General features: G+C 46.4%; 67 protein-coding genes, 1 tRNA gene, 2 pseudogenes and 1 riboswitch. Of the genes and pseudogenes, 9 read left to right on the forward strand and 61 right to left on the reverse strand.

Annotated elements, in window-relative coordinates; translation table 11 throughout:
• Positions 1-82: 82 nt before the first annotated feature.
• From DWX91_RS10265 to DWX91_RS10435, 38 genes are all read right to left on the reverse strand, one after another.
• On the reverse strand, positions 83-1,849 hold the full coding sequence (locus DWX91_RS10265; protein WP_118538775.1) for a phage tail spike protein: 1,767 nt from the start codon (positions 1,847-1,849) through the stop codon (positions 83-85).
• Positions 1,846-2,517, reverse strand: coding sequence for a distal tail protein Dit (locus DWX91_RS10270; RefSeq protein WP_118538777.1), 672 nt, complete (start codon positions 2,515-2,517; stop codon positions 1,846-1,848). The genes DWX91_RS10265 and DWX91_RS10270 overlap by 4 nt, the downstream gene beginning before the upstream one ends.
• A gap of 37 nt (positions 2,518-2,554) precedes the next feature.
• Complete coding sequence (locus DWX91_RS10275) at positions 2,555-5,902, reverse strand: phage tail tape measure protein (RefSeq protein ID WP_207664031.1); 3,348 nt, start codon at positions 5,900-5,902, stop codon at positions 2,555-2,557.
• 63 nt (positions 5,903-5,965) lie between these two features.
• The gene (locus tag DWX91_RS10280) at positions 5,966-6,421 is read right to left on the reverse strand and encodes a hypothetical protein (RefSeq protein ID WP_118538779.1); all 456 of its coding nucleotides are present in this window, start codon (positions 6,419-6,421) and stop codon (positions 5,966-5,968) included.
• 83 nt (positions 6,422-6,504) lie between these two features.
• Positions 6,505-7,125 (reverse strand): phage tail assembly chaperone G, encoded by a 621-nt coding sequence (locus DWX91_RS10285; RefSeq protein ID WP_118538781.1) that lies wholly within the window; start codon positions 7,123-7,125, stop codon positions 6,505-6,507.
• A 50-nt stretch (positions 7,126-7,175) separates the two neighbouring features.
• Positions 7,176-7,841, reverse strand: a complete 666-nt coding sequence (locus tag DWX91_RS10290) for a major tail protein (protein WP_118538783.1) — start codon at positions 7,839-7,841, stop codon at positions 7,176-7,178.
• Positions 7,842-7,844: 3 nt separating this feature from the next.
• Positions 7,845-8,261: a hypothetical protein gene (locus DWX91_RS10295; protein ID WP_118538785.1), complete on the reverse strand. Its 417-nt coding sequence runs from the start codon at positions 8,259-8,261 to the stop codon at positions 7,845-7,847.
• Between the two features lie 2 nt (positions 8,262-8,263).
• Positions 8,264-8,719: an HK97-gp10 family putative phage morphogenesis protein gene (locus DWX91_RS10300; RefSeq protein ID WP_118109505.1), complete on the reverse strand. Its 456-nt coding sequence runs from the start codon at positions 8,717-8,719 to the stop codon at positions 8,264-8,266.
• The gene (locus DWX91_RS10305) at positions 8,716-9,021 is read right to left on the reverse strand and encodes a phage head closure protein (protein WP_118538787.1); all 306 of its coding nucleotides are present in this window, start codon (positions 9,019-9,021) and stop codon (positions 8,716-8,718) included. The genes DWX91_RS10300 and DWX91_RS10305 overlap by 4 nt, the downstream gene beginning before the upstream one ends.
• Positions 9,022-9,023: 2 nt before the next feature.
• Positions 9,024-9,341, reverse strand: a complete 318-nt coding sequence (locus tag DWX91_RS10310) for a head-tail connector protein (protein WP_118538789.1) — start codon at positions 9,339-9,341, stop codon at positions 9,024-9,026.
• A gap of 22 nt (positions 9,342-9,363) precedes the next feature.
• Positions 9,364-10,473 carry a phage major capsid protein gene (locus DWX91_RS10315; protein WP_118510321.1) on the reverse strand — a complete coding sequence of 370 codons (1,110 nt, stop codon included), beginning with the start codon at positions 10,471-10,473 and terminating at the stop codon, positions 9,364-9,366.
• A gap of 3 nt (positions 10,474-10,476) precedes the next feature.
• A complete protein-coding gene (locus DWX91_RS10320; protein WP_243099023.1) occupies positions 10,477-11,097 on the reverse strand; it encodes an HK97 family phage prohead protease in 621 nt (206 codons plus the stop codon).
• Between the two features lie 45 nt (positions 11,098-11,142).
• Positions 11,143-12,381 (reverse strand): phage portal protein, encoded by a 1,239-nt coding sequence (locus DWX91_RS10325; protein ID WP_118510317.1) that lies wholly within the window; start codon positions 12,379-12,381, stop codon positions 11,143-11,145.
• The gene (locus DWX91_RS16635) at positions 12,381-12,563 is read right to left on the reverse strand and encodes a hypothetical protein (protein WP_118538793.1); all 183 of its coding nucleotides are present in this window, start codon (positions 12,561-12,563) and stop codon (positions 12,381-12,383) included. The genes DWX91_RS10325 and DWX91_RS16635 overlap by 1 nt, the downstream gene beginning before the upstream one ends.
• Before the next feature lie 12 nt (positions 12,564-12,575).
• A complete protein-coding gene (locus DWX91_RS10335) occupies positions 12,576-13,586 on the reverse strand; it encodes a terminase TerL endonuclease subunit (protein ID WP_412693882.1) in 1,011 nt (336 codons plus the stop codon).
• Positions 13,571-14,083, reverse strand: coding sequence for a terminase large subunit (locus DWX91_RS18140; RefSeq protein ID WP_412693886.1), 513 nt, complete (start codon positions 14,081-14,083; stop codon positions 13,571-13,573). The genes DWX91_RS10335 and DWX91_RS18140 overlap by 16 nt, the downstream gene beginning before the upstream one ends.
• A 102-nt stretch (positions 14,084-14,185) precedes the next feature.
• On the reverse strand, positions 14,186-14,599 hold the full coding sequence (locus DWX91_RS10340) for a phage terminase small subunit P27 family (protein WP_118109490.1): 414 nt from the start codon (positions 14,597-14,599) through the stop codon (positions 14,186-14,188).
• Between the two features lie 93 nt (positions 14,600-14,692).
• A complete protein-coding gene (locus DWX91_RS10345; RefSeq protein WP_118538795.1) occupies positions 14,693-15,142 on the reverse strand; it encodes a hypothetical protein in 450 nt (149 codons plus the stop codon).
• A 187-nt stretch (positions 15,143-15,329) separates the two neighbouring features.
• Positions 15,330-15,743, reverse strand: coding sequence for a type II toxin-antitoxin system HicB family antitoxin (locus tag DWX91_RS10350; RefSeq protein WP_118538797.1), 414 nt, complete (start codon positions 15,741-15,743; stop codon positions 15,330-15,332).
• A 52-nt stretch (positions 15,744-15,795) separates the two neighbouring features.
• A complete protein-coding gene (locus DWX91_RS10355; protein WP_005611816.1) occupies positions 15,796-16,023 on the reverse strand; it encodes a type II toxin-antitoxin system HicA family toxin in 228 nt (75 codons plus the stop codon).
• Positions 16,024-16,072: 49 nt separating this feature from the next.
• Positions 16,073-16,408, reverse strand: coding sequence for a hypothetical protein (locus tag DWX91_RS10360; RefSeq protein ID WP_118538799.1), 336 nt, complete (start codon positions 16,406-16,408; stop codon positions 16,073-16,075).
• Complete coding sequence (locus DWX91_RS10365) at positions 16,408-16,686, reverse strand: hypothetical protein (protein WP_118538801.1); 279 nt, start codon at positions 16,684-16,686, stop codon at positions 16,408-16,410. The genes DWX91_RS10360 and DWX91_RS10365 overlap by 1 nt, the downstream gene beginning before the upstream one ends.
• Before the next feature lie 12 nt (positions 16,687-16,698).
• Entirely contained in the window at positions 16,699-16,962 is a 264-nt protein-coding gene (locus tag DWX91_RS10370; protein WP_118538803.1) for a hypothetical protein, read from the reverse strand.
• Positions 16,943-17,260, reverse strand: a complete 318-nt coding sequence (locus tag DWX91_RS10375) for a hypothetical protein (RefSeq protein WP_147354394.1) — start codon at positions 17,258-17,260, stop codon at positions 16,943-16,945. Before DWX91_RS10375 ends, DWX91_RS10370 begins: the two co-directional genes overlap by 20 nt.
• Positions 17,261-17,280: 20 nt before the next feature.
• Positions 17,281-18,663, reverse strand: coding sequence for a ParB/RepB/Spo0J family partition protein (locus DWX91_RS10380; protein WP_118538807.1), 1,383 nt, complete (start codon positions 18,661-18,663; stop codon positions 17,281-17,283).
• Between the two features lie 3 nt (positions 18,664-18,666).
• On the reverse strand, positions 18,667-19,440 hold the full coding sequence (locus DWX91_RS10385) for a ParA family protein (RefSeq protein WP_118510301.1): 774 nt from the start codon (positions 19,438-19,440) through the stop codon (positions 18,667-18,669).
• A 21-nt stretch (positions 19,441-19,461) separates the two neighbouring features.
• Positions 19,462-19,791, reverse strand: a complete 330-nt coding sequence (locus DWX91_RS10390; RefSeq protein WP_118538809.1) for a DUF3850 domain-containing protein — start codon at positions 19,789-19,791, stop codon at positions 19,462-19,464.
• A gap of 126 nt (positions 19,792-19,917) precedes the next feature.
• Positions 19,918-20,427 (reverse strand): VRR-NUC domain-containing protein, encoded by a 510-nt coding sequence (locus DWX91_RS10395; protein WP_118538811.1) that lies wholly within the window; start codon positions 20,425-20,427, stop codon positions 19,918-19,920.
• On the reverse strand, positions 20,417-20,605 hold the full coding sequence (locus DWX91_RS16410) for a hypothetical protein (RefSeq protein ID WP_147354395.1): 189 nt from the start codon (positions 20,603-20,605) through the stop codon (positions 20,417-20,419). Before DWX91_RS16410 ends, DWX91_RS10395 begins: the two co-directional genes overlap by 11 nt.
• The gene (locus DWX91_RS10400) at positions 20,592-20,861 is read right to left on the reverse strand and encodes a hypothetical protein (protein ID WP_118538813.1); all 270 of its coding nucleotides are present in this window, start codon (positions 20,859-20,861) and stop codon (positions 20,592-20,594) included. The genes DWX91_RS16410 and DWX91_RS10400 overlap by 14 nt, the downstream gene beginning before the upstream one ends.
• Positions 20,854-21,186, reverse strand: a complete 333-nt coding sequence (locus DWX91_RS10405) for a hypothetical protein (RefSeq protein ID WP_118538815.1) — start codon at positions 21,184-21,186, stop codon at positions 20,854-20,856. The genes DWX91_RS10400 and DWX91_RS10405 overlap by 8 nt, the downstream gene beginning before the upstream one ends.
• Before the next feature lie 142 nt (positions 21,187-21,328).
• Positions 21,329-21,961, reverse strand: a complete 633-nt coding sequence (locus DWX91_RS10410; RefSeq protein ID WP_118538817.1) for a hypothetical protein — start codon at positions 21,959-21,961, stop codon at positions 21,329-21,331.
• A gap of 220 nt (positions 21,962-22,181) precedes the next feature.
• Complete coding sequence (locus tag DWX91_RS10415; protein WP_118538819.1) at positions 22,182-22,823, reverse strand: single-stranded DNA-binding protein; 642 nt, start codon at positions 22,821-22,823, stop codon at positions 22,182-22,184.
• A 6-nt stretch (positions 22,824-22,829) separates the two neighbouring features.
• A complete protein-coding gene (locus tag DWX91_RS10420) occupies positions 22,830-23,120 on the reverse strand; it encodes a hypothetical protein (protein WP_118538821.1) in 291 nt (96 codons plus the stop codon).
• A gap of 2 nt (positions 23,121-23,122) precedes the next feature.
• Positions 23,123-23,416, reverse strand: a complete 294-nt coding sequence (locus DWX91_RS10425; RefSeq protein ID WP_118510287.1) for a hypothetical protein — start codon at positions 23,414-23,416, stop codon at positions 23,123-23,125.
• Positions 23,413-23,577: a hypothetical protein gene (locus tag DWX91_RS16640; RefSeq protein ID WP_181974193.1), complete on the reverse strand. Its 165-nt coding sequence runs from the start codon at positions 23,575-23,577 to the stop codon at positions 23,413-23,415. The genes DWX91_RS10425 and DWX91_RS16640 overlap by 4 nt, the downstream gene beginning before the upstream one ends.
• Position 23,578: 1 nt before the next feature.
• Positions 23,579-23,809, reverse strand: coding sequence for a hypothetical protein (locus DWX91_RS10430; protein ID WP_118538823.1), 231 nt, complete (start codon positions 23,807-23,809; stop codon positions 23,579-23,581).
• A 438-nt stretch (positions 23,810-24,247) separates the two neighbouring features.
• Entirely contained in the window at positions 24,248-24,469 is a 222-nt protein-coding gene (locus DWX91_RS10435; RefSeq protein WP_118538825.1) for a hypothetical protein, read from the reverse strand.
• 137 nt (positions 24,470-24,606) lie between these two features.
• Here DWX91_RS10435 and DWX91_RS10440 point away from each other — a divergent pair, with 137 nt between their 5' ends.
• Positions 24,607-24,933: a hypothetical protein gene (locus tag DWX91_RS10440; RefSeq protein WP_118538827.1), complete on the forward strand. Its 327-nt coding sequence runs from the start codon at positions 24,607-24,609 to the stop codon at positions 24,931-24,933.
• A 272-nt stretch (positions 24,934-25,205) separates the two neighbouring features.
• Here DWX91_RS10440 and DWX91_RS10445 read toward each other — a convergent pair.
• Positions 25,206-25,278, reverse strand: a tRNA-Ile gene (locus tag DWX91_RS10445).
• Positions 25,279-25,307: 29 nt separating this feature from the next.
• Positions 25,308-25,565 (reverse strand): hypothetical protein, encoded by a 258-nt coding sequence (locus DWX91_RS10450; RefSeq protein WP_118538829.1) that lies wholly within the window; start codon positions 25,563-25,565, stop codon positions 25,308-25,310.
• Positions 25,566-25,651: 86 nt separating this feature from the next.
• Between DWX91_RS10450 and DWX91_RS16645 the strand changes: the two genes are divergently transcribed.
• The 3 genes from DWX91_RS16645 (at position 25,652) to DWX91_RS17450 (ending at position 26,356) form a co-directional block, all read left to right on the forward strand.
• Positions 25,652-25,801 carry a hypothetical protein gene (locus DWX91_RS16645; protein WP_182435069.1) on the forward strand — a complete coding sequence of 50 codons (150 nt, stop codon included), beginning with the start codon at positions 25,652-25,654 and terminating at the stop codon, positions 25,799-25,801.
• A gap of 190 nt (positions 25,802-25,991) precedes the next feature.
• On the forward strand, positions 25,992-26,225 hold the full coding sequence (locus DWX91_RS17445; protein WP_243099024.1) for a helix-turn-helix domain-containing protein: 234 nt from the start codon (positions 25,992-25,994) through the stop codon (positions 26,223-26,225).
• Positions 26,204-26,356: a hypothetical protein gene (locus DWX91_RS17450; RefSeq protein ID WP_243099025.1), complete on the forward strand. Its 153-nt coding sequence runs from the start codon at positions 26,204-26,206 to the stop codon at positions 26,354-26,356. The genes DWX91_RS17445 and DWX91_RS17450 overlap by 22 nt, the downstream gene beginning before the upstream one ends.
• A gap of 239 nt (positions 26,357-26,595) precedes the next feature.
• On the opposite strand, the gene DWX91_RS10460 is transcribed toward DWX91_RS17450, so the two are convergent.
• Positions 26,596-26,796, reverse strand: coding sequence for a helix-turn-helix domain-containing protein (locus tag DWX91_RS10460; protein WP_118510271.1), 201 nt, complete (start codon positions 26,794-26,796; stop codon positions 26,596-26,598).
• Between the two features lie 441 nt (positions 26,797-27,237).
• Here DWX91_RS10460 and DWX91_RS10465 point away from each other — a divergent pair, with 441 nt between their 5' ends.
• Together DWX91_RS10465 and DWX91_RS17455 are read left to right on the forward strand one after the other, a co-directional pair.
• Complete coding sequence (locus tag DWX91_RS10465; RefSeq protein WP_243099026.1) at positions 27,238-28,233, forward strand: site-specific integrase; 996 nt, start codon at positions 27,238-27,240, stop codon at positions 28,231-28,233.
• Positions 28,230-28,424, forward strand: a complete 195-nt coding sequence (locus tag DWX91_RS17455) for a hypothetical protein (RefSeq protein ID WP_243099027.1) — start codon at positions 28,230-28,232, stop codon at positions 28,422-28,424. The genes DWX91_RS10465 and DWX91_RS17455 overlap by 4 nt, the downstream gene beginning before the upstream one ends.
• Positions 28,425-28,574: 150 nt before the next feature.
• On the opposite strand, the gene DWX91_RS10470 is transcribed toward DWX91_RS17455, so the two are convergent.
• The 8 genes from DWX91_RS10470 to pruA form a co-directional block, all read right to left on the reverse strand.
• Positions 28,575-29,585, reverse strand: coding sequence for a GGGtGRT protein (locus tag DWX91_RS10470; protein ID WP_118538831.1), 1,011 nt, complete (start codon positions 29,583-29,585; stop codon positions 28,575-28,577).
• A gap of 174 nt (positions 29,586-29,759) precedes the next feature.
• The gene (locus DWX91_RS10475; protein WP_022359683.1) at positions 29,760-30,452 is read right to left on the reverse strand and encodes an iron-sulfur cluster assembly scaffold protein; all 693 of its coding nucleotides are present in this window, start codon (positions 30,450-30,452) and stop codon (positions 29,760-29,762) included.
• Between the two features lie 114 nt (positions 30,453-30,566).
• Complete coding sequence (locus DWX91_RS10480; protein WP_333523621.1) at positions 30,567-31,913, reverse strand: MATE family efflux transporter; 1,347 nt, start codon at positions 31,911-31,913, stop codon at positions 30,567-30,569.
• A 20-nt stretch (positions 31,914-31,933) separates the two neighbouring features.
• Entirely contained in the window at positions 31,934-33,331 is a 1,398-nt protein-coding gene (gltA, locus tag DWX91_RS10485) for an NADPH-dependent glutamate synthase (RefSeq protein ID WP_118467845.1), read from the reverse strand.
• The gene (locus DWX91_RS10490; RefSeq protein ID WP_022359686.1) at positions 33,331-34,221 is read right to left on the reverse strand and encodes a sulfide/dihydroorotate dehydrogenase-like FAD/NAD-binding protein; all 891 of its coding nucleotides are present in this window, start codon (positions 34,219-34,221) and stop codon (positions 33,331-33,333) included. Before DWX91_RS10490 ends, gltA begins: the two co-directional genes overlap by 1 nt.
• Before the next feature lie 91 nt (positions 34,222-34,312).
• Positions 34,313-35,005 (reverse strand): dihydrofolate reductase, encoded by a 693-nt coding sequence (locus tag DWX91_RS16650; protein ID WP_412693883.1) that lies wholly within the window; start codon positions 35,003-35,005, stop codon positions 34,313-34,315.
• A complete protein-coding gene (locus tag DWX91_RS10495; protein ID WP_182435072.1) occupies positions 35,002-35,700 on the reverse strand; it encodes an MBL fold metallo-hydrolase in 699 nt (232 codons plus the stop codon). The genes DWX91_RS16650 and DWX91_RS10495 overlap by 4 nt, the downstream gene beginning before the upstream one ends.
• 666 nt (positions 35,701-36,366) lie before the next feature.
• Positions 36,367-37,992 (reverse strand): L-glutamate gamma-semialdehyde dehydrogenase, encoded by a 1,626-nt coding sequence (pruA, locus tag DWX91_RS10500; RefSeq protein WP_118472105.1) that lies wholly within the window; start codon positions 37,990-37,992, stop codon positions 36,367-36,369.
• A 539-nt stretch (positions 37,993-38,531) separates the two neighbouring features.
• On the opposite strand from pruA, the gene DWX91_RS10505 reads away from it, so the two are divergent.
• A complete protein-coding gene (locus DWX91_RS10505; protein WP_107000350.1) occupies positions 38,532-39,155 on the forward strand; it encodes a hypothetical protein in 624 nt (207 codons plus the stop codon).
• 425 nt (positions 39,156-39,580) lie between these two features.
• On the opposite strand, the gene DWX91_RS17460 is transcribed toward DWX91_RS10505, so the two are convergent.
• The 10 genes and pseudogenes from DWX91_RS17460 to pfkB all read right to left on the reverse strand — a co-directional run bounded on the left by DWX91_RS17460 (position 39,581) and on the right by pfkB (position 50,683).
• The gene (locus tag DWX91_RS17460; RefSeq protein WP_243099028.1) at positions 39,581-40,471 is read right to left on the reverse strand and encodes a L,D-transpeptidase; all 891 of its coding nucleotides are present in this window, start codon (positions 40,469-40,471) and stop codon (positions 39,581-39,583) included.
• 11 nt (positions 40,472-40,482) lie between these two features.
• Positions 40,483-40,941, reverse strand: a complete 459-nt coding sequence (locus DWX91_RS17465) for a hypothetical protein (RefSeq protein ID WP_243033947.1) — start codon at positions 40,939-40,941, stop codon at positions 40,483-40,485.
• Positions 40,942-41,361: 420 nt separating this feature from the next.
• On the reverse strand, positions 41,362-42,252 hold the full coding sequence (locus DWX91_RS10515; protein ID WP_022359193.1) for a cation diffusion facilitator family transporter: 891 nt from the start codon (positions 42,250-42,252) through the stop codon (positions 41,362-41,364).
• Between the two features lie 101 nt (positions 42,253-42,353).
• Positions 42,354-42,438, reverse strand: a riboswitch (NiCo riboswitch).
• Between the two features lie 89 nt (positions 42,439-42,527).
• Entirely contained in the window at positions 42,528-43,721 is a 1,194-nt protein-coding gene (locus DWX91_RS10520; RefSeq protein ID WP_107000351.1) for a vWA domain-containing protein, read from the reverse strand.
• Entirely contained in the window at positions 43,711-44,526 is an 816-nt protein-coding gene (locus DWX91_RS10525; RefSeq protein ID WP_118472107.1) for an AAA family ATPase, read from the reverse strand. Before DWX91_RS10525 ends, DWX91_RS10520 begins: the two co-directional genes overlap by 11 nt.
• Positions 44,527-44,775: 249 nt before the next feature.
• The gene (locus DWX91_RS10530) at positions 44,776-45,522 is read right to left on the reverse strand and encodes a DeoR/GlpR family DNA-binding transcription regulator (RefSeq protein WP_117796346.1); all 747 of its coding nucleotides are present in this window, start codon (positions 45,520-45,522) and stop codon (positions 44,776-44,778) included.
• Positions 45,523-45,602: 80 nt separating this feature from the next.
• Complete coding sequence (gene ptsP / locus DWX91_RS10535) at positions 45,603-47,228, reverse strand: phosphoenolpyruvate--protein phosphotransferase (protein WP_117796472.1); 1,626 nt, start codon at positions 47,226-47,228, stop codon at positions 45,603-45,605.
• Positions 47,229-47,308: 80 nt separating this feature from the next.
• The gene (locus DWX91_RS10540) at positions 47,309-47,566 is read right to left on the reverse strand and encodes an HPr family phosphocarrier protein (protein WP_022359198.1); all 258 of its coding nucleotides are present in this window, start codon (positions 47,564-47,566) and stop codon (positions 47,309-47,311) included.
• Between the two features lie 94 nt (positions 47,567-47,660).
• Positions 47,661-49,670 carry a fructose-specific PTS transporter subunit EIIC gene (locus DWX91_RS10545; RefSeq protein WP_118538833.1) on the reverse strand — a complete coding sequence of 670 codons (2,010 nt, stop codon included), beginning with the start codon at positions 49,668-49,670 and terminating at the stop codon, positions 47,661-47,663.
• 93 nt (positions 49,671-49,763) lie between these two features.
• A pseudogene (gene pfkB / locus DWX91_RS10550) lies at positions 49,764-50,683 on the reverse strand (1-phosphofructokinase).
• Between the two features lie 402 nt (positions 50,684-51,085).
• Between pfkB and DWX91_RS10555 the strand changes: the two are divergent.
• A complete protein-coding gene (locus tag DWX91_RS10555) occupies positions 51,086-52,336 on the forward strand; it encodes a cell wall hydrolase (protein WP_182431268.1) in 1,251 nt (416 codons plus the stop codon).
• Positions 52,337-52,553: 217 nt separating this feature from the next.
• A complete protein-coding gene (locus DWX91_RS10560) occupies positions 52,554-53,123 on the forward strand; it encodes a hypothetical protein (RefSeq protein WP_118538835.1) in 570 nt (189 codons plus the stop codon).
• Between the two features lie 150 nt (positions 53,124-53,273).
• Here DWX91_RS10560 and DWX91_RS10565 read toward each other — a convergent pair.
• A pseudogene (locus tag DWX91_RS10565) lies at positions 53,274-53,737 on the reverse strand (Hsp20/alpha crystallin family protein).
• Positions 53,738-54,181: 444 nt separating this feature from the next.
• Entirely contained in the window at positions 54,182-54,862 is a 681-nt protein-coding gene (locus DWX91_RS10570; protein ID WP_243017781.1) for a tyrosine-type recombinase/integrase, read from the reverse strand.
• Between the last annotated feature and the right edge of the window lie 42 nt (positions 54,863-54,904).

Consider the following 54,904-nt stretch of genomic DNA (forward strand, 5'->3'; position numbering starts at 1 on the left):
CGCCGTCCCGGCTGCCGTCTCTGCTTTTCCTTGTGCTGTGGCGGCTGCTGCCTTAGCGTTCTCTGCCGCTCCCCTGGCTGTCTCAGCTTTTCCCTTGGCTGTTTCTGCCGCCGTTCGGGCTGTGGTGGCTGCCTGGCTGCCTGGCTGCCGTCCCCGCTGCCGCTTCCGCTTTTCCCTGGGCTGTTTCCGCTGCCCTCCTGGCTGTGGTAGCTTTACCTTCGGCTGCTTCTGCTTTCCCCTTGGCGCTTTCTGCTGCCGCCTGGGCTGCTTCTGCTTTCCCTTGGGCGCTTTCTGCCGCTGTCTGGGCTACTTCCGCTTTTCCTTGGGCTGTGGCGGCTGCCGCCTTAGCGTTGGCTGCTGCCTGGGCTTCTTTCCTTGCCGCGTCTGCATGTTCTCCCGCTGCTGTTGCCTGTGTTGTTGCTACTCCGGCTGCTCCTTGGGCTTCCTTCGCCTTACTTTCTGCCTGGGCTGCATATTCTCCGGCTGCTGTCTTTTCCTTTTCGCTTTCGGTCTTTGCCGCTTCTGCTGCCGCCGCGTATTCCTTAGCCGCTGTCGCCTGGGCTGCCGCTAAAGATACCTGGTTACTTGCCGCTTCCGCCGCTGCCTTGGCTTCCTGTGCCTTCGTACTGGCTGTCCCGGCTGCCGTTTCCGCTTTTCCCTTGGCTGTTTCCGCCGCCGTCTGAGCGCTGGTTGCTTCTTTCGCCGCCTTTTCCGCTACTTCCTTCGCTGCTAAAGCCTGGCTGTTTGCCCCTTCTATAGAAGCCGTCGCCCGCTGTATGCTGTTGCTTGTCTTATCAAAATAGTTTTCTAAGAAGTTCCCTAACTCTACTTCCTCGTTTTCTTTTGTTATACAATTCCATTTTATACGGATACAGCGCGCTTTTATCTCTATCTTTATTCCTTTGTGTCTACAGGTTATCGTATCGCCTACTTCTACGCTTTCCAGTTGCTTATACTCCGCATACTCTACCGTATTTGCCAATTCCACCATATTAACTGTGTAATTAACCGTAGGGTCGTCGATTCCTTTTTTATATTCCTCGTTACAGGCTTTTACAAGCGCTGCCCTTAATGCTGTTAAATTAGCGTAGCCCGTTTCCCCTTCGCTACAATCTTCCTGTAGCTTAATATCGTCAAAGTTTATTACAGCACCTTTTACCTCTGCATAGCTTCCTATTTTGGGGCTGTCTACCCACGGTTTCGCCCCTTCCAGGACATACCCGTTATAAGCCACTGGAATAATTCTTGTTACTACGTCTTCGTCGCTTACGCTTTCTTCTATCGCTTCCAGATTATGCCCGAACTCTGCTCTTACGCCTTTGTCGCTTCCAATCTGTCGCATAATATATACGTCGTAATTATCGTACAGCCGTTCCCCGCCCCAGCGGTTTATAAAGCTGTTTTCGTCGTCGCCCGCTATTGCTTCTACTATGTTCTTCCGTACATAATAAGCCGTATTCGCTGTCGTTATATCACTGTGGGGCGTAAACTTCGTCCCGCTAAATATAATATCAAGCGCCTGTTGTCCGTTTTTGTTTGTTGGGCGTACATCAACCAGGTAGTTTCCTAAGTTGTCGTAGTATATATGCCTTGCGTATACTGTTACTTCGTCGTCGCTCTTTTCTCTTTTGTAGATTCTGAATAGCTGTTTATCTGAATACGGCGTAGGTGCTGCTATAACATTATCATTAACCAGGTATTCCCAGCGCCCCAGGTCGTCGTATTCGTGGGTTAGTTCTATCTGGCAGATTCCGTCTAACCCCCATTCAAAGATACATTCTAAGGGCGTAAGCGTTATATCTCCGTTCTTCTGGTAATTTGTATTAGTACTTCTATATACTTCTATCATAATTCCCGCCAGTTAGGGACTAACACCACCTTAAAGCCCTCTGTATATTTAAAATTATTATCCCCTTCCTGTAAGTAAAGCCCTTCGTACTTCCCGGTAAGTGCCGCATTGCTAATCTCATTCGCTGCGTTGTAGCATATTTCTAACTTCGTGTCTATGTTTAGCTGCTCTGTCACTTCTGCCGTTACCTGGTTTCCGTTTACTTCTAAGGTTATTTCTCCATTGCCGTATATCTTATATACTGGCTGTGATTTCATGTAGGGGTTATACAGGTATTCCCCTATTTCTTTTTCGTCCTGTCCGTCTACCCGATACATATAACTTTCACAAGTGAAAACAATTTCAAATTTCCCCTTGCGCTTCGCCGTTCTTTCCGTATCACTCATTACCGCCTTTTTGACTTTATAGTAATACTCCGGGTCGTCGCTAAGTATCAGTCTGTTATCTTTCCCGCTGTACAGCCACTTTTTTACTTTTCGTAAGTCCTGCGCCCATACGTCCGGTGTCTTCGATACAAAGTTAAAGCTTATCGGTATTTCTATATCTTTGTACGTCTTCTTATCCCTGTGTAACTCCCCGTCGCGTCCTTCCACCTTAATAGTGTCGTACTCCCGTTCCGGTACAGGATAGTAGGGCGGCTTATTACGCTTAACCCTACGTCCTTGCATGATTCGCCATTATAGAAAATGTGGAATGTTGCCCGCATTATGCCGCCCCTTTCGTCTTATCCTTATCGTTCTGGTCTTTTGTGATTCCCTTAACTACTTCTTTCTTCACTTCCTTAGCAATTACTTTTTTGTCTAAGGTCGTTGTATTTGTGGTATATACAATAACTGTAATATCCCTATCCTTTGCAATTTGCTTTGTGCTTACTTCTCCGCCGATAGTAGAAATTTTAGCCGTATTCTTTACCGCCGTTACCGGGTTAACCTCTGCCGCTACCTTAGTTGTCATGCCCTGTAATTCTTCTTTCAAGTCACTCTGTAGCGTTGGCATTTCTGCCGTAATACCTACCCCGATACCTTGCGGTATCATCTTACCTACTAAATCCCTAAATAGTCTTGACGGCGAATGAATACCTAAAGCGTCCTTTGCTCCGTCTAATAAGCTTTTTGCCAGGCTCTTAACCTTTCCGGTCAGCCAGTCCCAACCGCTGCTTATTCCGTTCCATATTCCCGAAACAATATTACTTCCTATCTCCGCCATTTTGCTAGGCAAGCTTCTTACACCGTTTACCACAGCGTTATACAGCCCCTTAGCTGCTTCCGTTCCTTTTGCCGCTAACTGTGTTCCCCAGTTTACGACTTGCTGTACAGCGCCTACAATAGCGTTCCAGACCTTACCCGGCATTTGCGACAATGTAGTAATTGTCTGATTCAGTAAGTTTGTTGCTGCTGTTACCGCCCGGCTTCTCATTTGTTCGCCCCAGGTCGTTACTTGCTGTACCGCACTTATGATAGCGTTCCAGATTTTACCCGGTAACTGCTGCATGAAGCTAATCACGTTCGTTATAAGCTGTGTCGTTTTTGTCACTGCCTGGGTCTTCATGTTCTCGCCCCAGGTCGCTACCTTCTGTACTGCGTCTATAATCGCGTTCCAGATTTTGCCCGGTAACTGCTGCATGAATGTTACGACACTGTTTACAAATTCCGGTATTTTTGTCGTAGCCCAGGTGTATAAATCAATCCCGAATTTTATAATATAGCCCAAGCAAAAACCGATAACATAAGCGATTTTGTTAGGCAGTTCTGAAAAGAACGTAACGACATTCGTTACAAGCTGGGTTATTCCTTCTTCTGCTGCCGTTCTAAGTCCTAACGCCCACTCGCGTATAGCGTCTACAGTACTTATAATAGCGTTCCAGATTTTGCTAGGAAGCTGCTGTAGGAATGTAACCACGCCATTAAAGGCGGCTTCGATTTTTGCTACAATATTCGCCAGAAATTCGATTACCTTTGCGAAAGAATCCGGCAGCGTCTGGGTGAAAAATTTCACGATTGCCGTTACCACAACTTCGATAGCATTTTTTATTTTTCCCCACACATTCGCGATAGCTGCCCGCGCGTCCTCGTTTGTGGCGATAAATCCGACAATAGCCGCCACCAACGTAGCGACCAATGTTACAACCAGCATAATAGGGTTAGCCGCCATAGCAGCGTTTACTAACCACTGTACCGCCGCCCCGGCTGTCGCTGCCGCCTTAAAGCTTGTCAACGCTGCTACGACCGCATTTATAACCGAAGCTACCTTAAAAGCTACGAAGCCCGCACCGATTCCAGCCAATACGCTTACTATCGTTTCCCCGTTGTCTGCAATCCAGCCCAGCCCTTCCAGAAGTGTAGGCAGAACAGCCGCTACTATTTCGCTTGCCTTTTCTACCATGTTTCCGAAGCCTGTAGCTATCTTTTCCAGCGCTCCGCTTAAGCTTCCGTCTGTTAAATCTGTCTGTAATTGCCCGATAACTTCCGTCACGTTTTCTACGGCGTTTGTTAGTGGTGTCTTGAATTTTTCATAGGCTGCAATTCCTAAGCCTTCCAGCCCACTTTTTAGTATTGTAACTTTTCCCTGTAGGTTGTCGTTCATTGTTGCCGCCATATCCGCCGCTGCACCGTCACAGTCTGAAATATAGCCGCTTAACTCGTCGAAGCGCTCCCCGCTGTTTGCCAGCAAAGCGTTTACGCTCTTAAGGTCTACTTTATTGAAAATACTATTAAGTACTTCTGTCTGTTCTCCCTGGGTCATTGTTCCCAGGATTCCGTTAAGGTCGTTAAAGGTTTCATTTAACGGGCGCATGTTCCCGTTTGCGTCGAATACCTGTAAGCCCAGCGCTTCCATTTGCTTTTTAGCTTTATCTGTAGGCGCTGTAAGGCTTAGAATTACATTTCGTAACGCTGTTCCGCCTTCTGCTCCCTTTACGCCGTTATCTGCGAAAATACCTAAGACGGTATTCATTTCGACCACGCCGCCCGCCAGGTTCTTAGCAGTTCCGCCTACCGTTAGAATTGCTTCGCCTAACTGCTGTACGCTTGTATTACTTTTCTGCGAAGTCTTCGCCATTTTGTCAACGAAGCCTTCCGTCGTCCCGGCTGCGTCCCCTAGCGCGCTCATGCTATCCGTAACCATATCGGAAGCTGTCGCTAAATCCATTCCCCCGGCTGCTGCAAGGTTAAGGACTGTCGGTAACGTCTCTATAGACTTGTCCGCGTCATATCCGGCAAGTGCCATATAGTTAAGTGCTTCTGCTGCCTGTGTTGCTGAAAACTGCGTAGTTGCTCCCGCTTCCTTCGCCGCTTTCTGCAATTTATCAAATTCTTCGCTTCCGGCTGCTATTTCCTCTGTCGTGATTCCCATAGTAGCCGCTACCTGGCTCATTCCGCTTTCAAAATCCGAACCTACGCCAACTGCTGCCGTCGCAAGTGTCTTTAAGCCATTAGCCAGGGCTTTAACGCCATTTATGATAGCGCTGGATATTAAATTAGCTTTTATAATATCGCCCAGGCTTACCGTTTTCTTCCCGGTTTCGTCCATGTTGTTTCCGGCTGCTGTTATCTCCTGTCCGAAAACCGTCCATTTCTTACCTGTGCTGTTTAATTCTTCTTCGGTTCGTTTTAGTTCTGTTTGTTGGTCTGTTAAGGCTGCCCGCGATTCATTAACCTTAATAGTATTTTTTGCTATCGCGTCTTCCTGTTTCTTAACCGCTTTTTCCGCCTTAGCGTGTTCCTCTCCTGTTTCCTCTAGCTGTGCCTTTAATTTTTTACTTTCTTCGCTGTCTTTACCTGTCGTCTTAACGCTTTCTTCGTAAGCCTTGGTAAGTTCCGCTACCTTCTCTTTTAACTTCTGCTCTTTTTCCTGTAACTCTGTAAGCTTCTGCTTCTGGTCTGCTAAATGTGACTGCTGAAGCTTAATAGCGTCGGTCTGTAGCTTTATCTTAGCCGTTAACTCCGTCTGTTTAGCCTTAAGTAAATCGGTCTGGCTGCCTAACGCCTTCGCCTGTGCCGCTTCTACTTTGTATTCGCTGGTTACAAGCTTCATTTGCGTAAGCATTGACTTCATTTGACTGGTAAACTCGCTTGTATTAGCCCCTATTCGTAGACTAGCACCAGCCATTTATATAACTTACTCCTTCGCTTGCGTTTCTCTGTCATATTCGACTTGAAATACAACGTAGTCCAAAAGGTCGCTTAAGTCCGATTCCAAACAGTCCTTATAACTGTTTCGCATATTCTTAATACATATCTGTAAAATATTATCCAGGGCATTTCTGTATGTCTCCCATATTTCTTCCTGGGAATATTCTTCTATATAACCGTTTTCCCGGTCGTATTCATCAAAAGCGCTACCCTGGTCTTCTACTTGCTGGCTGCCGCTCAAAAGGTCGCTTATGTTCCGTATCTTTTCATTTACGGAAGCGTCCACGATTTCGGCGATTGCCTTAAATGTACTAATAACTTCTGCTACGTCCAGCTGTTCTATTTCTTCTTCCTCTATCCTGTCATTAAACACTACCCGGATAACAGCAGAATATAGGTATAATAAGTCGTTTTCGTCTTCGGTTTTGCTTATCAACTCCATAAGCTGTATATAACGCCTATATGCGTATGTCGTGATACTGTAAAAACTCTTAAGTTTTCCGCCGCATTTGATACGGGTATCAATTAAGCGCGTGAACTCAAATTTTTTTTTGCGTCCTCTGTCTGTTCTGCCAGGCGCTTAATAATATTTGCATTGATAAGCGCAAAGTTAAAAATAATCTGTGATACGTCCGCCAATTCCGCGTTTGTTTCCTCAAAAGTAAACTGATTATCATAGATTTCTACAATCGCTTTTACCATGCGGTCTAAGTCGTCGTCTGTGTATGTCTGCTTTTCCGGTGTTACCAGGTCGTTATACACTTCCCTAAATGCCCGGTATTTCTTTCGCCCAATTTTCCCGCTTTCGTATTCTTTACCGCCTATCGTAATCACATTTGTTTTTAAGCTTTTTGCTACTTCTTCTGCCTGGATATTGGTTTTATTCATAATTTCCGCATTGATAAGCGAAAAATTAAGAATAATGCTGCTGATTTCGTCTAAGCCGTCGTTTGCTTCCTCAAAAGTAAATTGATTTCCGAACACCTGTACAATCGCTTCTACCATGCAGTCTAAGTCGTCGTCGCTAAATGTCTGTGCAGTTTTTTCTTTTCCTAACAGGCTTTCGTATACTTCCGCAAATTTTTTATATTTTTCTCTTGTGATTTTTCCGCTTTCGTATTCCTTGCCGTTTAAGCTGATTTTCATAATATACCCTTTCTGTAAAGGGTGTCAGAATCTGACACCCTCACTTTTTATTAGTGTCCTGTTTCGCCTTCTACTTTCGGTACTTCCTTATACTCCTGGACTTCGCTAAACCATGCAGCGATAGCTTCTTTTGCTGTCGTGTGTTCTTCCAGTAAGTTACTTTCGTCCACGATAAGGGCGTAAAGCTTCTTTTTTTCTCCCTCGATAGTATCTTCTTTCTTTCTGGCGTAGAAAGTGAAGGTAATCTTAATTGTTTGGGCTGTCTTTTTGTCCTTAACCGTTTCGTATGTAACGTCCGGGTGTTCCGCTTTTCCACAATAGTACCAGCTAAATTCGTACTTGCCGTTCCCCTGTTTTGCCCGGAAGCCTAACGCTACTTCTTTTGCCTTATCCCCTTCCGCTTTTGCCAGGAAGCCGTATTTATAAAGAGTATCAAACAGTAACGCATAGTCTCCCGGCGTTAATCTGTTTACCTCTAATTCGATTTCTGTTTTTTCGTATGTCTCTACGGTGTCTTCTACCTCGTCGTCGCTATATGTATATTCGACGCTAAAGGTATCTTTTACCGTTGCGGCGATTGCCTTAGCAAGTCTTACGGGCGGTTCTGCCACGTATACGTCTTCGTCGTTCGTTGTAACTGCTGCTACGCAAATGTCCTTTAAACCTACCAGGCGGCTTCTGACAATAGTTTCTTTATTTTCCTTTACTGCTGCCATATTTTAATTATCTCCTTCCACATTCATAGAAAAGTAAAAGCGCGCTGCTTTATGATAAATTCCGGTTTCTACTTCGTACTGGTCGTTTCCGGTAAAATAGGTAAAGCCCGCCTTTTTCAGCAGCTTCTTAACCTTCTTTTTCAGCTTAAAGCAGTCTTCTTTACTCCATATATCAACCTGTATGTAGTATTCTTCGTTTTCGTTTGTGTCTTCACTAAAATCTATATCTTCATCACTCATAAAATAAAATGTTATGTGTGTATCGTTTATATTCTGGTTATACCAGCCTTCTTCCGCGTGTACCCCTGTTATCCCTATCACTTCCGCTATAAACGCGGTTAAGTCCAGGTCTTCACTGTTGGGGTATTCCGCCAGAACTCTATTAAGCTGTTCTTTTTCTTCTTCGCTCAAAAGTGCCATGCTTATTCCCCCAGCTTTTCCTTTAATGTCTTTTCGTATTCTTCTTCTGCAATTTCCTTTAGCGCCTGGTATGTCGGTCTGGCTGCGTCTAACATAAAATGTTTAGGCTTGTGCATGGTCGTACCCCATTCATGGAATTTCATATAAAAGAACGGGGAAGTATCGCCCCTGTCCCATCCCACCAGTTCTCCATAATTCCCGCTTTGCGTCGTTCCCTTCTTCGGTACATTGTCCGCCGCGTGCTGTCCGGTTCTGCTGCCTTTTCTGCCGGATTTCATAGGGTTACTACTGTATGCTTTCTTCCGTATCTGTCCTTCTGCTTCCTGTAAGCCGATTTCGCCAGCCCGTTTTATGATTTTCTTGTTTAGTGCCTTTAGTTCTGATTCTGTAGAAAGTCTTTCTATTTCCTTCTGCATTTCATTCAGCCCTAAAAACTCCATTGAAATATCAAAACTCATACTATTTCCTGTGCCTTTATCACGATTTTTCTACGGTTATACTTCCCATAGTCTGCCGCGATAATATTAAACACCCTTTCGCCCCATTTAACCCGGTATTCCTTTGTATTTAAGGCTTCCAGTTTTAAGCAAAACCTGGTTTCAAAATTCACTACGTTTTCTAATTTTGCTTCCAGGGCGCTATATAACTCTTTTCCGTACAGGCTCTTTACGTCGCACCAGCACTTGTAATAGTCTTCCCAGATTTCTACTGGTCTTCCTTTTTCTACTGTTTTTTTACGCTTCTGAATCATTAAATACATAATCACGCCCCCACATTCGCCAGCTTGTCTAATATGGTTTTTGTGATATTATCGGTTTTCGTGTTACTTCCTACCGTAGTAGAACGCACTTCGTACATATCGCTTACGATTTTCTTTAGAAGAAGGGCGGCGATTCTCCGCCCTTTTTCGTATTCTTCGTCGTTTTCATAGTTCGCCTTATCCTTATATCTAGTGCCTACGCAACTATCTATATAGGCTTCGGCTGTCAAAATAAGCCCGATTATTTCCTCGTCGTCTTCGTCGTAGCTTACCCTTAAATAATTCTTCGCCTGTTCAAGCGTTAATAATTCTGCTGCCATTTCCTACCCCTTCCGGGACGCATTAGGCAGCCGGGGTAAATTCTACCTTGAAGTCTGCCCTGTCGTCCAACTTCTCACAGTCAAAGCGTTCCTGTACCTTAAGTGCTGTTTCGTCAGATTCAAAGAATACAGACTTATCTGTAGACACTGTGTAGCCCTTTCTTTCAAAGAACTTAACCAGCGCATACAGGTTAACTACATAAAATACTACCTTTCCGGTCGCGCTTGCTGTTACCGCTTCGTCGCTCAAAGTGATAAGCTGGCGGTTCTGGAAGTAGTCTTTACCGTTTACGGTCTTTACTAAATCCAGGTTTCTACCGTTCTTATCTTCCTGGGACTGCAAATATACATAACCTGTAAGGTTTGTGATAACTACAGTCTTTGCGCGAAGTGTCGGTAATACGCCGTCGATTACCTTTTTAACCCCGCGCCAGTCTGTCACGCCTGTAGACTTGTCTGTAGCGTTGTCCTCGACAATCTGTAAGATTTCGTCGTTTTCGCTGTTAACGCCAGCTTCCGCAAAATCCGGCTTAATAACATCCTGGATGATATTAACAGCTTCGTCTTCCTGTAAGTCGTTGGCAATCGGAACTAACGCGCCGTAGTTCTCGATATTGTAGCTAATATCCTGTGTGTTAGCGGCTTCCCCTGTCAACTTAGTACCAGATTTATACTTAGTAAGCTTCTTTCCGCCAATCTTTGCAAACGGCATTTTTCCATGATTGGAAGTAGCGCGTACAATGTGGCAATGTTCCTTAAGGCTGGGGAAGCCTTCACGCAATACCTGGATGTCATTAACGAACTGCTCCGGCAGAATCGCGGCGTTGTTGTCAATGGTTACGGCTGCTCTTTCCTCGTCCGTAAGTGCTTCTTTGCCCTTAAGCGCAAATTTAACAGCTACTCTCAACTCGCTTACTGCTGAAGCTGTACGCTTTTCTTCCTTCTTGCGCTTCTGTCCTCTTAATTCCTCTTTTTCTTCGTCGTCTTCTGCTTCTCTTACAGCAAGCAATCTCTGTAATCTTCTTTTTTCCTCTAACGCCGCTTCTGCCTTATCCGCGTCGCGGCTTTCCAGGTAGCCGTTAATCTCCTCTGTTTTCTTTCCGATTAACTCTCTGATTTCCTGTACTGTCATTTTTTAAAACTCCTTTTCGTTTTCTTCCCTAAGCTGCATAAGCCGGGCTTCCATTTTTAATTTTTCTAATCTCTTTTCTTCTTTTGCTTCTTCTTTTACCTTCTCAAAGCTTCTACAGCTAATTTCTGAACTGTCATAAGCAGGGAAGGTGCAAGGGCTTACTTCCAGCAGCACCGCCTTTACTACGCTTCTTTTGTAAATTTCTTCGCCTTCATGTACTACTTTACTCCACCTGTCTTCCTGGCAGATAAAGCCGAAGCTGCTACCGTCTACATCCCCGCGCTGTACGCTCTCTTTTACGTCATTTCCCCAGGTATTGTTAGGTAAATCAATGTCATACGCTAACCCTGTGGTATCTGCCGTATTGAAGCGTAATGTATCAGTTTTTGTGCTTCCTAACGGTCTGCTTGTGTCGTGATTCCATAAGGCTTTTATCTCTTTCCCCGCTTCTTTACAGCTATTTAAGCTTTCGTCGAAGCAGCCCGCCGCGATTTCCTCTAAATATTTGTCTCCCCAGCGGTCTACTATCAAAACAGGGGTATTGTATTTAACTGCATATCCGCCGATTGTCCGGCTGTCTTCTCCCTCTGCTGCCGCTCTTACTTCCAGGGCGATTCCCTGCACTTCCGGCAGTAATTACGAATTTCCGGGCTTTCTCCTTCCGTTCCTCTATTCGTTGGCATTGCTCCCGCTCCCTTCTTCTTTTTTGCCTATGTCTTTTAGCTTCAAAACTCCGGCATTTACTATTAGTTCGTCCCCGTCCGGCAGCTTTTGGCGCTGTAGTTCTAACCTGGCTTCGTTCGGGGTGTAGATTCCGTTAGAAACATAAGCACAAAGTATTTTCTGCTGTGTTTCTGCCGAAGTCCTTAAAATCACGTTCGTATTAAAACGCGCTTTGTAGCCCTTGTCCCGTTTCTCTTTTGTTAATGCGCTCCATGTAGTTTCCTGTTCTATGGATTCAAACAGTATTAACAGTGTGTCAATTAAAAAGCTTAATTGCTGCTGCTCCAGGGAATTATTATTAGCGTCCTTAAGGTCGTTAAGCTGGTGCATTTTGATACCAAAAAGCGCCGCTATCTGGCTTATAGACATTCTTCTAATCTGTTCGTACTGCGCGTCCGCCAGTGACAAATTGATAGGCTGCACACTAAATCCCGCCGGGACTGTAAAAATACGTTTTCCTTTGCTGTAAAGCCGCCCGAATTTCTCTTGTGTCTTCCTTAACTCTTTTTCGTCCTTAATGTCAGACGTAAGCTGTACTACCAGCTTATTAGTAAGCCCGTTATCGTACAGCGTATTAAGGTAATTCTGTGCCTTAATCTGTCCTTCTATCGTGCCTTTCACAATTTCCCTAATCGGTTTTGTGTTGATTCCGTCCATTGTAAAGCCCTTGAATATAAGCAAGTCTTCATAAAAGCCGGAATCTGTAAAGCTGCTGCCTACAATCCTGTAATCTACTAAAGCCTTGTGCCTAAGCTTCGATTTTAATAACCCCGCGTCGTCTACCGTGATTCCTTCCACCGTACACGGGTACAGCGCTTCTATTTCTCCGTTTCTTCCGTACTGCTTCGCAATCGCGCTAATACCTTCGTGCTGCCTGGTGGCTTCTACCGCCTTCCACATGTCAATAGCTGTCATGTATGGGTTAGGGCGAAGGCTTAACAGTTCGTTTAGTCTTTCTTCTGTTGCCCTTCTTATTCCGTTTTCTGTGTCTTGCACCAGGTAAAGCGGCGTTTTTGCTACCGCTTCCGATAACTGCTTAATACATGTAAAGTACGTCGCTTCCCTCATAGCTGCCGCTGGCTGCTCTGAATCTATCCCGAATACCTTTAGGAATATCTTTTCTTCATCCGTAAGCGTTATGCTATCGGTCGTTTCTTCCCTCTTTTCCAAAAAATCTAAAAACATTACTTCTTACCACTCCTAACCAGCATAACCGCCGCTACCAGCATTTCGCCGCTTAGTAGATATAACCCCGCGTGTTTGCTTATGTCATACGTTACCGCAAAAGCAATAACCAGGGCTGCCACTAATAGCGCGTCTGCGACTATTAACCTTTTATTTTTTATCTGTTTTATTTTCTTAAGCATTTTCTACCTTCTTTACATAGCGTCCAGGTATTCAACCGGGTTATAATGTTCAATACCGTTTTCTTCGATACACAATAGCAAGCCCATAAGCATAGCTATAATGCCGTCTATCTTAAATTTCGATTTCTTCTTACTGTACTTCACGCCTAACATTTCGTCGTAAACCGCTATACAGTTCTTAGCCATGAACCGTAAGCACTCATTTTCTGCTATGATGATTCTTTCATCTACTAACAGGTTTTCAAAATCATTTATAACCTGTGTCATGGTCTTCGTTCCTTGTCCTAACGGTATTACTTCCCAGCGGTCTTCCAGCCTGTTAATAATCGTCTGGCTTCCCCACTGGTCGAAGCCTATTTGTTCTATCCTGTACGTTTCGTCCAGTTCCGTAGCATGGTCTAAAAACCTATCGAAGTTTATGTATTTTCCGTCAAGCGCTATTAAATCGCCTTTCTTTATCCAGTATTCATAAGGGTTATTATCCTTATGCTGTCTGTATGCTACGGTTTCTTTCGGTGTGTACAGATACGGAACGACTATAAAGCGCCCCGTAGTTTCTTCGTAGAATACCAGGACAAAGCCCGTAATATCGTTCTTGCTGGATAAATCCAGCCCGCCCCAGCACTTCCAGCCTTTTAAGTCTTCTGTATCTACCTTTTTCGTGCATGTGTCCCATAAATCCATATTGATAGCGCCTTTTTCATGGTCTAATGCTACATGCTGGTTTAGGAACATTCTTCTAAACATGTTTTCCTGTAGTGGCATTAGCCTAATGCGCTTTGCATAGTTCGCCAGGTCTTCCAGTTTCCTAAATACTCCTAATGCTGGGTTTGATTTATACCACTGGGCTTCGTCCTCTACGTTACAGTCTTTGTCCGCTTCATATATCCGGTAATAAAAGCTAGGGTCGTTTACCTCTCCGGCTTCTATCTTTTTCGCCATTGTGTAAAGCTGCATTTCCGGGTTTGCTGGGTCTTCCCCGCTGGAAGCTGTCGTAATTGTCATTATTAACGGTTCATCCATGCACCTTGTCCGGTTCTAAGCTTTCCGTACATTTCGTCGTTTTTTGCCTGGTGTATCTCGTCCAGGACTGCCACATAGTCGTTAAAACTGTCCGCATTATCCGCGTCAGAAGACAGTACCATAAGTTTATTACCGTTGTCCTTCCGTACAATGGTTTTTGTACTGCTCGTTATCTTGCAGTACCGCCTTAAGGTCTTATTTGTCTTTATGAAATGTTCTACAGTTGCGTATAATTCCCCCGCCTGTTTCGTCGTATTTGCTGTTAAAATAAAAAGCGCGCCGAAGATATGCCGCTGACAGAAGAACAAATACACTACAATGATTGCCGCTAAGAATGATTTACCATTTTTTCGCGGTATGTTTATATGTGCTTCTCTATGTTTGCGCTTGCCGTCGCTTCTTCTCTTTACACAAAGAATTTCGGTTATAATCTCAAACTGAAATTCTAGTAATTCAAATTGTCGGCTTGCGCCCCTGTCATTAGTCAACTTCGACACGAACTTAAATACTTTCGTCGCTTCTTCAACGTCGTAATAATATTCTTCGCTGTCCCACTTCTTTTGTAACTTTTCCAACCAGGAGCTAATAGCAGTTCCTTTTTAATCATGCGCTACCATTCCGTCTAATTCCGGGTCTATGCCGCTCTCCGAAGCGTTCCCGGCTTCCTTCATCCGCTGCCGCGCCGCCGGGGTTAACCCCAATTCCTTAGCCCATGCCCTTAATTCTGTTTGCGCTTTGTTTGCTATGCTTACTTCTGGTCGTTGCTGCTCGTAGCCGTTGTCCCCAACAAGCATACTGTAGCCCTTTTCGTCTATAATCTGTTCGCACCGTTGCCACTTTGCATAATTGATACAATAGGCTTCCAGTGCCTTTAAGTCTTTGTCTGTAAAATCTTTTCCTTCTTCCGCTAAAATCTTGGCTACTCTGCGCCATTCCTTTTTAGCGGTATCATTTAACCACTTCGGGCATGGTTTAGGCTTATTTTTTTCTTTTTCATTTTCTTCTTTTGCCATGCTTCCACCTCATGCACTCCCCCCTATAGTAAAAATTGCCGTTTTTTTCAAGCAAAGTTGAACTCGGGACTTTTATTTTATGTTTTTAATTTTTTATATCCCCCCTGTCAGAACGAACTCCCTATAGAACTGTTCTAACATTTCGTATAAAATCTTTTGCATTTTCTTCTTTGCCTTATAGCTGCGGTCATACTCCTTGTGTATGCGCCTATGGTTCGCTTCGCTTAGTCCTATCACGTTCGCCGCGTCCAGTCTTCTAGCCCAGGCTTCCGTTATCTCTTGTATGTGGTGGTAGTTCTCCGCGTCTATAATTCTTCCAGTCGTATAGTATTCGTAAATGTCTATGCCTAGCTGTGCTGCTGCCTGTGCGGCTCTGAACTGCTCCCAGGCTTTGCTATTATAAAACTGCTGCCGCCTGGCTTCCTGTTCGTCCCTCATGCGGCGCTGCTTATATTCTCTGTACTTCTTCCTGTCCGTTTCCCTGTGCTTATCACAGTACTTAACCCCGGCTTCTACTACCTTGTGACAGCTGGATAACTGCATAACTTCTTTATCATGTGCCGCCCTTCTTTCGGTTAGCGCTGCCCTGGATTTCATGCAGCGCCGGAGGTTTAGGACAAACAAAAAAGAAGAACCAGACAAAGGGGTCGTTACCTCTGTCTAATTCTTCTTGTGTTTGTTCCTTAATATTACCATAAAGTTTTTATAGTTTCAACCGCTTTTATTTGATTTACCCATATACTTTTAAGAGTTTTAGGGTAGGAAAAAGGCTACCAGCCGTAGCCGATAGCCTATATATGTTACAGTGCCAGCTTATATAATACCAACTGATTAAGCTTACGCCTTCTTCCTCTGCCTGGATTGCTAACCGCTGGTGTAATGATTTCGGAAGTCGTACATTAAACTTCCCGCTATAGTTCTCTGTTCTTTCCGGCAGCGGGATAGGTAAGTTATTTTCTAACTTAACCTCTAAATATCCTTCCATAGCTTCGTTAAGATTTTCGTACAATTCTTCCAACGTATCGCCTGTACTCTGGCAGCCGTCCAGTTCTAAGATTTTCCCGTAAAAATAATGCCCGCTTTCGTCGTTCATTTCCTTTACGATTCTTGTATACGGCAGTTCCATATAATCCTTTACTTCCATTATGTCCTACTCCTTTCTATCGCTCTTTTATATTATATCCAGGTTAGGGGATTTACTCCCCTATCCTGTTAAGTATGTCTACTATGTACGCCTTCTTTAATGGGCTTTCCTGTTTGATTGTGGTAAGGTCGCCTGTCTCTTTGTTCAAGTACTGTTTGTGGCTTCCTTTCTGTCTTACTCCTTCGTAGCCGTAAGCCCTTAGTACTTTGTCAGCTTCTTCGGGGCGTATGCCGTTCGGCTGTCTTTTCATTTTTTCAATTATCTTTTCTACGCTTGGCACTTGGTTTATCTCCTTTCTGATATTATAGTACCATATTTAGTACTATAAGTCAATTCTTTTTTGCATGTTTTTTATACTTTCTTCTGGTACAAAGTCCATGCAATCGCCGCCAGTTATTAGACTTGTCCGTATTTGCTGCTGCCAACTGCTGCCGCTTCCGGCTTCGTTCTAATTGTTTCTTTCTGTCTCTTATGGACTGCTGCCGTAGGCGTTTCTTTGCCTGTTCGCTCCCCATAGCTTCCGCCATTCTTTTATAAAGCTCTGAAAAACTGTTTACAATCTGTCTTCCCGCTTCCTGTATTGCTTTCGCTATGCGTCCGAACGCTTCTACTACTGCGTTCCATTCTTCCGGCGTTCCCTTCCATTCTTTCGGTACTTCTGTCATTACTTCCCCTTTCCTTCTATCACTGTAAGGTTTATCGGCTCTATCATATCTTCCAGCAGTACATAATATGGCTTTTTGTTTCCTGGCGCTGCTTTCAGATTCACATAGGGGAAGTGTACGAAGTACGCCAGTATTTCCATATCCGGGATATTCCGAACTTCTTTAACCGTTCCAATCTTCCCCAGGATATGCTTAATATGCTTCTGCTTTACGCCCACTTCCTTAAGCCTGGCTTCGGTGCATATTACCCGCACCTTCTGACCTTTTCTAATTTCCATTTTGTCACGCTCCTAAATCCACGATTCTACTACGCTTTTGTGGTCTTCTCTATTCCTTCCAAAAGGCAGCATAGCCGGGAAGCGCTTTGTAATATCTTCCCGGATTTCCTCTACGGTATTCCTGGTTATAATAATATTCGTCGGCGCTGCCCCTTCAAATAACCGGGCTACGCATTTGTCCGGGTAATCATCCGGGCGATTGAATACGCATATAATAGGCTGCTTTAATTCGCTTGTGTCTACATCTGCAAAGCTTTTAACTTCTGTTGTTTTCATTCTCTCCGCCCTTTCTTGCCGCCAGTTCACAGTTAATAACGATTTCCTGTAAATTGTAAAAATCGTCTTCGCTGATATATTCCCTTAAGTTGAATAAATCCGCTGTAAGAATCGCTGTAGCTTCCGGTATATCTACCGCTTCGTCGTCTGCTCCCGCCTGGCTTTCATCTGCTCCCGCTTCCGGCTCATTCATAGCACCCGCAAGCCCTTGTTTTTCCTGGTTCTGCTGTACTTTCGTAGTGTCAGATTCTGACACCTTTTTAGACGTTTTCTTAATTGTGTTTTTCAGTGTTTCCACTACTCCAAAATATCCGGCTTCTAGCATAGCTCCAGCAGTTCCATTAAATCATAGTCCCTAAGATAGTCTGTATACTGCCTATCGTCTCTTTCCAGGTGGAAGCCCAGATTATCGAAGTACACCGTATAGCCTTCGCCTTCATGTTTGAAGCTAAAGCTTGTCTTCCCCGGTGCATACTTGCCGTCTTCGTAGCAAAGCTTCTTTCTGTAGTTCTCAATGATATTTAACAGGGCGTTAATTCCTCTGCTGCCTTTGTAGGATTCTATGAAGTCCTTACTAAACGCCCCGGAATGAAGGATAGCGGTAATATAGCAGCTATACGGAAGCCCTCTGGGCGTATAATCTGGATTCAATACGCCGCCAATTTTAAAATGTGCTGTATCTGTCTTTATACTACGCCCGCCTGTTACTTCCGGGTAGTCGTCTAAATCCTGCTGCCCGCTTACCTGTTTTTCCGTTGTCTTTTCCTCTGCTGGGTACAGTCCGTTAATCATTTGTACAAAGCGCGTCCAGGTTATTTCCTCTGAATGGTCTAATCTTACGCCCCTTAAGCTGCAATCATAGTCTACGCCGTGATTATATCCGCCCGCGTGGCTTCTTCCCAGGTGTTCTATACATGCTTCCTTAAGCTTGCTTCTGTCTCCGTCATACTGCTTTACATGGGCTTCATAGAATTTCTTTACGGCTTCCGGTGTCGGCTCTTTTTTCTTCTTTTCTTCCTCTACCATTTTCTTAACTTCGCCGCTTAACATTTCCCCGGATTCAATTACTTCTTTCTGCTTATCCTCTGAAAGCCTGGAAGTTTCGTAAGCCGTGGTAAAATTCATTTTTCCATTCTTAAAGGCTTCCTTTCCTTCCTCGCACAAATTATTAGTAATACTTTCCATTTGTGCCGCTTTTCCGGTCGATACGCCTACAGCGCTTGCTATGTAATCGCGCATTTTGCCCTCTATCTGTACTTCCCCGGATTCCTTCGCCGCAATCAGATACTTCTTAAACTCTGCTACCCCTTCCGTTAACTCCCAATCGCTTAAGCGTCTGCTAAAGATATTCGCGCTATGCAGCGTAAGCATAAACATAGCTTCGGACATTTCCTTTATTTTGCAGTCAATCAGCTTAAAGCTGTCGTGTCCACGTTCGATATTAAGGACTGCTGCCGCCGTTCTTCTGTGTCCTACTATAATTCTGTCCTGTCCCGCTACCCGTCCTACTATAACTTCCTGTAGCTGCCCCACCAGTAACATATTGTCCGCCAGTTCCTCTATATCTTCCTGGGCGTACTTATTATGCTCGCTGGGAATCAGTGTACGCGGGTCTAACTTTATCTTCCGGTATTCCTCTGTAAATATAATGCCCTGGCGGCTGTTCTGGTTCAGTCTGTCGCCTACTCCTAATCTACCCATTGTTTACCCTTCCTTTCTTGTTAATCTTATATATTCTGCTGCCAGGCTCTTATAGTCCCTTGTCGCCGCGCTCCTGGGTGTTGTCTCTATAAGGCTCTTTCGCTTCTCATACGTCCAGTCTACAACCTTCTTACTATAGCGAATATGTGTATTAAAGGTGCTGTACTCGCTTTTCCGTAAGGCTTCTTCGCCCTTCACTACGCTTATGTCGTTCGTAAACATAGTAACCAGGCATTTAACCAGGGATAAGCCTGGGTTATACGGTCTAATTTCCTCTATAACCTCTGTCAGTTCTTCCATTCCGTCTAAAGCGTTCTTATCTGCCTTAATCGGTATAATAACGTCGTCTGCTGCTGCCAGGGCGTTAAGTACATTGATTCCGACACCAGGCGGGCAGTCAATTAAACAATAGTCGTACTGTTCTTCCACCTGGTCTAATACATCCTTCAATCTTACAATCTGATTCGCTTCCTGGTCTAACATAAGGTCTACTGCTGCCGCGTCCATATTCATATTAGCCGGGATAATGTCAAGCCCTACGCGTCCACTGCTGCGTATTACGTCTTCTGCCATTGTATCTGTATCGCGTAAGACGTTTTCCATGCTCTTATAATCATAACTATGTACCCCGAAGAACTTACTTACGTTCGCCTGTATATCGTTATCCACCAGCAAAACCCGGTATTTATAGACTGTCGCCATAATCAAAGCCAGGTTTATAGCTGTTGTACTTTTTCCTACTCCGCCTTTCAAGTTAACTATTGCTGCTGTCCTCATATTCCTAAACCTTCCTTTCCCTTAATATGGTTCGATTCCCAAAATACAGTAACCCGGTTCGATTCCTGGGTACTTATCTAAGAAATAAATGATATTTACCCTCTGTTCTCTCCCCGTGAGTACTCCTAAGTCTTTGTCGTACTCCCTTAGTACTATATCGTCGCCCGCTCTGTAGTCCCGGTCGTTCTTTCTTACTTCAAAAGACTTATAACCTTCTTCTACATCCTTGTAAAACTCCTTTTCGCATTTGATATAATGTGTTTTCGCGTCTTCCTCTGCTGCAATTCCAAAAAATAGCCAGCTATCCAGCCATTTTCCTACCTTTTCTGCTAATTCTCTTATTTTTCCCATTCCTAAACCGTCCTTTCTGCGGCAGCAGTCTTAATAAACGCTGCCGCTGTTGCATTGTTTACAGTTACCTTCGTGATATACTTTTTTCCTTGCCTTCGACCAAAGAAGTAGGCGCTTTATCTTTTGTTACTCTTTTCTTCCTAAGCAGCCCATATTATCGCAAGCCCTACAATCCGTCCCGCAAAATCCTATAAACCGCTTCGCATTTACCCGGTCTGTAAGTTTTGCCTTTTCTGCCGGGTATGTATCGCTTTTAATATCCAGGTTTTCGATAGTTCCGCACAGATACGCCTTAATTACTTCTATAGCAGCGTCTGAACCATACACTATAACAGCCTTTCCGCCGATTCTGTTAATTGTGTCGATAAAGGTAAGCTGTTCTTCTGTTGCTTTGTTACTCCCTACCTTTAATTCGATATACAGATTATTAAAACCGCCTGCTGCATACGGTAAGCATATATCGCATACACCCGGCTTCATTCCCTGGCGCTTTAGGTCTGCCCCGGCTCTTGTGCTTCGCTTTCCTTCGTTGGCTGCATGATACATAGCCTTAAGTACCGGGGTTTGTGACTGCTCCCAGCGCGCCCAATCGAAAACGGCGGCTTGTGCCTGGGCTTCGCTTTCTCTACGCTCCATACTCTAACACCCTTTCCGCTGCTCCCTGGGCTGCCTGGGCGGCTGCTTCTGCTGCCGTTTCCAGTTCAACGCTTAAGCATTTCCCTTTTGCGCTTAATATAATTGCCTTCTTCATACAGCCGTTATCACTGTAATTTCTACAGGTTTTCATACCACACACTACGTTAGTACTGCTCATTGTCCTTATCCTTTCCCGTTATTTTCTCTGCCAGCATTAAGACATACAGCGGAAGAACCAAAAACCACACCGTACTAATTATCCATGCCGTTAACGAAGCCTTCCCGAACAGCTCCGGCGTTTCCATTGGTTCGTAGTACCCTTCTTCTTCGTCGTTCTTACGCACCGCCCACATGATTAGCGGTACAGATATAACGGCACATACGCAAAAGCCCACCAGGTACACCGTAACGGCGATAAGTAACACCTTATTCATGGGTTTTTCCCTGGTCTTCCCCGGCTGCTGCCGTTTCCGCCTTAAGCTGCTGCTTTGCCTTCTCTGGTGTCTCTGCTATGTACTGCCCTACCGTCTTCGTGATTTCTTCTACCGCTAAAGCTGTTAATGCTCCGTCGGCTTCGTATTTCTTTAATACCGTATCTAAAGCCTGTCCCGCTAATGCGATACCGTTAACTAAGCCTTCTTCGTAGCCGTTGTCGTAGCTTCGGTCTGTTACCCTAGATAAGTACCCGTCTAACTCCTGGCGGCTCATTCTCTTAATGCGTCTTGCTGTCTCTCTGTCGATTCCTAAAGTTTTTCCCATTCTAATTCCGTTTCCTTCCATGTCTGATTGATTCTTACGAACGTATAAGTAAAGAACGTGTAGCCTGTCTTTTCGTGTATACCTTCCCTAACGCTGTCGCCGTCCAGGTAATACGATTTTTCCAGTTTCTTAGGCAGTTTGGCTATTCTGTTGTACCAGCCTTATCCTTTATCGGTTCTTTTCTTAAGATTGTCGGTTTTCTTAGGTTCTTAGAACTATTCCAGCGCTTGCCCTGTAAAGCGTCCGGGTCTTTTAACATGCCGTCGCTTTGCTTTATCAGATACGACGCTAATTTAGCATACTGCCCGGATTCATCCAGGGGGTTAAAATGTGTCCGCCCTCTACCCTTCCAGGCTTTCGTTATTGCCCGCTGGCTTACTTCGTCTGGTGTATTTATAACTAAGTGATGATGTAGCGCCCCCTTCTTGCCGATTTCCATAACGTGTATGTACTTGAATACCAGCCCCAGGGATTTATACAGCTTCCGCATTTCCTGTAAGAAGTCGTCCGCGTCTGCTCTCATTGCCTTCCTTCCGGCTGGACGTTCACTAAGCTTATAATCTAATACTAAGTGCGTGTCCCCTTCCTGGAAGTTCTCGTTTATCAGTCTCCTTAGTTTTTTCTCTGCTGCTCTTTTGTTTACTTCTCTCTGTTCATCTGTTGTAAGCTGCTTCCTCTTTCCCCGCTTCACTCCCTTCTTGTTAAATCTGCTGCTATAATACTTTGATACCTCTATGGTATTTCCAGCCTTCACTACCTCTATGATGTACGGCATATACTAACCCACCCTATCGTTAATACTTTTATCAAGCCATAAAAGGGGCGGAAACCCCTTGAAAAATAAGCTTTTTCGTTGACTTCCGCCGTACATTTTGGTATACTTATTTATGTGAGTAAGTACAGTATGTACGGCAAAGCCGCTAGATTATTTCCCGATAGTCTAGCGGCTGTTTTATTGTCTTTTTTTGCTTTCTTCGGGTGTGTGTATTCTGCCGTTAAGCAGTTTCTTTTTTCTTCTGTAATTCGTACTGGTTTACTGACAGTTCGTAGCACGTTCTAGGCTCTTTTCCCCTGTCCCCTAAGTCTTTTATATACTCGCGACTCTGTAAGCGCCCTACGGCTTCGATACAGTCCCCTACATGCAGTTTTTCCGTTGCCCTGGTGGCTGTGCCGTTCCACATGATAGACGGGATATAATCGCTTAACTGGCTTCCGTCCTCTCTATGTACTGCTAATAATAGGTCTGCAATCAGCAGCCCGCGCGGTGTCTCTCTAATCGGTACTTCCTTACATACAAACCCGGTAATAACTACCTGGTTCGTGATTCCCTTGTAATCGTCGTCTTCCTGGATAGAAAACGCCCTTACGGAAATATCCAGCTTGTCCTTAATGTTCCTGGTTCTGATTTCTCCGGTAATAAGAAGCTGCGCGCCTACTACTTCCCCTTTTTCGTCAATGTCTGCCAGGGCGTTATAGGCTGCTGTATCTTCTTCTACTACAATGGGTAAAATATCAATAATTCCGCTTTCCCGCTGCACTGCAATATTAAACTTGTAGTACTCCGTTCCTTTTTTGTCTACGCTTGCCTGTTGTGGGTAGTCCAGGACTTCCCCGTACAGTGAAATAAAATTGTTCATGCTCTCCTACTCCTTTTCCTTCTCTTTCCAGTAATATTCCTTTGTTTCTCCGCCGCTTTTAATGGTAATCGTTCCCCATGCGTCGCCGTTTCCGGTAATCTCTGCGCTTTTCTGTACTGCTGCCGCCTGGGCTTCCTGTACTTTTATGCTGCTTTCCGTCAGTGCTGCCACTGTAAAAAGGACAAGGGCTACCACTGCTATAACTGCTGCCAGGCGCTTATTTTCCTTCCGGTTCGCTCCCATACATCCCAAAAGAGAACATACGGTAATTGCTGCTAAGAAAATTTTTAAAAACATCTTTAATACTCCTTCCACTTTTCTCTAAACTTTTCCAAGCGCTTATTAAAAGCTTCCTGGTTATGCTCCCGCCCTGGCTGCTCCTGTTTCGGTGTTCCTGGGCGCTTTCTAAGTTCCGGTCGTTCTGCTGCCGTAAGCACAATCGTATTATTTGTGTAAAAATCTACTAAGTGCTGCTGCCCGCATACCTCACAGGTATTAACTACATTGTCTTTCAGATTCTGTAAGCGGCTATTGCACTTAAGGCAGTTTCTGGCTTTCTTGTTACTTTTGCTGGCGATTCTCTTTAATATCAACTTTTCTTCGTCCCTTCTTCTGTGTCTCTTTTTGCTAATACCATTTTGGTAGCGATATAAAGCGCTTTCTGTGTTACTTCGTCCAGTCCTTCAAGAAGTAAGTTAGCTTCTTCGGCTCTTGCCTTTTTGTGTTCCATTCTCTCAACCGTTGCCGCTGTCATATTAACAGCCCCCTTTCTTCCTTCTATTCGCTGCCAGGCAGCCCCGGAAAAGTCTTTCTGTTATTTCTTCCTGGCTGCTTAAGCCTACCTTCTGCCCGGTATACGGTACACATGAAATAACCTTAGATTCTGCCGTAGTACAGTTCCTACGGGCTTCATGCTCATTTCGTGCCGGGACTAACCGGGTCTGTCTTCTGCCTAATGTTTCTACTTCTACTACAAATTTCTTCACTGTTTTACACTCCTATTTTTTATGTAATTTTCTACCGCTTCGGTTGCCCGCTTATAACACTCCGTTTCACTTTCTTCTTTGATTTTGCAAATACTACGGGTTTTCTGTTCTCCCCGGTATTCCCAGATTTCTATTAAGCCGTCGTCGTATAAGCTAAAGCGGCTGTGCATACGCAAGCTACTAAGCCGTTGGGCTTGCCTGTACACTCTATAGAATTTGCTAATCGCTATTCTGCGGTCTTCTTCTTTGCTGTTCGTCTTATACGCTCCCTTCCTTTCTTCATGCCTTTTAATACCAGGCTTAAAACCTTACATGCTATTACTGTCGCTGCCAGTAAAATAAAACATGCTGCCGTTGTTACCAAAATGATAAATACTTTCACGCTCAATTCTTTGATACCTCTAAACAAGGGCTTATTAAGACTGCTGCCACAGTCTGTTATCTTTTGTTTCTTAAGGCTGCTATTTCTGCCTTAATGTCTTTTCCGGTGTAATCAGCTAAAAGCTTTTCGCTTATCTGATACGCCCAGGACGAAGAACCCGGAAGCTGTATAGCTATTCCTATGTTTAGCTTCCCTTGCTGCATAGCCACCCGGACAAACTGCGGCGATACTCCTAAAATGTCCGCCGCTTCCGCTGGCTTTATGTTGTTATCCCTCAATTTATCCCCGCCTTTCTTGTGTATTCGCCTTCTGCATTTATCCAGGCTTAGGACTGGCTACCGTTGGTAGGCTGCATTACGCTTTTTCTTTGTTCTTTTTCGTGGTATAATTATCAAAAAACTTAAGGGGGTTTACCATGAAACACATTTCATATTCTTTTAGCAATTCTGATATAGAAGCTATCACTTTTGCCCTTACTGTCCTTCCGTCCCTGGGTATCGAAGAAACAGAAGCCCAGGCAGCTATTAACTATCAGTGCTGTTGTTCTGCTGGTGAAAAGCTTCTTAAGCACGATACCAACATAGCGCCTAATGAATTTCGCGTTATCCTGGCTTCCCTTCAAGCCGTCCAGCTTATCAACCAGGGCGAACTTGAAGTAGACCAGGAAACAAAGCAGAAATGCAGCAGCTACTTATTTACTGTCAATAAGCTTGTGTCTGTCTTTGATAAGCAAATGTCATAGTTTACGCTTACTGCAATTTCATTTTCAAAATTACTATTTACAAGCTGCCGAAGTCTTTCGGCGGCTTCTTTTCTGTCTGGCGGCATTTTCTCACGCTCCTTCCCGGCTTGTTTTACCGTGTAGGCGCTTTTTCTCATTAAAAAAGCTGCTTAAAAACCTGTTAACCTTCCATACGCTCTATAGCTGGCGTAACCGCTGCTATTTTTTCACAGTATGCAGTATCAGCTATTAGCTTGCTTCCTCTGCTGCAAGGTAGCCACCCTTGCCACTAATGCGCCGTGTGGGATTTGAACCCACGACTTACCGCTTATGAGACGGTCGCTCTAACCACTGAACTAACGGCACTTGCCGGGCGGCTGCTGCCGCCTGGTACTTTATTTCTTATATTTTTTTAAACGTACATTCTTTAACAGGTCGTCCCAGTCTTCTTCGTCCCAATCCGGTAACTGCTCCCCCAGAAGGCTTTTAATATAACTGGAATCCTCTAACTGTTCGTCTGTAAGGTCTGCTGCAAGGTCTTTTACCAGGTTTGCATATTCTACTAACGCGCCCGCCAGGTCTTCGCCTATGCTCTCAACTACTTCTTTCGCTACCTTTTCTGCTATAATCTCTTTTGCTCTGTCCTCGCTCATTTTCTTTTCTTCCTTTCGTCGTTGGTGTATAATCTTGTTAAGCAATTTTTAGTTGCTAATCCTTCAAGTGAAAGGGGGTGTGCATTATGAGCGACACCAGCCCAATCACTAAAGAAGAACTGCTTACCGCTATTACTTCTGCCCTGGCTGTTATCCGTCCAGAATTTGACGACCCAGCTTATAGCGCGGTTATCAAATTTGCCGAAGAACTGGAAACCCAGATTATGAAGCTGTAGTAAGCACAGTCACTAAAGATAGCCTGGAAAGTCGTCGTATTAAGGGTACGGCGGCTTTTCTCTTTGTTAACTGTGTCTACATTATAGTTGAATGTTTTTACTCTGTCAACATTTTTTCATAAAAAAGTTGAATTATTTTACTTTTTGTGCTATCTTCTAATTACAGACGAAAAGGAAAGGGGGTTTTACCTTGAATGAGCGCGTAAAAGCGGTTAGAAAACATGAAAATGTAAACCTTAGTCAAGAAGCTTTTGGTAACCGTATCGGTCTTACCAAGGCTGCTATAAGCAAAATCGAAAAAGGCGTTTCTAAAATGTCGGAACAGACTATTTTGTCTATTTGCCGTGAATTTAATGTTAATGAAGAATGGCTTAGAACTGGTAGCGGCGATATGTTTAGCCAATGTCCGAAGACGAAGAATTAGACAATTACATAGGTCGTATTTCCGGCGGCGAAGATACATTTAAGAAGAATCTGCTTAAGGCTCTTTGCAAGCTTACGGATGAAGAATGGAACGTACTTAAGAAAATCATTGCAGAAATGAAAGAAGGGTAGACGCTATTTACGTCCACCCTTCAACCCCAGGATATAAAAGTATATCTTCCTTAACAATCTTTCTTCCTGGATAGTATCTATAAGGTTGTGCAGCTTCTCACGCATTATAGTTAAGCCCCCTTCCTTAGTGCTATCCATTATAAAAGATTTTACCCGGCTTGTCTTATATTCTAAAAACATTTCCAGAATCTTGGAAATATTTCTAGTGCCAGGGCTTCAAAGGTTTTACTATGGTATACTTACTTATATTCTGATTCGTACAGGTCGCTAATGCGGCAGCCTAACCCCTTGGCTATCTTTTCCAGGTTAGCCAGTGTAGGCGAAGTCTTCCCGTTTTCAATATTGTTAAGCGTGGATTTACTTACACCTGTTACGGCTGCTACAGCTTCCAGCTTTAAGCCTTTAGCTGTACGGATTTCCCATAACTTAATAATTACCATAATCTACCAACCTTTCCGCGTGATAGATTCATGGTACTAAAATAGTAAGAAGGTGCTAATTATGGTCGAATATGACGGATATGATATTAACGAATACTATTTTGAATATCCTGTAAATGCCGCTGGTTATCTTTCAATGTGCGTTTGCATTTCTAAGAATTGTATTAACTGTCCGCATTGCAGATACTGCATAGCTTCCGAACTGCCGGAAGGGCGCTGGATATTAAACGAAAGATAATTTTTATACACCGCTTTAGCCTGGCTGCCACCAGATTAAAGCATAATAAAAAGCCGCCCCAGGCTGCCACCCGGAACGGCTCACGCGATACCTATAAACAAGGGCTTATAGATAATCTCAACGCACATACGATTATACCATAAGCCTAACGATTTAGAAAGGGGCTTATTTTTTATACCCTTTTTTAGAAAGGCTGTGATTATATGCTTATTAAATGCCCGGAATGTAACAGGGAAATTAGCAGCGCTGCCGCCTGCTGCCCTGGCTGTGGCTATCCCATTAACACCCCGCCGAAGCCTAAGAAGCAATCGAAGAAGAAAGGCGGCTCTAAGCTACCGAACGGCTACGGCTCTGTATATAAGCTATCCGGCAATCGCCGTAAACCCTGGGTAGCTGCTAAAACTTTCGGCTGGATTCTGGACGAAGAAAAAGGAACGGCAAAACAGGTACAACGCCCTATAGGTTACTTCCCTACGAAGTCGGAAGCCCTGGACGCGCTGGCGAACTATAACGAAAATCCTTACGATATTGACGTACACAATATCACTTTTGAAGAAGTTTATAATAAATGGTCTGCCGAATACTTCCCCACCCTTAAGAGTAAGTCCAGCGCCCGCACCGTGATAGCTGCTTACAAATACTGCAAGCCTATCTATTCTATGCGTATGCGTGATATAAGGGTAAACCACTTAGAACAGACCATAAAGGACGCTACCGTAGGCGATAGCACTAAGGCGCGCATGAAAAGCCTTTTTAACCTTATGTACCGCTATGCTATGAAGCATGAAATAGTAGACAAAGACTACGCCGCCCTGTGTGACGGCGTGAAGAAGCCTAAGCCGACTATAGAACGTATACCATTTTCCCAGGAAGAAATAAAAACCCTGTGGGATAATATAGACTTCCCTTTTACGGATATGGTCTTAATCGGTATTTACTCCGGCTGGCGACCGCAAGAACTGGCGATATTGAAACTTGCAAACGTGGACTTAGAAGCCCGTACCTTTACAGGCGGTCTTAAGACAGAAGCCGGGATAGACAGGGTAGTACCGATACACCCGCTTATTTTCTCCCTGGTGGAAGCAAATTATAAAAAAGCCCTGGCTATGGGTAGTGAATACCTGTTTAATGATGAAAACGGGCAGCAAGGCACTTACTTAACCTACGATAAGTACCGGGCAGATTCAAAAAGGTTATGAAGCGGGTAAACCAGAACCATAAACCGCATGATACCCGCCACACCTTCATAACGAAGGGTAAGTATTATCAAATGGACGACTATATATTAAAAATGATTGTGGGACATGCCATTAACGACGTAACAGAAAAGACATATACGCACCGGGTAATTGAAGAACTGCGCCGGGAAATAGAGAAAATCATAGAATAGAAAAACAGGGGGCGCACCGTCTAAAGTGTGTCCCCTGTTTGTTAGTTACGCGTGTTAGTTACCTGTTAGTTTCGTGTTAGTTACCTACTCTATTTTCGGCTTTTTCACACTTTCCTACAATTCCTGTAACCCGCATAAATACTATATTCCTTAGAACTTGCCAGCGTCTGCTGCTTCCTCGATGCCTACCGCAACCGCCACAGTAGCGCCGACCATCGGGTTATTACCCATACCGATCAGACCCATCATCTCTACATGAGCCGGTACAGAGGAAGAACCTGCGAACTGTGCATCGGAGTGCATACGTCCCATGGTATCGGTCATGCCGTAGGAAGCCGGACCTGCTGCCATGTTATCCGGGTGAAGGGTACGTCCTGTACCGCCGCCAGATGCTACGGAGAAGTATTTCTTGCCTTTCTCGATGCATTCCTTCTTATATGTACCTGCTACCGGATGCTGGAAACGGGTCGGGTTGGTGGAGTTACCGGTGATGGAAACGTCTACGCCCTCTTTCCACATGATCGCTACACCCTCGGTAACGTCATTTGCACCATAACAGTTTACTTTCGCACGAAGTCCCTTGGAGTAAGATTTTCTCCACAGTTCTTTCACTTCGCCTGTGTAATAATCCATCTCTGTCTCTACATATGTAAAGCCGTTGATACGGGAAATGATCTGAGCCGCATCTTTGCCAAGACCGTTTAAGATAACGCGAAGCGGTTTTTTACGAACTTTGTTTGCTTTCTCTGCGATACCGATCGCACCCTCTGCGGCTGCAAAGGACTCATGACCTGCCAGAAAGCAGAAGCAGTCGGTCTCTTCTTCCAGAAGCATCTTACCTAAGTTTCCATGTCCCAGACCTACTTTACGCTGATCTGCTACGGAACCCGGAATACAGAATGCCTGCAGTCCCTCGCCGATCGCTGCCGCCGCATCGGCAGCTCTGCGGCAGCCTTTCTTGATTGCGATTGCCGCGCCTACCGTGTAAGCCCAGCACGCATTTTCAAAACAGATTGGCTGGATCTTCTTTACCTGATCGTATACATCCAGTCCGGCATCCTTCGTGATCTTCTCAGCTTCCTCGATCGAAGCAATGCCATAGCTATTTAATACGGAATTGATCTTGTCAATTCGTCTCTCGTATGATTCAAATAATGCCATTGTGATGTTCCTCCTTAACTATGTACCCTGTGATTATTTGTTACTGTTCACGCATACGTGCCCAGCAACGCAATTTTGCCGATGCTTCGCATTCCAAATCGGCAAACTCCGATGTCAGAAATGTATCGTACGGAATTTTCAGTTCAGAAAATTCCTATCTATGTACAATAACAATTATTCCTGTCTCGGATCGATAATCTTAACTGCATCGTCTACACGGCCGTACTGACCTTTTGCCTTCTCATATGCAGTGGTCGGATCGTCGCCCTTCTTGATGAAGTCGGTCATCTTACCTAAGTTTACAAACTGATAACCAATGATCTGATCTTCTTCATCCAGTGCAATTCCTGTTACATAGCCTTCTGCCATCTCAAGGTAACGCGGACCTTTTTTCAGAGTTCCGTACATCGTACCTACCTGAGAGCGGAGTCCTTTTCCAAGGTCTTCAAGGCCGGCACCAATCGGAAGCCCCTCTTCAGAAAACGCACTCTGCGTTCTGCCATATGCGATCTGGAGGAACAGCTCACGCATGGCGGTGTTGATTGCATCACAGACAAGGTCTGTATTTAATGCTTCCAGTACGGTTCTTCCCGGAAGAATCTCTGCTGCCATCGCTGCAGAATGGGTCATACCAGAACATCCGATCGTCTCTACCAGAGCTTCCTGAATGATACCTTCCTTAACATTCAGGGTCAGCTTACAAGCCCCCTGCTGCGGCGCACACCAGCCAACACCGTGTGTTAAACCGGAAATATCCTTTACTTCTTTGGACTTAACCCACTTTGCTTCCTCCGGGATCGGAGCAGCGCCGTGATTTACGCCCTGGGCTACTGGACACATATTTTCTACTTCTTGTGAATAAATCATTGTAAGACTCCTTTCGAAATGATTGGATTTTGTACTTTGTTAATTTTATCACATCAATCCTGTCCCTATTATCTCACGAAATTCTCAATTCGTCCATATGTTTTTTGTAACTTTTCAGACGGTTTTCTCATCTTTCTTTCTCTCCAAAAAAACATACAAAAACAGGACAAAACTAACGAACAGAATGCATCCCTTTACCATGCTGGAAATACTTAACGCCCACCAGATACCGCTAAGTCCCATCACAGAGGACAACAACACCGCCACTGGGATGCGCGCGGAGGTAAAGGTCACGCTGACGATCGACGGATACAGCGTTCGCCCCAGACCGGAAAACGCACCGATCGAGGTCTGTTCCACCATCATAAACATCTGGCTCAGTCCCACGATCCGCAGGTAATTGACGCCGATCGCCATGACCTCTTCTTCCTGCAAAAAGATCGAGAACAGCGGACGCGCCATTCCGATCAGCAAAAATGTCGTGCAGAGTCCCCACGCCGCCGTCATCGCGATCGCACAGAAATAGCCGCGGCGCACACGGTCATACCGCTTCGCCCCATAATTCTGTCCGAGGAATGCATTGACTGCCGCCGAAAAGCCATCTCCGACCATCCAGGAAACGGATTCAATCTGACTGCCAACACGCTGTGCCGCCACTGCCAGATCACCCCATCCGGTGATAAGGCGGGTCAGAATCATCGAAATTCCAGCGTAAATCAGGTTCTGCACCGCCGACGGCACACCGATCCGCACGATCTCCCTCCAAACCTTCACCGGAACCAGCACCCAGAGACGCAGATGCGGAAACAGCACCTTTTCCCGCAGGACTGCCTTGAAAAACAGGAGGCTTACGAGCGCCTGTGCCGTGACCGTCGCAGCCGCTGCTCCGCTGACTCCCAGTTCCGGAAATGGTCCGATTCCAAAGATCAGCACCGGATCCAGCACAACATTGAAGACAAGCCCCGCCACATTGACGATAAACGGTGTCCGGCTATTTCCCGCCGCCGTCAAAAGTCCTGTCAAGATCGCATTTAGATAAGAAAAGATCACAAGCCCACAGGCGATCCGCACATACCATTCTGCCTGTGCAATCACCTCCGGGCTGTTTAATTTAAAAAATCCAATTAACCGACTGGCTCCAAAGAGCGAAACCAGCCCATACAGCACGGCAAACAAAATTCCCAACTGCAGCGCACCTCTCGCATACTGCGCCGCACTGTCATTTTCTCCCGCACCAAGACAATGGGCGGTCTTTACCTGACCGCCCGTCCTCGCCAAAATCGCAAATCCCTGTGAAAACCAGGTATACATACCTGCCGATCCCACCGCCGTGACGGCGCCTGCCCCGAGGCGTCCGATCCACGCCATATCAGTCAGATTGTAAAGCATCTGAACCAGAGAGGTCGCCATGATCGGAAGCGCCAGCCGGGTCAGTGCCGGGGCGATTGCTTCATTCAGCAAATCTACATGATGAGATTTCATTATTTTGCAGAAAGATACTCATCGATGCCTCTTGCACCTGCTCGTCCGGCTTCCATCGCGAGAATAACCGTAGCCGCGCCAGTCACTGCGTCGCCTCCGGCGTAAACGCCCTCTTTCGTTGTCTTTCCATTGCTCTCATCCGCCACGATACATCTCCAGCGGTTGATCTCAAGACCTTTGGTCGTATTGGAAATCAGCGGGTTCGGGGAAGTACCCAGCGCCATGATAACGGTATCTGCATCGATCGTGAAATCAGAACCGACCACCTCAACCGGACGTCTTCTTCCAGATTCATCCGGCTCGCCAAGCTCCATACGGCGGCATACGATGCCTTTGACCCATCCGTTCTCATCCTCGAGAATCTCAACCGGGTTGGTCAGAAGGTCAAAATGGATGCCCTCCTCTTTTGCGTGATGTACTTCCTCCACACGTGCCGGAAGCTCTTTCTCACTTCTTCTATATACAATATGAACTTCTGCACCGAGACGCAGAGCCGTTCTTGCCGCATCCATCGCTACGTTTCCGCCGCCGACTACAACTACCTTCTTCGATTCCATGATCGGTGTGTCATAATCATCGCGGAATGCCTTCATCAGGTTATTTCTGGTCAGGTACTCATTTGCAGAAAATACGCCGTTGGCATTTTCACCCGGAATACCCATGAACTTCGGAAGTCCGGCACCAGAACCGATGAAGACTGCCTGGAAACCTTCTTCATCCATCAGTTCGTCGATTGTGATAGATTTTCCGATAACTACGTTTGTCTCAATCTTAACGCCCAGCTTGCGGACATTCTCGATCTCCGGCTGTACAACGCCGCTCTTCGGAAGACGGAACTCCGGAATGCCGTAGGTCAATACTCCGCCCGGCTCATGAAGTGCCTCGAAAATGGTTACTGCATAGCCCAGTTTTGCCAGATCGCCTGCACAGGTCAGACCTGCAGGACCGGAACCGATGACTGCTACTTTCTTTCCGTTTGTCTTCTCCGGCGCTGCCGGTACAAAACCATGCTCACGGGACCAGTCTGCCACGAAGCGCTCAAGTTTACCAATGGAAACCGCCTCGCCCTTGATACCGCGCACACACTGTCCCTCACACTGGGATTCCTGTGGGCAGACACGTCCACAGACTGCCGGAAGTGCCGAAGAAAGTGCGATGACTTTCGCTGCCTCCTCAATATTTCCCGCTTTTACTTCCTGGATAAACGCCGGAATATTGATGGAAACCGGGCATCCAGCGATACATTTTGCATTTTTACAGTTCAGACATCTCTCAGACTCCGCAACTGCTTCTTCCATATTATAGCCGAGACATACCTCTTTAAAATTAGTCGCACGTACCTTCGGATCCTGCTCTCTGACCGGCACCTTTTTCATCATATCTCTCTTTGCTTCCATTATTTGTCACCTCCGCACTGTCCGCATCCGCCGTGATGAGTATCGCCCTCTTTCAGGCGCAGCATCGCTCTGCCTTCCTGAGTCTTATAAATTCTCTGACGTTCCATCGCCTCGTCAAAATTAACAAGATGTCCATCAAACTCCGGTCCGTCTACGCAGGCAAATTTGACCTGGTCGCCTACGGTGACACGACAGGCACCACACATACCGGTTCCATCTACCATGATCGGGTTCAGGCTGACAATCGTCGGAATCTCCAGTTTTTTCGTCAGCAGGCAGACAAATTTCATCATGATCATCGGTCCGATTGCAACACAGACATCGTACTTGCGTCCCTGTTTTTCAACTAAATCCTCGATGACACCTGTAACCATACCTTTAATGCCAAAGCTGCCATCATCGGTTGTGATGTAAAGGTTTCCGGCTGCCTTCTCCATCTCCTCGGTCAGGATCAGCAGATCTTTGGTCTTAGAACCTACGATAACATCTACATCAATGCCGTGCTCATGCATCCATTTTACCTGCGGATAAACCGGAGCCGCACCGACACCGCCGGCTACGAAGAGGTATTTCTTCTTTTTCAGCTCTTCTACATCCTCATGGATAAACTCGGACGGATTTCCAAGCGGTCCTACGAAATCATGGAATGCATCCCCAGCCTTGAGGGTGCTCATCTTCTCGGTAGAAGCTCCCACGGTCTGGAATACGATCGTGATCGTTCCTGCCTGACGGTCAAAATCACAGATAGTCAGTGGGATTCTCTCGCCCTCTTCGCCCATCTTGACGATGACAAATTCGCCCGGCTCACATGCACGCGCTACACGCGGTGCTTCTACAACCATCAGATAAATCTTATCTGCCAGTTTTTCAGCTTTTAAAATCGGGTACATTCTATTCCTCCTTACTGTTATATGAACATTTTATTGTTTGACTTTTCAGAATTCTCGATTATTTTACCACTTTGTCCTATTTTTGACAACCTTAGAGCGATTCCTTTTCCAGCTTCCGATATTCCCTGAATTCATAGCACAAATTGAAAAATGTCTGCTCGCCGCTTCGTCTTACCAGTTCCCAGCCTTCTTTCTCCAGATCAACCATGTGTGTGTCTGCCACATAGGAAAAATCAATCCAGGTGATCTGCGCTGTGTCGCAGAACGGAAGGAACTGCCGGTAAACCGACTCGCCGCCGATGATGACGACATCTACATCTGTCAGATGTTTTTCCTGCTTCAGCTCGTCAATCCGCACCAGCGCCTCCTCGACACTGTGGCAGATCTCTGCCCCCTTTACGCTCAGAGCCTTCTTTTTTGTCAAAATCAGGTTGATTCTGCCATCCAGCGGTCGCTGAGCCGGGAAAGTTAGAAACGTTTTATAGCCCATCACGATGATTTTTCCCATCGTTTCCTGCCGGAATAATTTCTGATCCGCCGGGATCACCGTCAGCATCTGCCCTTTATTGCCGATACCCCAGTTCCGATCCACTGCTGCAATCAGCTGAAAATGTCTCGGAAACCGTTCCGGAAACTGTCTTTTGAGTGTCTTCATCATGCTCGCCGCATTGATATAGAATGCCTCGTCTGGCTGTTCTTTCTTATCTACATGAGAATGGAACACGCGCTCCATCTCCCGAAGCGCCGTCTCTTCTTCCGGGAACCGGTTCATAATATCAATCATGGCATCACGCTGTCACGAAGCTTCTGCATCAGGACATCCCAGATCGTCGCCTTATCCGCTTCACTGACAAAGCCATAGTGGTTTAAAATAATCTCTTTTGCATCCAATTCCGATGAATACTCGATCGATTCTTCTGCCGCCTTATAGTCTACCAGAAACGACGGCATATAACTCCCATCATGCCCCATGACGCCTACCGTCTCACTGCACAGCATCAACTCATCGTCAATCAGGTAAGACATGGAACATTTCGTGTGGCCGATCGTCGCAAACGCGTAGATCGTATGGTCGCCCAGTTCGATCGTCTCGCCGTCCTCCAGCGATACATTAATCTGTAAATCTGCATCGTCATATTCCGAATCCCATGGAAGCCCCGCCGCTTCTGCCGCCTCGCCGCTTAGACGCCGGATCGTCTTCAAAGCGCCCGGTTTCACTAAAATTTCTTTTGCGCGCTCGGAAGCATATGTTTTCACCCCTGGCCATGCTTTCCGCACCGCCGGAAGCCCCGCTACATGATCATAATGGGAATGGGATAAAAGAACCGCGTCTAACTCTGCATCGCCCAGTTCTCTTTTTATATTTTCCACCATCTGGTCGGCAGCATACGCCATCCCCGCCTCGAACAGAAGATTGGCTTTTCCCTTTATCAAAAACACCGCACCGCTTCCGCAGCCAGATACATCGATCACCGTCATTGCTTTCTCATCCTTTTTGTTTGAATTTAAAATCGAACTAAGAAAATTTGAACAAAAACAAATCCTCAAATCCCTATTTCGTATTTGATTTTATTTTACTGGATCTTTATGAGAAATACAAGGACTGGTTCAAATCAGATGAATGTAAGGAATAATAGGGTAACTGTTCACAAATAGGAATTTTCTGAACTGAAAATTCTGTACGATACAGTTCTCGCAGCAGATTTTGCCGATTTGGAATGCGCAGCATCGGCAAAATCCCGTTGCTGGGCACACATGTGTGAGCAGTAACATAATGGGATTTTTAATAACAGAATGCCGCAATTTCATTCCAAACAAACGGAACAATATCTGAGCGGGTGTGGCTGGGATACTCGGACAGATTTTCTAAATTATAAAAAGGATCGGCACCGATATGAAATCGTGTGTTTCGTTACACAGATTCCGGATCAGCGCCGATCCTCTGGGTGGTTGGTTTTAATTTAGTAAATTATGGGGAAGAGCTGCACCCCAGCATGCTCAGTGGCTTCAGCGTGCTCAGTGCCCCAGCTAAAAAAAGCTGCGCTTTTCTTCGCTGGACGGGCTGCGCCCTATAAATCAGTCCAGCAAGACAGTTCCTTATGTGCAAGCACAACGTTCCTGTCTTACTGCCCTGCTTTGCACTGCTTATGCCTCAACCATGTACGGATATGTTACATCCAGGCACGGGACTCTGAGTTCTTTGATGGTTCTCGGGCTTAACCAGCGATACATGTTGATCTCGCTGCCGGCTTTGTCGTTGGTTCCGGATGCTCTTGCACCACCGAACGGCTGCTGACCGATAACTGCACCAGTTGGCTTGTCGTTGATGTAGAAGTTTCCGGCTGTTCCTTTGAGTGCATCTTCCATCTTAACGATAGCTTCGCGGTCATCTGCAAAGATTGCTCCGGACAGGCCATAGGAAGTTGCGGTATCGCAGCTTGCCAGAGTCTCATCCAGTTTGTCATCCGGATATACATATACGGTCATAACCGGTCCAAAAATTTCCTCTACCATAGTCTTGAAATCTGGCTTCTTAGCCTCAATCAGGGTCGGATATATGAAATATCCCTTGGAATCATCGTATCCGCCGCAGATAACGTCTGCATCCTCGGATGCTTTTGCATAGTCGATGTACTCTTTGTTGGTCTTGAATGCGGATGCATCGATAACAGCGCCCATCAGGTTTCTGAAATCGGTTATATCGCCAATTTTAATCTTCTCAATCTCTGCCAGCATACCCTCTTTAACCTGCGGCCAGATGCTTGCCGGAACAAATGCACGGGAAGCTGCGGAGCACTTCTGTCCCTGATACTCGTAGGATGCTCTTGTCAGAGCTGCTACCAGACCCGGTACGTCTGCGGAATTGTGAGCAAAGATGAAGTCCTTTCCACCAGTCTCGCCAACCAGACGCGGATATGTTTTGTATTTCTTGATGTTCTCGCCTACTAAGGAGTAAACACCGCTGAACACTTCGGTAGAACCTGTGAAATGGAATCCTGCCAGGTTTGGATCGCTTAATACGTACTTGCTCATGTCAGAACCACGGCTCGGTACGAAGTTGATAACGCCTGCCGGAAGTCCTGCTGCCATCAGGGCCTGCATTACATAGTAATTGGAAAGAACTGCTGTGGTAGCCGGTTTCCAGAGAACTACGTTACCTGCAATCGCCGGAGCGGTCGGAAGGTTAGCACCGATGGATGTGAAGTTGAATGGAGAAATCGCGGTTACGAAACCTTCCAGTGGACGGTACTCGATGCGGTTCCAAACATTTGGCGTGTTGTTCGGCTGTCTGTCATAAATCTGCTGTAAGTAATATACATTGAAACGAAGGAAATCGATCAGCTCGCAGGTATCAATCTCAGCCTGATATGCGGTCTTGCTCTGTCCTAACATGGTAGCTGCATTTACTTTATCTCTCATCGGACCAGCGATTAAATCAGCTGCTTTTAAGAAGATAGATACGCGGTGTTCCATCGGCATCTCGGTCCATGCTTTTCTGGCTGCCAGAGCTGCTGCAATTGCATCCTTTAACTCTTTCTCACCGCCGGAAGCTGCTTCTGCGATTACATGAGCATGGTCATGCGGCATAACTGCTTTGGTCTTTCTCCCTGTCCAAACTTCCTTACCACCGATGATCATCGGAACCTGAACAACCTGTGCGGACTGGCGCTCCAGCTCTTTCTTTAAGCTGGCTCTCTCCGGGCTTCCCGGAAGATATGCTTTTACCGGCTCATTTTTCGGCATCTCTACTTTGAAATATCCATTGCTCATTGCTCATCTCTCCTTTTTTATATCTTGTCTCATTTGTGATTATGATATGAAAATTTTTCTCACTTTATTTTCGTAAAATCTAACTTTTTCTTTTTAATTTTCATATCAATGAATTTTTATGGCTAAATATTAGCATGTTTTTCATTTTATGTCAATACTATTTCATATTTAAAAATACATGTTTTCATTATATTTTTCTGTGCATATCGCATAATCTCTTTGCTTTTTCCTGTATTCTGTTTTGGATTGTAATTTTTATCGATCTTACTGTTCACGCATACGTGCCCAGTAACGGAATTTGCCGTGACTTCGCATTTAAATACGGTAAATTCCTGCTGCCACCACGTTTTCTTACGGCACTTTTGCTTCCAAAAGTGCCCACCCGGGAACAGTAACTATCGATTCTTGTAATTCTGTATGTTTTTTTATGCTTTGTTTACGGGTCATGGTTTTTGTGGTATACTGATCCCGCCCGAAACAACTCACAAAAGTGAGTTTATCCTGAAAATAATTCACTTATATGAAAAAGGAGTTTGATTATGCTTAAATTAGAACGTACCAGCGTCATGAATCTGGAAAATGCCATGCGCGGTGCCCGCAATCCGATGAACAGCTGGGGACGGATGGACAGCTTTTATGATGAGAATGGCGAATATAAACTGGGACCAAACGATCTCGACCTTGCGAAACGTCTCCGCAAAGCAGGCAGCGACCACCGCAAGTTTCTGCGCCAGGTATTTGTCTCAGTCGATGTGACCGCACCTCTCTACTGGTGGAAAGAATATGATACTTATAAAGTAGCGACCGTCGCCAATTCAACCAGCACGATGCACAAAATCGCCAGCAAACCGTTTTCGATGGACGATTTCAGCTGCGACCACATGACAGCCGGAACACGCGCATTTATGGAAACAGTTATCGCCAAGCTGGAGGAAATCCGCCTGCGTTATCTGGAGACAAAGAATAAGGATGACTGGTATGATATGATCCAGCTACTGCCGAGCAGTTATAATCAGATGCGGACTTGTTCGTTTAATTATGAGACACTGATTAATATTTATTATGCCAGAAAGGATCATAAGCTGGCGGAGTGGCATACATTCTGTGACTGGATCAAGACCTTGCCGTATGGGGAAGAATTGATTATTGGGGAAGGAAAATAGATAATTAGTTTGATTTTCGTGAGAGGGACGGAGAAAAAGCCGCCCGGGCAAAAATGATCAGGTTTCGAAGACTGGGATTTTCTAGGCATCTTCGGTTTGATTAAAAACAGAAAGAAATCCTCACAAAGCAAGTTTGTTGCGGTTTCTTTCAACATCAAATCCGAATCTGCCAAGTAAATCCACAGTCTCGAAAATTCCATTTTTGCCCGGGCGGCTTTTTCTCCTGTTTATTGGATGATAACTTGGTAAAATTTAAGATCCTGGTGTCATCCAGCGCATGAATGCGGCTGGATGACGGCGTAGGATCTTTTTTCGTTCCGTATGATAAATTACTTTGTCCACCATCTACTTTCTTATCTAATTATATTCAAGAAAGTCCCCCATGTCTTTCTTCTAAATACCGAATGTGCGCTTAGAAGAAATGTTTAGTTATGGCAGAGAACTGGCATTCCCTTGTATACTTTCTCGTAGAGAAGTTTTGCTTTATCAACCGGCAGATTGATGCAACCGTGGCTGCCGGAATACTGGTAGATGGTTCCGCCGAATTTACTTCTCCAGCTTGCGTCATGGAAACCGATGCCGCCGTTGAATGGCATCCAATAGTCTACATGACTTTCATATTCATAGGTGCCATCTGCCTGTTTGGCGCCGCGCAGAACGCGGTCGGCCTGCTTGTAGGTCAGGCTGTAAATACCTTCCGGGGTTGTGTAGTTTTTGGATACGTTTCCGGTTACGCACGGAGCATCCCAGGTCAGGGCGCCGTTTTCATACATATATACATGCTGGGCGCCGAAATCAACTTCTGCGTAGGTATTGCCCCAGTCTGCGTCTGAATGGCTGGCTGCCTGCTGGGAGAACTGGACTTCACGTTCCTGATTGATACCTGTCTGCGCCATCAGAACCAGGTTGTCTGTCTCTGCAGTCTGGTCAATCTTCCATCCATAAGGGCCTGTCAAGGCTACCTCTTTTCCGGAAGTGGTATGGAAAGTACGGGTAGTTCCAGCTGTGTCGTATTTCGCTGCCAGCGCCTTGATGTAAGCAGCTGCCTTATCGCGGTCTACAGTAATGACACCATTCTCGCCGCCTGTATACCAGCTGACATATTCAGTACCGGACAGTGTCTCGGTCGCATCACCGATATGGAAGGTGATGGTCGCATTTTTAGCCTGGTTCATCTGGGCGCAGAGTGCTTTTAAGGATGCATCGCCGGAAGTCACCTGGATCGGTGTGTAACATCCCAATGCTTCCAGATCGATCTCTGTCATGCCGGAGGCGATCGCCGCATTGATCGCCGTCTGTACCTTTGCCTTATCCACAGATTCTCCCTTTACTTCCGGAACAATCGTGAAATCTTTTCCTTCTTCCAGGCGGATATATGGGCATCTACCGTCGGTGCTACACTATCTGACATACAATTTAAGGAAGCAATGCGGTTTGCAAGCATCGTCTGATCGCAGGAAAGCGGCATCGCGATCGTCAGCGCTCCTGCTCCAGCTACCCCTGCTGCCTGCTGGTCAATCGCTGCCTGCAGCTCATTTGTAATCACTACTTTATAGCCGATCTCCGCTGCGGTGATCTCTTCTGTCTTGCCTCCGCGTTCTTTGATCGTTAATTTATAAGAACCGTAATTCTGCTCCAGCTTTGCCTTCGCTTCCTCATTGCTCATTCCGCCGACTGCGACGCCATTTACACTTGTTCCATTTGCAAAACTGCCATCTGCCAGTACTGGCTGTGCAAACATCAGCACCAGTGCAGCTGCTGCACCAGTCATTTTAAGTATACTCATACTTTTATTTTTCATTTTTTCACAAACCTCTCTGCCGCGCCATATGGCTGCGGCCTGTATATATGGATTCTGAATCCTTATTATAGCAGAGTCGGAAAAAAAGTCCAGACCGATTCTAAAAAAGATCGTCAAAAGATCCGATTCGTAAGAATTTCTTAACGGTTCCTTTTTTCTTTCCTTTTTCTTTCATTTTTTCCATATTCATGATTGCAGTTTTTCCATTTTGCAGTATGATGGTATTCATTGCAAATGGGAAGTATAACTTTCAGAACGTCCTTAAAAATGTTTAAAATTTTCATGTTCCCAAAAGCGCCAAAAGGACCGCCGCATCTGGCATGCCCTCTTCTAAGTAAACAAGATTTTTATTGTTATCTTGGTCTGCTTAAAAGGAAATATGCCAGTCTGCGGCAGTCCTTCTTTCTATTTCCGGTCAATTTCCGGATTGACATGCACCATAATGTGTTTTACCTTCGGAAATGTCTTTTCAATGCTGTTATGCACCACCTCGGCAATCTTGTGCGCCTCCCGCAGCGGCATGGAACCATCTACCTCAATCTCAATGTCCGCATAAATTTTATTGCCAAAGATCCGCGTCTGAAGCAGGTCAATCCGCGCCACATCTGGATTCTGAAGAACGCAGGCGCGCAGCTGTTCTTCGGTCTTCTCATCACAGGAATGATCGACCATTTTATCCATCGCATCTTTAAAAATCTCATACGCCGCTTTCACGATAAAGACGAAAATAACCAGGCTCGCGATCGGATCCATGACCGGAAATCCCATTCTCGCGCCCACGATTCCGACCAGCGCACCGATCGAGGAAAACGCATCCGAACGGTGATGCCATGCATCTGCCATCAGTGCGCTGGAATCAATCTTTTTCGCATAATATCGGGTGTACCAGTACATCGCTTCTTTACTGACAATAGATATAACAGCCGCTGCCAGCGCCAGCATTCCCGGAACCTGCAGGTGACTGTATTCTCCCTTGAGCACGTCCGTAAGCGCCTCCACGCCAATCCCCAGACCTGTCATAAAAAGAACCATCGAGAGGACAATCGCAGCCACACACTCCATCCGCTCATGTCCATACGGGTGCTCCTTGTCCGGCTGTTTGGACGACAGCTTAATTCCAATCACCACGATCATCGTGCTGAACACATCGGACGCCGAATGGATACTGTCACTGATCATCGCATTCGAATGTGCGAACACGCCGGCTAACAGCTTCATAAACGCCAAAAGGATGTTCACTACTATCGTTACAAAAGACACTTGATTTGCCACCTTCTGAAAATCATTCTGTTTCATATTCGTTACCTCCAAAAAATATCTCATGGCACTAACGATAGGTGGGTGCTGCAAATCCATAAAAAAGTATAAAAAAACACCCACGAACCAGTATGAGTAACTACTGTCCCGTGGATGAAACTAACTTCCACTGTCGCTTCTGCGACCCGACCCCATGATATTCACGGTCTGCTCAGTTTGTACTGTAGTTTGATATGCAGTGCAAAGAGTTTATGATGAATAATAGCACAAATTTACTTTATTGTCAATATCGGGAACCGCCCCTTTTTCCATATTTATTTTTTCAATTCCTTAATTCCAGCCTCAAGTCCTGCCGCCGTCAGCGGAAACATCGGAATCTCCTCGCGGATCAGACTGATCGTGTACGCACCGTAGGCATATGCCCAGTTATTTTCCCGCATCGGGTTCAGCCAGATCGCTGACGGAAAACGCCGGTGCATCTCCTGCAGCCAGTAAATGCCCGTCCGCTCGTTGCTGTGAAAATAGTCGAGACTGCCGCCGCGGTACAGAAGTTCCGACGGCGCCATCGACGCATCCCCAACCAGAATTACCTTGTATTCCGGTTTCAGGTTGTGAAAGACCCACTCGGTCGAGATCTTATCCCTCCAGGAGCAGGACGGCGTCGTAAACAGCTGATCGTAGAAACAGTTGTGGAAATAATAAATCTTCAAATCCTTAAAATGGGACGATTGATTGACCGCCTGGAACAGCCGGTTGCACAGATCCGCATATGCCCACATCGACCCGCCGCTATCCATCAGAAGAAGGAGCTTCGTCTGGTTCTTTCTCGGGCGCTCCATGACGAGCTCCAGACGTCCGCCTTCGTCACAGGTCTTCTCGATCGTTTTCTCCACATTGAGTTCCGTTTTCGGTCCATCCTCACGGCAGGATAAAAGACGCAGCTTTTTGAGCGCCACCTGGAACTGCCGGATCTGGATAACCGCATCGTCGCGGAAATCGCGGTAATTCCGCTGTTCCGCCACCTGCAGCGCGCTCCGGTTTTTGCCCGGTCCGCCCACGCGGATGCCCTTCGGGCTGTAACCGGAATGTCCAAATGCCGACGTACCGCCGGTTCCAATCCACTTATTGCCGCCGTGGTGCTGCTCATGCTGCTCTTTCAGTCGTTCCGCCATCATTTTACGGATATCGTCCAGATCAAGTCCCGCAAACCGCGCATCGACCTCATCCTTATCATACGGCGTCTGCGCGTGCGCCTTGGCAAGCCAGTCTAAGACCTCCTTCGGAAGTTCCTCAAACGTCTGCACATTTTTAAAATATGCCAGAAATGCCTGGTCAAATTTGTCATATTCGGACTCTTTTTTGACCAGAACCGCCCTCGCCATATAGTAAAACTCCGTCAGGCTCGCGTCGTTCAGGTTCATTTCCAGCGCATCCATCAGGCTGTTCCACTCATTGAGGCTCGTCTTCATCCCGTAAGAACGGAGTAGATACAGAAAATCAGTAAACATATCGGTTATTCTCCACCAGCTTTAAATCCTCTGTCTTTTTTAAGAGTACCCCCGCAAACGGGATCTCCTTTTCCAGCTTCCCCACCGGCACGCCGCCGATCACAAGCGCCTGAATCCAGTCCAACACCTCGGAGGTACTCGGCTTCTTCTGCAGGCCGCGCAGATCGCGCACCCGGTAGAAGGCGTCCAGCACGCCGTCGATCAGCTTCTGGTCGAGATCCGGGTAATGTGCCTTGATGATCTTCTCCATCATCGGCTGCTCCGGGAATGCAATATAATGGAAGATACAGCGGCGCAGGAACGCATCCGGCAGCTCCTTCTCCGCATTGGAGGTAATAATCACAATCGGACGGTGCTTCGCTTTGACAGTCTTTCCCGTCTCCGGAATGTAAAATTCCATCTTGTCAAGTTCCCAGAGCAGGTCGTTCGGGAATTCCAAATCCGCTTTATCGATCTCATCGATCAAAAGAACCGTCTGCTTTTCCTTCTCAAATGCCTCTCCCATCTTTCCGAGGCGGATATATCTGGCAATATCATCAACGCCATCCGCACCAAACTGGCTGTCGTAAAGACGCTGTACCGTATCGTACACGTAAAGACCGTCTTGTGCGCGGGTCGTCGATTTAATATTCCAGATCAAAAGTTCCATATCGAGGGATCTGGCAATCGCCTCCGCGAGCATCGTCTTTCCAGTGCCCGGTTCTCCCTTGATTAAGAGCGGCTTTTTGAGCGCCGCCGCAATGTTAACGCTGCGGATCAGTTCATCCGAAGCGATGTATTCGTCACTGCCGTGAAATTGCTGCATGGTAAATTCTCCTTTTAGAAAGTTCTCCTTTTACATAACTGTAAACACTAACAAGGGCAGCATAACGATTCAGGATCCATGCTGACTGCGATCGGTTCGGATCCATCGTTCCTCCCGATCGTCATACATAATCCTGCCCGTTTGCCGCCCTATTGATTTTCTATAAATATAGCAATATTCTAATAGTTTGTCAAATCGTATATATGTTAGGATTTCATTAGAAAAACACGATTGTTACTGCTCACTATTCTACTTTGCCACCCGGATATTCTTGCTGCCGCTAAATCCTTCCGGCGGCTCTGTCTCCGTGAGGATCGTCGCTTCTTCAAACCCCCCGAACGTCACCGAACTTACCATGCCGAATTTCTGGCTGTCCGCCAGCACATAGCAGCGCTCTGTCTGGCGCATCGCCTCTTGCTTGACTAATGCCTCATTCGGATCCGGCGTCGTGAAACCGTGGCGCTTGCTGACGCCGTTGGTTCCAAAAAATCCCTTTGTAAAATGATAGCTCTGGATCATCAGGATCGCCTGACTTCCGATGACCGCCTCCGTCGTGCCCTTTAACTCACCGCCAATCAGAATTACGCGGTTTCCGGCGGCTGCCAGCCGTTTGGCATGTGATACCGCATTCGTCACAAACGTGGCGCTGCGCGCCGGAAGATAGTCTAAGATATACCCGGTCGTCGTGCCCGCGTCCAGATAGACAAAATCATCCGGCTGGATAAGTCCCGCCGCAAACTGGGCGATTCTCCTTTTCTCCTCCTGCTGCAATTCCATCTTCTGTGCCACTGACGGCTCGGTTCCCGTAAATGTCCCGTCCGAGGACACCGCGCCGCCAAACACCTTGGTCAGGCGCCCCGCCTTGTCAAGCGCATTCAGATCCCGCCGGATCGTCGATTCCGAAACTCCCAGCACCTCTTTAATCTCAGGAACTGTCACACTCCTCTTTTTATCCAGAAGTTCCAAAATCAGTTCGTATCTTTTTTCTGTCAGCATGACTCTTTTCCTTTCATCTTCTGCTGTGGTTGAACTTTTTTTAGCTCAATTTTTCACTTCTCTCTGTCTTAATATTCTTATCAACTGCAGCTGCTTTCGACAATGACCTTCCGAATCGGCAGCACACGCCCCGGCGATACGGAAAGCTCATCCACACCCATTTTCAGGAATTCTTTTGTCAAACTCAGATCCGCGCCCAATTCGCCGCAAATACCTGCCCAGATGCCCTCGGCGTGCGCATTTTCAACAACCATGCGGATCATCGCCAGCACCGCCGGATGGTGCGGATCGTAAAATGCATCCAGCTCCGGATTCTGACGGTCAACTGCCAGCGTATACTGGGTCAGGTCGTTCGTTCCGATGCTGAAAAAGTCCACTTTTTTCGCCAGTTCCCGGCTTACCATGACTGCCGCCGGGGTTTCAATCATAATGCCCTGCTTCGGGTCGCCAAACTGGAGATTCTGTGCGGTCAGCTCCGTCTTGACCTCCTCGACAATCTTCGCAATCGCCTCGACCTCCCAGACACTTGTGATCATCGGATACATGATCTGGAGATTGCCATAGGCACTTGCCCGAAACAGCGCGCGAAGCTGTGTCTTGAAAATCTCCGGTCTTGTCAGGCAGATACGGATCGCCCGGCAGCCCATCGCCGGATTTTCCTCTTTTTTCAGTTCAAAATAATCGCACTGCTTGTCCGCGCCGATGTCCAGCGTACGGATAATGACCGGTTTGCCCGCCATCGTTTCCGCTACCTGTTTATATACCTGGAACTGCTCCTCCTCCGTCGGAAATGTTTCTTTTTCCAGATACAAAAATTCGCTGCGGAACAGTCCGATGCCCGCCGCATCGTTCTGAATGACCGATGCCAGATCCTTGCTATTGCCAATGTTCGCATACAGGCGGATCTCCTTGCCATCCAGAGTGACTGTTTCGCGCCCTTTCAGTGTTTGCAGCAGTTCTTTCTTCTCCTGTTCCTCCCGCTGCCGGCGGCGCATTGTTTCCAATGTCTCCTCATCCGGTTCCACATACAGGACTCCGTTCGTACCATCCACAACCGCAAATTTCCCATCTACCGTCTCATCGAGCGCCACGTCCGTTCCGATCAGCGCCGGAATGCTCATCGTACGCGCCAGGATCGCCGTGTGGGAATTGACGGAACCGTGTACCGTCACAAAGGATAGCACCTTGTCCTTTTCAAGCTGTACCGTCTCTGACGGTGCTAAATCATCTGCCAGAATAATCACCGGCTCGTCCGTATGGATGCCCTGACCTGCGCCTCCGGACAGAACGCGCACAATCCGCTCCGAAATATCTTTGACATCCGCCGCGCGCCCGCGCATATATTCGTCCTCCATCGCCGCAAACATCTGGGCGAAATTGTCACCGGTCACCGCAACCGCATACTCGGCATTGACCTTCTGCGTATCGATGATATTCTGAACCGCGTCCAGATAGTCCTCGTCCTCCAGCATGATCTGGTGAATCTCAAAAATCGCCGCATTCGCCTCGCCAACTTCTTTTACCGCCTTTTCATACAACTCGCCGAGCTGGCGGATGGACTCCTGAACTGCCGCATTAAACCGCGCTTTTTCCTGCTCTGCATTCTCTATTTTCGTCCGTTTTACGGTCTGCTCGCCTTTCTGATACACACATATTTTTCCAACTGCGACACCGCCAAATACACTTTTTCCACGATACGTCTGCATGACCATTCCCCTTTCCATTGATCCATTATCGAAAAATGCCGCCATGTAATAATCCCTTACATCGCGGCATCTTTGTTAAACTACATATTTTCCTTCATAAACTGGCTGACTGCCTCATAAGCTGCTTCTTCGTCCTCGCCCTCAAAGGTCAGGGTTACTTCCTGTCCGTTCTTTACCGCCAGTCCCATGATACCGAAAATCTTTTTGCAGTCGCCGCTCTTTCCATCTTTCGCCAGCTTGATCGTACTCGTAAACTGTTTTGCCGCCTTTACCAGTTCACCTGCCGGGCGTGCGTGGATTCCTTCCGGGTCTGTAATGGTATATTTAAACTCTTTCATGATGATGTTCTCCTTCTCATTATAACCTATTTTGATTGATTTGACCAAAAAATTTCTAATAAAGATTCACATTCCGTCAAAAAAAATTATTTATCTATTCTTCTACATTCTTCTTGAGAACTCCTAAGAGTACCGTCGAGATCGCCATGCCAACCACCAGTGCCAGCAGATAGAACAGCGGATTTCCCATGACTGGGAATACGAAGATTCCGCCATGCGGCGCCATCAGCGTACAGTTAAATAACATGCTCATCGCTCCCGCAACACCCGAACCGACGATGCAGGCTGGAAGCACGTGTACCGGATCGGACGCTGCAAATGGAATCGCGCCCTCCGTGATGAATGCCAGACCCATGATGAAGTTGGTCGGTCCTGCCTCGCGCTCTTCCTTTGTAAATTTCTTCTTAAACAGCATTGTTGCCAGCGCAATCGCACACGGCGGTGTCATACCGCCAATCATAACAGCTGCCATCACATCGTAGTTGCCGGAGGCGATTGCCGCCGTACCAAATACATATGCCGCCTTGTTGAATGGACCGCCCATGTCGATCGCCATCATCGCCGCCAGCACAAAACCAAGAATCAGCTTACTCGAACCACCCATGCTGCTCAGACCATTGTTTAACGCCATATTGATCGCGCCCATGACCGGCTCTACGACGAAGCTCATAACCAGTCCGATGAGCAGGACGCCCACAACCGGGTAAATCAGGACCGGAGCAATCTTTTCCAGTGCCTCTGGAAGATTCTCGCACGCTTTCCGAAGCGCCAGAATCAGATATCCGGCAATAAAACCTGCCGCCAGGGCACCAAGGAAACCTGATTTTCCCTGAGAAGCAATCATGCCGCCGACAAAACCGACTGCCAGCGCCGGGCGGTCTCCGATCGCCATCGCGATGAAACCAGCCAGAATCGGGAGCATAAAGCCAAATGCCACACCGCCGACATTTTTAAACCATGCCGCCAGCGGGGTAATCGTACCAAAGTTTACACGCTGGTCGAGCGGGAGTGCATTCATATCCACACTAAAACCATCAATCAGAAACGCAATCGCAATCAGGATGCCGCCGCCGACTACAAACGGAAGCATGTGGGAGACACCATTCATCAGCTGCGTGTAAATCTGGTGTCCGACACTGCCCGATTTGCCGCCAGAGGCTGCCTTTGCCGGGCTGCTGCTTCCAGATGATGCTGCGTGGTAAACCGGTACCTCCCCGGACGCCGCGCGCTCCAAAAGCTCCGGTGCCTTGCTGATACCGTCCGAAACCTGACATTCGATCACTCGTTTTCCGTCAAACCGATCCATCGGCACCTGTGCGTCCGCTGCCACGATGATGCAGTCCGCCGCCTCGATCTCCTGTGCCGTCAGCACATTTTTTGCTCCGGCTGAACCGCGCGTCTCAACTTTGATCTTCCAGCCCTTCGCGCGTGCCGCTTTTTCCAGGCCTTCGGCTGCCATGTAGGTGTGCGCGATACCGGTCGGACAGGAAGTAACCGCTAAGATCTTCGGTCCGGCTGTCTTTTCCGTCTCTGCACCCGCTTTTTGCGCCTGAATCTCCTGACCACCTGCTTGTGCGGCATTCTCTCCATTTGTATCTACCGCTCCTTCGCCGGAATCAGCCGCCAGTCTCTCATCGATGCCGGCCTGTTCTGCATCTGCCTTATCAATAATGGAAAGAAAGTCTTCCACCGAAGAGGCATTTCGCAGGGAATCTGAGAAATTCTCGTCCATCATGAGAACGGAAAGCTTGCTTAACACATCCAGATGTACGTTATCTTTTGTATTTGGCGCTGCAATCAAGAACAGCAGAGTGACCGGTTCGCCGTCCAGGGAGTCGAAATTCACGCCATTTTTGATGACCATCGCCGCCAGCCCCGGCTTTTTGACCGCATCACATTTTCCATGAGGAATTGCAATCCCCTCGCCGATACCGGTCGTGCTCTCTTCTTCTCTCGCATAAACCTGCTTGCGGAATGCCTCGACATCCGACAGCTTTCCGCTCGCCGCCATCAGCTCTACCGCCTTGTCCAGTGTCTCCGATTTGCTGGTGGGTGCCGCATCCAGCGATATACTTCTCGGATCCAGTAAATCAGTAATCTTCATATCTGTTGCCTCCCTATTTATGCCCGAATGTCAGGTATGCATTGCATATCCGGCAGTACATTTTGCCAGCTTCAAAAATGTCTGCATACAACCTCATCCGATTTTTGTGATTCTACAGTTCTCATACACTTTCTTTATCTCATCCTTCGTCGCCAGCTGCTCCGAAAAGGCGCTCGCGCTTCCAGCTGCCAGTCCCATGCGGAAAGCGTGTTCATAATCTCCGCTCTCCCCGTATCCGGCCAGGAAACCGGCTACCATCGAATCTCCGGCTCCGACACCATTTTTCAAGGTTCCCTTCGGTGCTTCCGCCGCATAGACGCTTCCATCCTCCGCCAGAAGAACCGCGCCCTTGCCTGCCATCGAAACCAGCACGTTGACCGCACCTTTTTCCTGCAGCTTCTTCGCATACGGAACAACTTCCTCCCGCTCCGAGAGCTTCACGCCGAAAATGTCTCCCAGTTCATGATTGTTCGGTTTGATTAAAAATGGATGGTGTCCCAGCACATTGAGCAGCAGATCCTTGGTCGCGTCCACAACAATCCGGACGTCCCTGCCATCCAGGCGCTCCATAATCTTCTGATAAATATCATCCGGCATCGACGCTGGAATACTTCCAGCCAGCACCAACGTATCATCCGCCCCCAGCCGGTCAAGCTGGGTCATCAGCGCATCCACCGCTTCCCGCGGAATCTTCGGTCCCCGACCGTTGATCTCAGTCCCGTCGATGGATTTCAGCTTCAGGTTGATGCGGGAGACTCCCTCATCCAGGGAAATAAACTCGGCTTTCACGCCCAGCTGCTCCACTTCCTTCCGAACCTCCTCGCCGACAAACCCGGCAGTAAAGCCAAGCGCCGTATTGGCAATTCCAAGGTTTTGAAGGACCGTCGAAACATTGATTCCCTTTCCGCCCGGAAGCAAAAGCTCCGAATCCGTCCGGTTGGTCAGTCCGAGCTTAAAATCGCTCACTGACACAATATATCTAACGATGGATTAAAGGTTACCGTATAAATCATAAGCCTCATTCCTTTCTTATCTTGATTGATTCTGACTGTATTATAAAATCATTTTCATTCAAAATCAATCAAACTTATTCACAAACATGCTGCCTCTTTTTGGGTTATATTGCACAATTTTGATTTTTTATGATTGTTTTTGATTGATTGTTTCGTGTGAATTCCGGCGAAACGATTGCTGTCACTGATGGAATAGTGTTTCCAAAAACATCATTTTTACTCAGTTTCATCTCCTCTTCTAATCGTAAAATCCCCCTTTGTTGACAAGGATTTTCCTATTTGCTATAGTAAATGAAGAATTTTGTAATATCTTTGTAATATTTCCAAGATGTTTTTATATCAGAAAGGATATACGATATGAACGATTCCCCTTTGAAACCTGCTTCTTCCAGGCGCAAAAAAATGGATAAAACAATGATGGCGATCTATTTCCTGATCCTTTTTATTGTAGCCGGGGCGGCTCTGCTGGCATTTCTATGCCTCTCTAAACCTTCTGATAAGAAGAACAAAGCAGGCTCTGATCCTTCCATCGCTTCTTCCAGCACCTTAAAAAACAGTCATCAGACCGGCACCGATGCTAAAAGTACGGCGAAAGCCAAAATCAAAGAAGAAAAGCCGGTCGATCCGTATGAAAATCTCGCGGTCGCCAATGTGGATGATGCGCTGAACCTGAGAGAAAAACCAGATACAGATGCCAAAGTACTCGGCACCTGCTTCCGCGGAGGCGGCGGTACCATTTTAAAACGCAAAAATGGCTGGACAAAAATCCGCTCCGGTGGGCTGGAGGGATGGCTCAAGGACGATTATCTTGTATTTGGCGATGATATCAAGCCGCTCGCCAAAGAGCTCGGTCTCTATATCGCTACCGTCAGCACACAGACACTCCATGTACGTGAGGAAGCCAGCACGGATTCTGCCATCGTCGGTCTGGCTGCCGCGGAGGACTACTATCCTGTACTGAGTCAGGAAACTGGATGGGTCAAAATCCAGCTTTCTGTTGACACCTCCGGTTACGTTTCTTCTGATTATGTCACAATCAGCGTTAAGCCAGGACGCGCAATCAGCATTGAGGCTGAGATGGCAGCGCTGGAGGCGGCACGGCAGGCTGCTGAAGAAGCTGAGCAGGCATCCAGAGCCGCCGAGGAGGCCCAGATTGCAGCCGCAAAATCGCAGGCAAAAGCAAACGCGGCTAAAGGTTCCTCCCAGACTTCGGGAAAATCTGGAAATTCTGGAAGCTCTTCGAAAAAGAGCACGGCTGCACCAGCCGCTAAATCATCCTACGTGATCTCCGCCTCCGAGAGCGACGTTTATCTGCTCTCCGCCTGCCTCACGATGGAAGCCAACGGCGGATCCTATGAAAGCTATCTGGCAGTCGGAAGTCTGATCGTCAACCGCGTCAAATCTGGCAAATGGGGCAAATCCATCTCCAGCGTCATCTACGCGGACGGACAGTTCCCAGGCGCGACCTCCGGCCTGCTTGACAAATATCTCGATAGAGGACCGTCCTCTACTGCCACCAAGGCGGCAAAGGCAGCGCTCGCCGGGGAGAATCAGATAGGCGACTACCTTTATTTTACCTCGACCAAATCAGCAAACTACGACAGCTACTCCAGCTATCAGGTGGTTGGTGGGAATTGTTTCTATAAAAAATAAAAGGCTAAAAAAGGCGGATTTAAACGCATTACATTAAACCTCATATACATTCCCATCGCCTTATGATATGATAATCATATCAGCAAAACATACAGGCAGAGGACACCTACTGTCCATACCTTATTGATAGGTACTCTCGGATTCTTTCCTGCAAATCATCTCACAAAATTAAGCACAGAAAGCTTCCGGGAGTCCATTGATTACAAATGGAGGAAATATGAGAAAATCAATTTATACCTTGATGGTTTCCACTCTCATCGCAGCCGCCAGCATGACCGCCTGCTCCAGCCAGCCGTCTGAAACAACCACGGCTGAAACAACTGCCGCTGAATCCACACAGGAAAACGATACATCAGCAGAAAGCAGCGATGCCAGCAAAACAACTACTGCCGGAGAAAAAGAAACCGCCCAGACAACGGATGCAGATCATGCAGAAGACGAGACTCTGAGCGAAAAAGAAATCACAGAACTTTACCGTGGTTTTGCCAGATCCCTTCAAAGCATCATCGCCAATAAAAATATGAACGATTTAGCCGAGCTGCTTGTCTATCCGTCCTACATCGGCATCGATGACGGGATTGTCGTAAATAACAGAACTGAATTTATGGCTCTCGACGCAGACAAGGTATTTACCGACGCGCTGATTGAGGCAGTCAAGACAGCCGATGTTTCTTCCACCGAACTGACCAATGCAGGTTTCATCGTAGGCGATCCATCCGGTAAACCGGCAGTTACCTTTGGTCTGGACAAAGAGGGATCTATCGGTATCACAGCTATTAACTACTAATCAGAGATAAAATAGTGAAAAAGAGCGCCGCAACACTCACAAACCGGCTTTCCATTTCTGGTAAAACTGCTCCATGAGTGCCGCAGCGCTCTTTTCTATGTTACAGCCAGACAACTGCATCCATCAATCCGGCTGACTGCTTCTTCTACATTATCCTTCAATCGCAATATATTTTTTCTGCTCGACTTCCGGTTTTGCTTCTTTCTTCGGAACAAAAATTTTCAAAATACCATGCTTAAATTCCGCCTTGATATCTTCCTCTGTTATATCATCACCGACATAGAGCTTCTCGCACAGGAACCTGCGTAACGCTCTCTGCGGATGTAACGACCGGACTTTTTCTCCTTCTCGTCCTCATCCAGTCCCTTCGCAGCCTGAATCGTCAGATTACCATCTTCCAGGGAAATCGAAATCTCTTCTTTCTTAAATCCCGGCAGATCCATCTCCAGCTCATAGCCATCTTCCATTTCCTTGATATCGGTCTTCATCAGGTTCTGTCCATGGCGTCCATACAGCTTTTTCTCTATCTTCTGTCCGGCTTTATCATCATAAAACGGAAAATCATTAAAGAAATCATCAAACAAATTTTCTCCAAAAATACTCGGCATTAACATAAGTCATCTCTCCTTTTCTAACTTCATTTCATTATGTTTATTTACCAACATTTTCGGAACCGGGACGGTCTGGGAACTTTTCTTTTCTTCCTCTTCCTTCGTTCTGGCTATGTTATAGCACTTCTTATTAGCACTGTCAAGAGGCGAGTGCTAATTTTTTTGTGAAGAATTTGTGAACGCTACGAGCCATGCACATTTACGTGAAAGAGCCATCTTTCAAGCTTGCTTGATAAAGATGGCTCTTTCATGGAAATCTATAGGCGACAGCCCTACAGCGAGGGAAGTCTTTCCCGAGCTGTGCATGGCGTATGCCACTACTTCACAAGGATTTTTCACTTACTTTCGCACTCGATTTTCTTGATTTGACCACATTTTTACCACAAATTCTTGGAAAAATATATTCGTCTGATTTTCTTACCACATTTTACGACAACAACTTATGGTTTATACCACAGCAGGTACGGTTTCTGGCAGGTTCATTTTAGACATCTCATTCTCCACATGAGACTTATCTGAAATATGATTATAGACATTCATTGTGATCTGTGCATCTGAATGGCCCATCACATACTGCATAACTTTGGGATTGACATTGTTCTCACCCAATCTGGTACATCCCGTATGACGAAGGGTATGCGATGAAATAGGAGGCATCAACTCCGGCTCTCGCTTCTCTTCTTCTGCCAATTTGCTTTCTTTTTTATTATAGGCATTAACAATATTTTTCAGAAAGCTGTTCACTCCCGCTGGCATAATCGGACGTCCATGCTTTGTATTAAAGATGAATCCACTGCGTCCACCTACATGGATCTCCCGGTTCTTCATGTCCACATCTGACCAGGTTAAGCCGATGGTTTCACTCACTCTCAGGCAAGCCCCAAACATAACCTGCATCATTGGAAGATGAGGCTTATACACATTACTCTGTTCAACAAACTTCAAAAGTTTTTCCTGCTGTTCCAGTGTCAATGCTTCTTTCTCCTTTGCCGGAGCCCCATAATCTCCAAGTGTTCCTGTTACTGGATTCTTGCGGATAATCCCATCTTCCACTGCCAGTTCAAAACTGGGATTCAATAAGCCATAAAGACCTTTGATCGTACTGTGTGCCAGTCCTTCATCTGACAATGCAGAAAAGAACGTCCTTACGTGAGATGTCTTAAAATCCAC

The organism is Clostridium sp. AF22-10, from assembly GCF_003478725.1.
GTDB lineage: Bacteria > Bacillota > Clostridia > Lachnospirales > Lachnospiraceae > Otoolea > Otoolea fessa.

What these genes read in the sequence shown, in the direction of transcription:
- DWX91_RS10265 (WP_118538775.1), bottom strand. Translation starts at nt 1,849, where the DNA reads ATGATAGAAGTATATAGAAGTACTAATACAAATTACCAGAAGAACGGA.
- DWX91_RS10270 (WP_118538777.1), bottom strand. Translation starts at nt 2,517, where the DNA reads ATGCAAGGACGTAGGGTTAAGCGTAATAAGCCGCCCTACTATCCTGTA.
- DWX91_RS10275 (WP_207664031.1), bottom strand. Translation starts at nt 5,902, where the DNA reads ATGAAGTCAATGCTTACGCAAATGAAGCTTGTAACCAGCGAATACAAA.
- DWX91_RS10280 (WP_118538779.1), bottom strand. Translation starts at nt 6,421, where the DNA reads ATGGAGTTGATAAGCAAAACCGAAGACGAAAACGACTTATTATACCTA.
- DWX91_RS10285 (WP_118538781.1), bottom strand. Translation starts at nt 7,125, where the DNA reads ATGAAAATCAGCTTAAACGGCAAGGAATACGAAAGCGGAAAAATCACA.
- DWX91_RS10290 (WP_118538783.1), bottom strand. Translation starts at nt 7,841, where the DNA reads ATGGCAGCAGTAAAGGAAAATAAAGAAACTATTGTCAGAAGCCGCCTG.
- DWX91_RS10295 (WP_118538785.1), bottom strand. Translation starts at nt 8,261, where the DNA reads ATGGCACTTTTGAGCGAAGAAGAAAAAGAACAGCTTAATAGAGTTCTG.
- DWX91_RS10300 (WP_118109505.1), bottom strand. Translation starts at nt 8,719, where the DNA reads ATGAGTTTTGATATTTCAATGGAGTTTTTAGGGCTGAATGAAATGCAG.
- DWX91_RS10305 (WP_118538787.1), bottom strand. Translation starts at nt 9,021, where the DNA reads ATGTATTTAATGATTCAGAAGCGTAAAAAAACAGTAGAAAAAGGAAGA.
- DWX91_RS10310 (WP_118538789.1), bottom strand. Translation starts at nt 9,341, where the DNA reads ATGGCAGCAGAATTATTAACGCTTGAACAGGCGAAGAATTATTTAAGG.
- DWX91_RS10315 (WP_118510321.1), bottom strand. Translation starts at nt 10,473, where the DNA reads ATGACAGTACAGGAAATCAGAGAGTTAATCGGAAAGAAAACAGAGGAG.
- DWX91_RS10325 (WP_118510317.1), bottom strand. Translation starts at nt 12,381, where the DNA reads ATGTTTTTAGATTTTTTGGAAAAGAGGGAAGAAACGACCGATAGCATA.
- DWX91_RS16635 (WP_118538793.1), bottom strand. Translation starts at nt 12,563, where the DNA reads ATGCTTAAGAAAATAAAACAGATAAAAAATAAAAGGTTAATAGTCGCA.
- DWX91_RS10335 (WP_412693882.1), bottom strand. Translation starts at nt 13,586, where the DNA reads ATGGATGAACCGTTAATAATGACAATTACGACAGCTTCCAGCGGGGAA.
- DWX91_RS10340 (WP_118109490.1), bottom strand. Translation starts at nt 14,599, where the DNA reads ATGGCAAAAGAAGAAAATGAAAAAGAAAAAAATAAGCCTAAACCATGC.
- DWX91_RS10345 (WP_118538795.1), bottom strand. Translation starts at nt 15,142, where the DNA reads ATGCAGTTATCCAGCTGTCACAAGGTAGTAGAAGCCGGGGTTAAGTAC.
- DWX91_RS10350 (WP_118538797.1), bottom strand. Translation starts at nt 15,743, where the DNA reads ATGGAAGTAAAGGATTATATGGAACTGCCGTATACAAGAATCGTAAAG.
- DWX91_RS10360 (WP_118538799.1), bottom strand. Translation starts at nt 16,408, where the DNA reads ATGACAGAAGTACCGAAAGAATGGAAGGGAACGCCGGAAGAATGGAAC.
- DWX91_RS10365 (WP_118538801.1), bottom strand. Translation starts at nt 16,686, where the DNA reads ATGGAAATTAGAAAAGGTCAGAAGGTGCGGGTAATATGCACCGAAGCC.
- DWX91_RS10370 (WP_118538803.1), bottom strand. Translation starts at nt 16,962, where the DNA reads ATGAAAACAACAGAAGTTAAAAGCTTTGCAGATGTAGACACAAGCGAA.
- DWX91_RS10380 (WP_118538807.1), bottom strand. Translation starts at nt 18,663, where the DNA reads ATGGGTAGATTAGGAGTAGGCGACAGACTGAACCAGAACAGCCGCCAG.
- DWX91_RS10385 (WP_118510301.1), bottom strand. Translation starts at nt 19,440, where the DNA reads ATGAGGACAGCAGCAATAGTTAACTTGAAAGGCGGAGTAGGAAAAAGT.
- DWX91_RS10390 (WP_118538809.1), bottom strand. Translation starts at nt 19,791, where the DNA reads ATGGGAAAAATAAGAGAATTAGCAGAAAAGGTAGGAAAATGGCTGGAT.
- DWX91_RS10395 (WP_118538811.1), bottom strand. Translation starts at nt 20,427, where the DNA reads ATGGAGCGTAGAGAAAGCGAAGCCCAGGCACAAGCCGCCGTTTTCGAT.
- DWX91_RS16410 (WP_147354395.1), bottom strand. Translation starts at nt 20,605, where the DNA reads ATGAGCAGTACTAACGTAGTGTGTGGTATGAAAACCTGTAGAAATTAC.
- DWX91_RS10400 (WP_118538813.1), bottom strand. Translation starts at nt 20,861, where the DNA reads ATGAATAAGGTGTTACTTATCGCCGTTACGGTGTACCTGGTGGGCTTT.
- DWX91_RS10405 (WP_118538815.1), bottom strand. Translation starts at nt 21,186, where the DNA reads ATGGGAAAAACTTTAGGAATCGACAGAGAGACAGCAAGACGCATTAAG.
- DWX91_RS10410 (WP_118538817.1), bottom strand. Translation starts at nt 21,961, where the DNA reads ATGCCGTACATCATAGAGGTAGTGAAGGCTGGAAATACCATAGAGGTA.
- DWX91_RS10415 (WP_118538819.1), bottom strand. Translation starts at nt 22,823, where the DNA reads ATGAACAATTTTATTTCACTGTACGGGGAAGTCCTGGACTACCCACAA.
- DWX91_RS10420 (WP_118538821.1), bottom strand. Translation starts at nt 23,120, where the DNA reads ATGTTTTTAAAAATTTTCTTAGCAGCAATTACCGTATGTTCTCTTTTG.
- DWX91_RS16640 (WP_181974193.1), bottom strand. Translation starts at nt 23,577, where the DNA reads ATGACAGCGGCAACGGTTGAGAGAATGGAACACAAAAAGGCAAGAGCC.
- DWX91_RS10440 (WP_118538827.1), top strand. Translation starts at nt 24,607, where the DNA reads ATGAAACACATTTCATATTCTTTTAGCAATTCTGATATAGAAGCTATC.
- DWX91_RS10450 (WP_118538829.1), bottom strand. Translation starts at nt 25,565, where the DNA reads ATGAGCGAGGACAGAGCAAAAGAGATTATAGCAGAAAAGGTAGCGAAA.
- DWX91_RS16645 (WP_182435069.1), top strand. Translation starts at nt 25,652, where the DNA reads ATGAGCGACACCAGCCCAATCACTAAAGAAGAACTGCTTACCGCTATT.
- DWX91_RS17450 (WP_243099025.1), top strand. Translation starts at nt 26,204, where the DNA reads ATGTCCGAAGACGAAGAATTAGACAATTACATAGGTCGTATTTCCGGC.
- DWX91_RS10460 (WP_118510271.1), bottom strand. Translation starts at nt 26,796, where the DNA reads ATGGTAATTATTAAGTTATGGGAAATCCGTACAGCTAAAGGCTTAAAG.
- DWX91_RS10465 (WP_243099026.1), top strand. Translation starts at nt 27,238, where the DNA reads ATGCTTATTAAATGCCCGGAATGTAACAGGGAAATTAGCAGCGCTGCC.
- DWX91_RS17455 (WP_243099027.1), top strand. Translation starts at nt 28,230, where the DNA reads ATGAAGCGGGTAAACCAGAACCATAAACCGCATGATACCCGCCACACC.
- DWX91_RS10470 (WP_118538831.1), bottom strand. Translation starts at nt 29,585, where the DNA reads ATGGCATTATTTGAATCATACGAGAGACGAATTGACAAGATCAATTCC.
- DWX91_RS10475 (WP_022359683.1), bottom strand. Translation starts at nt 30,452, where the DNA reads ATGATTTATTCACAAGAAGTAGAAAATATGTGTCCAGTAGCCCAGGGC.
- gltA (WP_118467845.1), bottom strand. Translation starts at nt 33,331, where the DNA reads ATGGAAGCAAAGAGAGATATGATGAAAAAGGTGCCGGTCAGAGAGCAG.
- DWX91_RS10490 (WP_022359686.1), bottom strand. Translation starts at nt 34,221, where the DNA reads ATGTACCCGATTTTAAAAGCTGAAAAACTGGCAGATAAGATTTATCTG.
- DWX91_RS16650 (WP_412693883.1), bottom strand. Translation starts at nt 35,005, where the DNA reads ATGATTGATATTATGAACCGGTTCCCGGAAGAAGAGACGGCGCTTCGG.
- DWX91_RS10495 (WP_182435072.1), bottom strand. Translation starts at nt 35,700, where the DNA reads ATGACGGTGATCGATGTATCTGGCTGCGGAAGCGGTGCGGTGTTTTTG.
- pruA (WP_118472105.1), bottom strand. Translation starts at nt 37,992, where the DNA reads ATGAGCAATGGATATTTCAAAGTAGAGATGCCGAAAAATGAGCCGGTA.
- DWX91_RS10505 (WP_107000350.1), top strand. Translation starts at nt 38,532, where the DNA reads ATGCTTAAATTAGAACGTACCAGCGTCATGAATCTGGAAAATGCCATG.
- DWX91_RS17465 (WP_243033947.1), bottom strand. Translation starts at nt 40,941, where the DNA reads ATGAGTATACTTAAAATGACTGGTGCAGCAGCTGCACTGGTGCTGATG.
- DWX91_RS10515 (WP_022359193.1), bottom strand. Translation starts at nt 42,252, where the DNA reads ATGAAACAGAATGATTTTCAGAAGGTGGCAAATCAAGTGTCTTTTGTA.
- DWX91_RS10520 (WP_107000351.1), bottom strand. Translation starts at nt 43,721, where the DNA reads ATGTTTACTGATTTTCTGTATCTACTCCGTTCTTACGGGATGAAGACG.
- DWX91_RS10525 (WP_118472107.1), bottom strand. Translation starts at nt 44,526, where the DNA reads ATGCAGCAATTTCACGGCAGTGACGAATACATCGCTTCGGATGAACTG.
- DWX91_RS10530 (WP_117796346.1), bottom strand. Translation starts at nt 45,522, where the DNA reads ATGCTGACAGAAAAAAGATACGAACTGATTTTGGAACTTCTGGATAAA.
- ptsP (WP_117796472.1), bottom strand. Translation starts at nt 47,228, where the DNA reads ATGCAGACGTATCGTGGAAAAAGTGTATTTGGCGGTGTCGCAGTTGGA.
- DWX91_RS10540 (WP_022359198.1), bottom strand. Translation starts at nt 47,566, where the DNA reads ATGAAAGAGTTTAAATATACCATTACAGACCCGGAAGGAATCCACGCA.
- DWX91_RS10545 (WP_118538833.1), bottom strand. Translation starts at nt 49,670, where the DNA reads ATGAAGATTACTGATTTACTGGATCCGAGAAGTATATCGCTGGATGCG.
- DWX91_RS10555 (WP_182431268.1), top strand. Translation starts at nt 51,086, where the DNA reads ATGGATAAAACAATGATGGCGATCTATTTCCTGATCCTTTTTATTGTA.
- DWX91_RS10560 (WP_118538835.1), top strand. Translation starts at nt 52,554, where the DNA reads ATGAGAAAATCAATTTATACCTTGATGGTTTCCACTCTCATCGCAGCC.